Genomic DNA, 55,740 nt, shown 5'->3' with positions numbered 1-55,740 from the left:
ACCCGATATGACAGATGCCCAAAGGTATTCCTCTCGGCCATCGCTCTCGCTGCTACAGTCCTATTCTGGCTGTAAATCAATGAGTCTGGAGCCTAGACTCTTAAACGGTCGGTGATCTTTCAGAGGATCGGATAAAGAAGTAACGCAATGATTTGAGGCAAGCGGAACGCAAACGATCTGCCCAAAACCTCTCGGGGCTGCACATCCACGAAAACCGGGCGCGGTCAGGCCTTTCATTCCCAACGTGCTTGAAATCAATCGGCTCGGCACCCGGCACGACCATGCGCGCAACTTGCCGGCTAAGTCGAAACTTGGCAAAGCATCTGCCGACCGTGGCCAAAAAGTCCTTAATGAACACACCAAATCACGCCGCAATTCACCAGTCTTGATGCCGCAGCGCAGCAAGGCTATCAAACATTCACCAACAGGAGGCGTTTGCGAGCGTTAACATGCCGGTTCTACCCAAATCACCGATATACCTGCGCGTATTGTTCGCCTAGAAGTTCGCCAAACAAACAGGACCGGGACCTGATATGACACATTTCGACAAGATCCTGATCGCCAACCGCGGCGAGATTGCCATTCGCGTGATGCGCGCAGCGAATGAGATGGGCAAACGCACAGTCGCCGTATATGCGGAAGAGGACAAGCTTGGCTTGCACCGTTTCAAGGCGGACGAGGCCTATCGCATCGGCGAGGGGATGGGGCCGGTTGCCGCTTACCTCAGCATTGACGAGATTATTCGCGTGGCCAAGGAATGTGGTGCGGATGCCATCCACCCGGGCTATGGCTTGTTGTCGGAAAACCCAGATTTCGTGGATGCCTGCGTCCAGAACGGGATCACCTTCATTGGACCAAAGGCCGAAACCATGCGCGCCTTGGGCGACAAGGCCAGCGCCCGCCGCGTGGCCATCGCCGCCGGAGTTCCGGTGATCCCAGCGACCGAAGTGCTGGGCGACGATATGGACGCGATCCGGTCACAAGCCAAAGAGATCGGATATCCCCTGATGCTCAAAGCATCCTGGGGCGGAGGTGGCCGCGGCATGCGCCCAATCGAATCCGAGGACGAAATGGAAGAAAAAGTCCTGGAAGGCCGCCGCGAAGCCGAGGCTGCCTTTGGCAATGGCGAGGGCTATCTGGAAAAGATGATTATCCGCGCCCGCCATGTCGAGGTGCAGATTCTGGGCGACAAACATGGCGAAATTTACCACCTGTATGAGCGCGACTGCTCGGTCCAGCGCCGTAATCAGAAAGTCGTGGAACGCGCGCCTGCCCCGTATCTCAGCGAAGAACAACGCGCGGAAATCTGCGAACTGGGCCGCAAGATTTGCGCCCATGTAAATTATGAATGCGCAGGCACCGTCGAGTTCCTGATGGATATGGAAACCAGCAAGTTCTACTTCATCGAGGTGAACCCGCGCGTTCAGGTGGAACATACCGTCACCGAGGAAGTCACAGGTATCGACATTGTGCAGGCACAGATCTTGATCGCCGAGGGCAAATCGTTGGCCGAAGCCACCGGCGCCGCCAGCCAAGCGGATGTGCACCTGAACGGTCATGCCCTTCAGACCCGGATCACAACCGAAGACCCGCAGAACAACTTCATTCCCGACTACGGTCGTATCACCGCATACCGCTCAGCTACTGGCATGGGTATTCGCCTAGATGGCGGCACGGCCTATGCGGGTGGTGTAATCACGCGGTACTACGACTCGCTGCTGACCAAGGTCACGGCCTGGGCCCCGACGCCACAGGCCGCGATTTCGCGAATGGACCGAGCGCTGCGCGAGTTCCGTATTCGTGGCGTCAGCACCAATATCGACTTTGTCATCAACCTGCTGAAACACCCGACCTTCCTGTCGAATGAATACACCACCAAGTTCATTGACACGACGCCCGAGCTGTTCACCTTTAAACGACGCCGTGACAGGGGCACCAAGGTTCTGACCTATATTGCGGATATCACCGTGAATGGGCATCCCGAAACCAAGGATCGTCCCGAACCGCGTACCGATCTGAAAGAGGCCAAGGCCCCGGCTCTGAAAAGTGAACCGCAGATGGGCACCCGCAATCTGCTAGAACAAAAGGGCCCGCAGGCGGTGGCCGATTGGATGAAGGCTCAGCGCCAGTTGCTGATCACCGACACCACGATGCGCGACGGGCACCAGTCGCTGCTGGCGACGCGGATGCGGTCGATCGACATGATCAAAGTGGCCCCGAGCTATGCGGCCAACCTGCCGCAGCTGTTCAGCGTCGAATGCTGGGGCGGCGCCACATTCGATGTGGCTTATCGGTTCTTGCAGGAATGTCCGTGGCAACGTCTGCGTGACCTGCGCGAGGTGATGCCGAACCTGATGACCCAGATGCTTTTGCGCGGTGCAAACGGGGTTGGATACACCAATTACCCCGACAACGTGGTGCAGGAATTCGTTCGTCAGGCGTCAGAAAATATCGACGTGTTTCGCGTCTTCGACTCTCTCAACTGGGTCGAAAATATGCGTGTCGCGATGGATGCGGTGGTCGAGAACGGTAAAATCTGTGAAGGCACCGTTTGCTATACTGGCGATATTCTGGACCCGAACCGTGCCAAATATGACCTAAAATACTATGTTGGCATGGCGAAAGAGTTGCGCGATGCCGGGGCTCATATTCTGGGCCTGAAAGACATGGCCGGCCTGCTGAAACCAGCCTCGGCCAAGATTTTGATCCGTGCGCTGAAAGAAGAGGTCGGGTTGCCAATCCACTTCCACACGCACGACACTGCCGGTATCGCCAGCGCCACCATTCTGGCCGCCTCCGAGGCGGGTGTAGACGCAGTGGATTGCGCGATGGACAGCTTCAGTGGCAACACTTCTCAGGCGACATTGGGCACTGTGGTCGAAGCGCTGCGCCATACGGAACGCGACACCGGTCTGGACATCAAAGCCATCCGCGAAATCAGCGACTATTTCGAGGTGGTTCGAGGCCAGTATGCGGCCTTTGAATCCAGCCTGCAGGCCCCTGCATCCGAGGTATATCTGCACGAGATGCCCGGTGGCCAGTTCACTAACCTCAAGGCTCAGGCGCGCAGCCTTGGCCTGGAAGAGCGTTGGCATGAAGTGGCGCAGATGTATGCGGACGTGAACCAGATGTTCGGCGATATCGTCAAAGTCACGCCTTCGTCAAAAGTGGTTGGCGACATGGCGCTGATGATGGTCAGCCAAGGGCTGACGCGCGCCGATGTCGAAAACCCGGACTCGGACGTGGCCTTCCCGGATTCGGTCATCGACATGATGCGCGGCAATCTGGGGCAGCCTCCGGGCGGGTTCCCTGATGCGATCATCAGCAAGGCGCTTAAGGGCGAAAGCCCCAACACTGACCGCCCCGGCAAAGACGTACCCCCGGTCGATCTGGAGGAAACGCGCGCCGAGCTATCTAAACAACTGGACGGCAAAGAGGTCGACGACGAGGATCTGAACGGATACCTGATGTATCCCAAGGTGTTCCTTGATTACATGGGTCGCCATCGGATCTATGGCCCCGTCCGCACCCTGCCAACGCGCACATTCTTCTATGGAATGGAGCCCGGCGAAGAGATCGCCGCGGAAATCGATCCCGGCAAGACTCTTGAGATTCGCTGTCAGGCCATCGGTGAAACCGATGAAAATGGTGAGGTCAAAGTGTTCTTTGAACTGAACGGTCAGCCCCGTGTGATCCGGGTGCCAAACCGTCTGGTGACGTCAACCACGCAGGCCCGACCCAAAGCGGAAATCGGCAACCTCGCACATATCGGCGCACCGATGCCGGGTGTCGTGGCAACCGTTGCGGTTACTGCGGGACAAGAGGTCAAAGAAGGCGATATGCTTTTGACCATCGAGGCCATGAAGATGGAGACTGGCATTCACGCCGAAAGGGACGCCGTAGTCAAAGCCATCCACGTTCAGCCAGGCGGCCAAATTGACGCCAAGGACCTGCTGATCGAGCTGGAATAGCAAAAAAAGGCGCGCCTCTGGGGCGCGCCTTTTCCATTTCATTGGGTTAAGGTTCAGCCGTCTACGGTTTCTCCTTCAACCTCATCTTCGACCAATGCCTTTTCTGTTTCATCACCAGAAACATCATAATCCGCAAGCGCCGGCAGACCCAGCAGGTCGTGCAACTCGTTCAGGGCGTCGTCAGACAACTCGCGACCGCCGGTCAGAGTATCCAGAGCCTCTTGCGGGTCAGAAGATCCGGCCAGGTTTGTCTCGGCCTCCTCTACAGCCAGCGCAGCCTCTTCGACCGCGTCGTCGTACTTGTCCTGAGCGGTGATGCCCTCGGCAAGCTCGTCTTCGGTCGGCTCATAGGCCTCTTCGATCTCTTCTGCGGTCAGTTCCTGCAGGTCTTCCAGTTCGTCGTTCTTATCCTGCAGATCTGTCGCCGCATCGGTATGACCAAGAATGCTCTGCTGATAAGAGTACAGTTTTCCTGGCATACTGTTCGGGGACGCATTCATAAGAGCCGTTTGGCTGGCATGGGCTGCGTTCAGACCTTTAAGCTCCGATGCAATTTTGCCGTGCTTGTTGGGGTGAACCGGCTCCTCATCAACGACAGCAGTGGTAACTTTGGTCATCTTGGCAGGTTTCTTATTGCCCTTGACCAGATTACCAATCGAAGCGACCAGCCCGTTTTTCTTTTGAGTCGTAGCGCCCGTTTTGGCAGTTTTTTGCTTTTTCAGGCCAAGACTGGCGAGCAACCCTTTGCCAGTCCCCTTTTTACCCGAGGACTTGCCACCTTTCACCTGTGAGGACTTGTCGCCAGACTTATCCGCGCCGTTCCCATTTCCACCACCATTGCCTTTGCCACCGCCATTACCTTTGCCGCCACCATTTTTGGCGATGGCCATATCAGGTACGGCAACAACTGCCACAAAGCTTACAGCGCCAAGCAGCAGAAATGAGGTCGCAACTACACGCGAAAGTAACAAGAACCGTTTCATATTATTCACCTGTCCTTCTTGAGCAGTGGCAGCAGATACCACAAAATCAAGCACCTGAGTTAACGTTGACAGTTAGTTAATAATTGAATTTGGGTAAAATGGTGGCTTTTTTCGGCGTGTGCGACCCACCGCGCTCACACCGCCAGCACAATATTGGCTATTGCAGCTACGAAGATTGAACCAAATGTCAGCAGCATTCCGATTTGCCTGAGGATAACGATCTGCGGAGACCTGCCAAACCCATATGCATGAAGCAGGCGACCACCCAGCAAGGCCAATCCCAACAGGTTCAACAGCAACCCGCTGGCGCCCTGCAATTCAACCATCGCCATCAATAACAGCGCAAACGGCGCGTATTCCGCGAAATTGCCATGAGTTCGGATCGCCTTGATCATTTGCCCCTTGCCACCATCCCCGTAGGAAACCTTTTCGCCCCGTCGGTGGCCAATGACCCGAAGGCTCAGCGCCAGATACAAAAAGGCGGCTAATGCCGCATAAACCGGTGTAATTGTCAGCATGGGTGGCTCCGTCTATTAATATTCCTAAGCTCTGGGCAAAGCTTAACGCGGAATCTCGACCGGTCCAGTTGAACCGGGCTGCTGCTACGCGAGGTCAAGTCTGTCTGGATTTCCTCCGCACGAGAAGATTTTTTCCAAAAGTCGCGTTTTTCCCCTTGCAGCTTTCCGCCAGAATTAATACTTCACGCCTCACTCAACGGCGCGGGCGTAGCTCAGGGGTAGAGCATAACCTTGCCAAGGTTAGGGTCGGGCGTTCGAATCGCCTCGCCCGCTCCATTGAGAGGTCTCCGGACCAAATATGTATCTGATGCGGGCGTAGCTCAGGGGTAGAGCATAACCTTGCCAAGGTTAGGGTCGGGCGTTCGAATCGCCTCGCCCGCTCCAGATACAAACCCTCTCACTCAACGCTGTTTTCTTATGGCGCGGCCTGCTGAAAAAGCATGACCCGCGTATATGTTCATATGCCGCAACCGAACAAAGCCACCTTCACATTGGCCGCGCGGACGGCGCATAAGAACGTCTTTGACACCGCGCCGAAGTACTCCGATCACGACCCGGACCGAATCTTCCGCGTGACAACGTTTGAGCAGGGCTAGAAGGCCTTGAACGTCATTGTGGTCAGCGAGCGTTCTATACCCGAGATCACCAGCAGATTTTCATTGATGAAATGTCCCACATCCTCGGCCTCGGGGATGTAAAGCTTCAGCAGCAGGTCATATTCGCCGCTGGTAGAGTAGAGCTCCGAGTGGATTTCGCGCAACGCGATCTCTTCAGCCACCTTGTAAGTGGTGCCGGGTTTGCAGCGGATCTGGATGAAAACACAGGTGGACATGGGCCGGGCCTTGTTGGTTGAGTTGGCCGCAGGCTGACATGGGCTGCGCCCGGGCGCAATCCCCTGCAACAGTTTGCGGCGATTGCGACGGATGGTCTGGATCAACCCGCCCTACCCCGTCTATAAGCACGCCTGTAGTAAAAGGAATTCGCCCATGCGCAGCGCAAAGATCAGCCGTCAGACCGCCGAAACCGAGATCACGGTCGAGGTCAATCTGGATGGGACTGGCCAGTATGACAATCAGACCGGCGTCGGTTTCTTTGACCACATGCTGGATCAGTTAGCGCGCCATTCTCTGATCGACATGACGATCCGCGCCAAGGGCGATTACCACATCGACGACCACCACACGGTCGAGGATACCGGAATCGCACTGGGGCAAGCGTTGACACAGGCCTTGGGCGACAAAAAGGGCATCCGGCGGTATGGCGAATGTCACCTGCCGATGGACGATGCACAGGTGCGCTGTGCGCTGGATCTGTCAGGGCGACCGTTTCTGATCTGGAACGTAGACCTGCCGACACCCAAGATAGGCACCTTCGACACTGAACTGGTGCGCGAGTTCTTTCAGGCGCTGGCCACTCATGGCGGCATCACGCTGCATATCGACCAGTTGCACGGGTTCAACAGCCACCACATCGCAGAAGCGGCGTTCAAAGCTGTCGCGCGCGCATTGCGCGACGCGGTTGAGACCGATGCGCGCAAAGCAGATGCGATTCCGTCGACCAAGGGCGCGTTGTAAATGCTCACCGCCATTATCGACTATGAAAGCGGCAATCTGCATTCCGCTGAAAAGGCGTTTCAGCGCATGGCGCGGGAACTGGACGCCGGCGAGGTCGTAGTAACTTCAGACGCGGATGTCGTGGCGCGCGCCGACCGGCTGGTGCTGCCCGGTGACGGCGCTTTCCCTGCCTGCGCGGCCGAGCTGCGCGGGCACAAGGGTATCTATGACGCGATGGTCGAAGCGGTCGAGCAGAAAGCCCGCCCATTTCTGGGTATCTGCGTGGGTATGCAGCTGATGGCCTCGAAAGGGCATGAGTACACAGACACCGATGGGCTGGGCTGGGTGGCCGGAGATGTGGTGCAGATCGCGCCGTCAGACCGATCGCTGAAAGTGCCCCATATGGGCTGGAACGATCTGGTGTTGGAAAGCGAACACCCTGTCTTTGCCGGGGTCAAGTCAGGCGATCACGCCTATTTCGTCCACTCATACCATTTCCGGGTCAGCGATCCGGCACAGCGTCTGGCCTATGTGGATTACGGTCAGGACGTCACGGCCGTAATTGGCCGTGACACTATGGTCGGGATGCAGTTCCATCCTGAGAAAAGCCAGGATGTGGGCCTGCGCATGATCGGGAATTTCCTGACCTGGACGCCCTGAGCGGTTACTGAACCCGTGTCCAGTCCTGCCCGCGACACACCAATCCACCCGCAACACAACCTTTGACGGTCAGCTTGTTCTGGCTGTCCAGGGTCATTTTCGAGCTGTAGGTCTTGTCTCTGTCCGGAGCCCAGATCTTGCCCCCGCCATAGGTGCCGTCGCCATCGGGCACCATATCCCAGATGATCTGCTTGCCGAGGTTTTCATATTCCAGCTGTTCATTCCCGTCTTTGTCAAAAGCGGTATCGATGGTACCGCAAATCGCGCTGCCGCATTCGGCGATCGAAACATGCAGATACCCGCCGGTGTCTCCGGGCTGGGTTTTCCAAAGACCGTCAACCGGGTCGGCCATCGCCGCTCCCGAAATCAGAGATGCCAGCCCCAAGGCTGCTGCAAAAGTTGTTTTCTTCATAAAATCCTCCCTATTTGACCAGCAGTCTGGCGCGCTGGTGGACGTGGGGCAAGATTGACTTTGCGTCGCGTTGCATCCCCTGCCCTGCCTGTGCGATATCCCGCCGGGAAAACAGCGATTCAAGGCCTGACAACATGATCCTCTATCCTGCCATCGACCTCAAAGACGGACAGGCCGTGCGCCTGCTGCGCGGAGAAATGGACAAAGCGACCGTGTTCAATGAAGACCCCGCCGCCCAGGCCCGTGCCTTTGTCGACGCGGGGTGCGAATGGCTACATCTGGTTGACCTGAACGGTGCCTTTGCCGGTGAGCCGGTCAACGCCGCCCCAGTCGAGGCAATTCTGAAGGAATGCAACGTTCCCGCCCAGCTTGGCGGCGGTATCCGCGACATGGCCACCATTGAAACCTGGATCGACAAAGGTCTGGCCCGAGTGATTCTGGGCACAATCGCGGTCGAGAACCCGGATCTGGTGCGCAAGGCGGCCAAAGCCTTTCCCGGCAAAGTTGCCGTTGGCATTGATGCCCGCAACGGCATGGTCGCGACCAAAGGCTGGGCTGAAGAGACGAATGTGCAGGTCACTGATCTGGCGCGCAGCTTCGAGGATGCCGGCGTTGCTGCAATCATCTATACCGATATCAACCGCGATGGCGCGATGCAGGGCCCTAACATTGAGGCCACCGCGGACTTGGCCCGTGCCGTATCGATCCCGGTGATCGCTTCAGGCGGCGTCAGCTCATTGGATGATCTGATCGCTCTGCGTGATTGCGGTGTGGAATTGAACGGCGCGATTTCCGGCCGGGCGCTGTATGACGGCGCGATTGACCTGGCAGAGGCCATTCGCGCCCTGTCCTGATTTACTGCGCTGCAGCCGCAGTCAGCTTTGCCAGCGCCCCGCGCATTTTCTCGATGATGGGAGAGTTTTCGACCGCGTCGAACTCATCCATCGTCTCTTTTGGATCTTCATAGATCAGCCAAACCTGACCGTCGGCATCTTCATACGCTTGCACCTTGAGCGGCAGGAACAGTCCGGCACGCGGGTCGATCTGCATTGCAGGCGTACCCAGCGCAGGATTGCCGAAAATCAGCACCTGATTGGGCGGGATGGGCGTTCCGACTTTTTCGGCCCCGGCCGCGTGGTCAACCCGCGCAAAAACCGTTGCACCAGCGTTGCCAATCGCCGTCTCAAGCGCGTCCAGCGCCTGGATCACCGATTTGTCGGTCTTCATCTTGATGATATCGTCAGCCATTGCGGCAGCTGCTCCTGCGAAAATGAAAGTGGTTGCTAAAAAGAGTCTACGCATCTCATTGATCTCCTGATGAATTGGGGACAGTTTTCACACGTTCCAGAGTTGTGACAATCACAAGTCTGGCATCGGCGGGGCTTTGCCGTTAGAGGTGCGCCAACAAAGGACGAGAGATGCTGAAAACCCGTATCATACCCTGTCTGGATGTCGCCGATGGCCGCGTTGTCAAAGGCGTTAACTTTGTTGGCCTGCGCGATGCGGGTGACCCGGTGGAATCCGCCAAGGCCTATGACGCGGCAGGCGCTGACGAGATTTGCTTTCTGGACATCCATGCCACCCATGAAAACCGCGGGACCATGTTCGATGTGGTGCAGCGCACAGCGGAACAGTGCTTTGTACCCCTGACCGTTGGCGGCGGCGTGCGGACCAAGGAAGACGTGCGCGCTCTGTTGCTGGCCGGTGCAGACAAGGTCAGCTTCAACTCGGCGGCAGTGGCAAACCCGGATGTGATCGCCCAAGCCGCCGATCAATTCGGCAGCCAGTGCATTGTCTGTGCCATCGACGCCAAGACTGTCAGTCCCGGCAAGTGGGAAATTTTTACTCATGGCGGACGCAAGCCCACTGGCATCGACGCGGTTGAGTTCGCCAAAACCGTCGTCGCCAAGGGCGCGGGTGAGATTCTGCTGACTTCGATGGATCGCGATGGTACCAAAGCCGGGTTCAACTTGCCGCTGACACGCACCATTTCGGATGCTGTGAATGTACCAGTGATCGCCTCGGGCGGGGTTGGAACTCTGGATCATCTGGTCGAAGGCGTCACCGAAGGCGGTGCCAGCGCTGTCCTTGCCGCATCGATCTTTCACTTCGGCGAATTCACCATCCGCGAGGCCAAGGAGCACATGGCCGCCGCTGGCATCCCGATGAGGCTGACATGAGCATTCTGCACGAGCTGGCCCAAACGATTGAGGCCCGCAAAGGGACGGATCCTGAAGGCAGCTGGACCGCCAAGCTGTTGGCCAAAGGCCCCGAGAAATGCGCCGAGAAATTCGGCGAAGAGGCGGTTGAGGCCATCATCGAGGCGGTCAAGGGCGATCAGGCCAAGCTGACCTCAGAGGCGGCGGATGTACTGTATCACCTGCTGGTCATGCTGGCCGCGCGCGATGTGGCGCTGGATGATGTGCTGGCCGAACTGGCCCGGCGTCAGGGCACCAGCGGCATCGCGGAAAAGGCCGCGCGACCCAAGGGGTGACGCAGGTGTTGTCGATCCATTATTCTGATCCTGACAGGTTCGCAGGTCAAAGGGCGCGCAGATGATCAGAGCTTTGGTATTTGGGCTGGCGCTAGCCGTTCTGGGGTCCTGCGCAATTGCCCCGCCGTCCACCAGTGATGAAGTTCAGCGCCTGGCGTCTGAAATCCGCAACCTCGGGCCTGACATCGACCCTGAAGAGGCCAACCGCGCCGCGCGCATTGCCTATGCCTACACCGATCAACTGGCTCAGGAATATCAGATCACCGACCCGCCACTGATCCACAATGCCAAAGTCAACAAGGGCCTGAAGCCGCGCGGACTGTGTTGGCACTGGGCCGAGGATATCGAACGGCGGCTGGATCAGGAAAACTTCCAGACGCTGGAAATGCACCGCGCCATCGCTAATGCCGACAACCCGTTCCGGATCGACCACAGCACGGCAATCATCAGTCGCAAAGGCGAGACAATGTATGACGGTGTTGTGCTGGACCCCTGGCGCTATGGCGGCGTGCTGTACTGGACGCCCTTACCACAAGACACGCGCTATGACTGGGTTCCGCGCGAAGTGGTTCTGGAAAAGCGGCGTTTGGAACAATTCGGCGAACTGCAACCATATCTCGGTGAATAACCGCTCAGAGTTTCGACGAAATCATTCCGGTGGCAAAACCACCCATGCGCAACTCACCAAACAGGCGTTGATATTCGATCTTGGGACAGCGGTTCATTACCACATCCACCCCACGCGCCTGCACTGTGGCCGCGGCCGTGGCATGCTCAATCCCGATCTGCATCCAGATTGTGCGCAGATTGGGGAACGCCTCTAACGCCTCATCGACAATGGGCGGGACGGCTTCGGACCGGCGGAAGATATCGACCATGTCTACCGGTTCGGAAATCTCGGACAGTGACACACGGATTGTCTGACCAAACAACATCTTGCCCGCATGGCCGGGGTTCACAGGGATCACTTTGTATCCCTTAAGCGACAAATACCGCGCCACATAATAGCTGGGTCGCACCGGATTCATCGACACGCCCGCCACAGCAATGGTTTTGGAACGCTTTAGAATCTGGGTCAGTAAATCATCGGAATATTCAGTCATTTGGGCACCCTAGTAGCCCTTTCCAAAAGAAAAAAGCGCCCAGGAATACCTGAGCGCCAGTTGTTGGAACGAGGGACAGTGAAATGACCCGCGGCAGTTCCGTTCCGCGGTCACTGTGACATTTAAGCATGAGTTCAGAGAAAAAAAGAGGTAGCGCGCGATTTTGTGATGACAGATCAGAAAAAACGGCCGTCGCCCTGTTATTCATACAGAACGCTTGGCCAATGCGCCTCGGCCTCGCGGATATAGGCGGCGGTATCGGTCTGCCAGATGCGCTCGATTTCGGGCGAGTGGGTAAGATACAGCCGACCGTCAATCACCTGCCAAATAGTCGGATCGGTGCTGACAAGCTCTCCTTGCGCCATTGCGAAGGCGCAGTACCCGCCGAACTGAGGTGCATAGGCACGCGGATTCATCTCAAACGCATCCCGATTCTCAGCGGTGGCAAAGTGCCATTCAGCGCCTTTCCACATAACCGCGTATTCAGGCTGACCCCGAACAGGTGTTTCGCCATTGAAATAGGACACCGCATCATATCCCGCCATGGCTGCACCGTCCGTCCGATAGAAGACGGGCAGATCCTGCGCAAACGCAGGAAGAGCAATCACACAGGCGGCAATCGCGCCAAAAAGGAAACGTCTGTTCATGGTCATCGGATCACAAATAGAAACTCAGGGTATCAAGATGCAATTTATTATCGCAACTGAAACCCCTTTTAACGCGCTTGTGAACATTCGAACCGGCAACGCCAGCCTTTAGTCGAAAATGTCCTCGATCACATCCCAGGCTTCATCCAGCACCCGTGAGAAGACGCCTTTTTTCTTCTTCTTTTTGCCTTTGTAGGGACGATCCTGCTTGGCTGTTTGACGGTTCGCCTTGGCATCGTCCAGTTTGCGCTTTGGCATCATCTTGAGGTTATGCAGCGGGGCACCGCAGCTTGAACAACTGAGCTCTTGGCGCTGCGTGCCTTTTAGAACAAGCGCTGCCCGGGTCCCACAGTAACAGCAGGTCGCAATTTTGGATGGCGTGGAAATGGCGTTCTCCTGTCGTTATCTTTGCCTAGAAGCATATAGGGCAATCGCCGCCGCATTTGAGACATTGAGAGAACCAAACCCGCCCACAGCGTCAATTTTGACCAACTTGTCGACGGTTTCTTTGGTTTTTTGCCTCAGGCCCGGTCCCTCTGCGCCTAACACCAATGCCACTGGCTGGTCCGGGTTACCTCCCAAGGCGGCCTCGATCGTGTCGTCCGCCTCGCCGTCCAGTCCTAGGACCAGAAACCCCATTCCCTGCAACTCGACAATGGCATCAGCCAGGTTACGCACCCGCAGATAGGGTTGACGTTCCAGTGCGCCGCTGGCGGTCTTGGCCAGCGCGCCAGTTTCCGGCGCCGCGTGATGGCGCATACCGACTACAGCGCTGGCTCCAAGAACCTCAGCTGACCGTAGAATCGCTCCGACATTATGGGGGTCTGTTACGCGGTCTAACAAAATGACGCGCGGGTGTTCGCGCCCGATGCAGTTTTCCGCCAGACCCCCCCATTCCAAAGGCTTAACCTCAAGGGCCGCGCCCTGATGAACCGACCCTGGGTCGATCGGAGCGGTAAATTTGCGTGGATCAACCATCTCGGGCTCAATGCCAGCAAATTCAATGGCTTCCACCAGCTTGTCCCGCGCATTCCGCGTCACAATCAGGTGCAATTTTGTGCGGTTTGGGTTCATCAGCGCATCCCGCACCGCATGCAGACCAAACAGCCAAACAGTTTCGGATGCGGCAGCTTTGCGCGCCTGTTCTTTTTCGACGACCCACTTGGGTTTCTTCATTTCTTTGGCCTCCGGGCCGCGAATTCGGTTTCCTGCGTCAAAGCAGTATTTTCCTGTTGACGCTCCTTTAGAGCGCTAGTAATCACGCCTCCACGTCAGGTGCAACGCCTGACAGTGGGCGACAGGCCGCAAGGTGTGGCAGGGGACTGTAACTCCCTCGCGGAGACGCACGCCTGGTTCGATTCCAGGGTCGCCCACCATTTTCTTCCAGACATCTAGCAAGCTTTGCCAGCGCGAGTGATGGATGGCTGATCACACCGCACCATGCAGAAATTGGCAGGACCGATGGCCCCGCCTTATGACCGTTCTGTCAGGCGGCAGCTTCACGTTGCGCAGTGACCCGGTCAAACCAGGCCAAGATCGCCTCAAGGTCAGGCTCAATCTGCTCGGCACCGCCGCCCGTGAATTCTTCGAATTTAGCCGCGTTCAAGCCGTTCACCCCGACAAGAACCGGAATGTCCTGCGCCAGTGCTTCAGCGATGACCGGGCGAAAACCGCGCCCATCCGCCTCGTGCTTGCCGAACTTGTTAACGATCAGCAAATGGGGATTCTCTGCCAGCGATGCCGTCACGTATCCAACTGCCCGCTCAAGTGCCGCAGGGTCCAGACGGCAGCCGCGCGACTGTGTACCCAAAGATTGCGAAATCCGGATGGTCTCTCCCTCTGGCAGGACACGGACGTCCATGTCGCACTTGCTGCTGTCGGCGCATTCGGTGTTGGTTTGCACCACACCCGCCAACTGCGCATCTGCGGCCAAAAGGCGATCCGCAGCCGCGCTCAGCAGACGGTCGGTTGCACCGCGGTCGGTGGTCGTAACATAGGCGAGGTACATGCAAATCCCCTTGTCGCAACAATTCGAAACATCAAATAGCACGCACGACCCGCCCCGACCACCACTCAGCTTATGGCAGCGGAGACAATCCGATCACCGGTTCGTGTAGGTGAAGCAGGATTGCAAATGCCGCCAGCGCTACAAACCCGATCCAAACAGGCGGCCAAGGGCGTGGCGCACGCAAAGAAAACCTTGCAGTGTTGCGCGACAGCCGACCCCATTCAGCACCCATCTGACGGGACTTGCGTCGATCAATCAGCGGCAGCCCCATCGCAGCAAATACCGCAAACAAACCGAACAAAATCACGTGGGACAGGCTGCCATTGGCCAGCAGATGAGCGACAGCCCACACCAACAGCGCCACCAAAACCGGGTGGCGCGTGGTGCGCAGAATGCCGGGCTTTTCCGGATCGAACGGGCGCTGGCCTAAACCACCAAATGAAAACGGGTTCTGGATCGTCAAGCCCGCAACCGCGAGCCAGCACACAACGGGCATCATCAGAACGGGAATCCAGCGGAAAATCCAAATGGGTGGGATCACCTCGACATACGGGGCTTGCGCTGCGGCGATGATCAACCAACCCAGAACCAGCAGAGACAAGATGGAATAAGCCACGAAATACCCGCGCCGTCCGAACGTAGTGATCAGGCGGTCGCGCACAGCGGGGCGCGCTGGTATCGCATGGGTCGCCAGAAACGCTATCAGTGCAGCAAAGAATAGGGGCCAGCCCGCCATGGTAGTCTCCGATCATTTGCGCCAAGTTTAATCACCTGCGCCGGAACGTCCTTGCCCGAAATCAAAAGAGGCAGAGAGGCGGTTGTTCCGCCTTTCTGCCGATGTTTACAGGCCCAGCGCCTTGCGACGTTCCTCGGCAAAGCCCTGCACGATGCGGTCAGCTATCAGCGCAAGGATAGCCATCGCCGCCCCTGCTGAAATCCCCAATCCCACATCCGCCTGCCCCAGCGCCAGATAGATCGACTGGCCCAGACCGGTGGTTCCGATCAGCGCAGCGATCACCAGCATGGCAAAGGCGTAAAGGATGGTCTGGTTCAGACCCAGTAAGATAGTCGGGGCAGCATAAGGCGCGCGCACGTCACGCATGATCTGCCACTCGGTCGCGCCACTAGAGATGGCGGCCTCCATCATCTCATCCGGTGTGTTGACCAGCCCGTGCCGTGTGTAGCGGATCATCGGAACAACGGCATAGGCGCAGATTGCCAGAAAGGCCGAAAACTCGCCGATCTGAAACACCATCAGCACAGGAATCAGGAACACGAACAGTGGGATCGTCTGCAACATGTCACAGACGGGGCGGACCACCTTCCAAACAGGCAACCAGACCGCACTGGCAAGACCAATCACACCACCGACTACGGCACAAGAAAACACCGCAGCACCACTCAGATACAGCGATAACAGCGCGCGTTCCCACAGGCCCGAGACAAGAATGGTACAGAGCAATCCGACCGAAAGCGCCGCCAATCGCCAGCCCCCTGCCACCCACCCCAACGCGGCGGCGGCAGTCAGAACGAAAGGCCAGGGCAGATTGGCAATGCCGGTTTCGAGCATCCCGATCAGGATCAGCATCACAAGCCCGCCGGTCAGATGTCCGCGCCATGCCATTAGCACAGCAATCGCTGCGGCAGCGGCGAACAGGCCATAGCTCATCACGGGCGTCCACTGAAAACCCCATGTGAACGGCAGCACGGCCTGGTCCAAACCAATCCGAAGCGGCAGCAGCACATAGAACAAAGAGTTGTTCTTGAGCGCGTCAAGCCACGGCCCATTAGCCTGGGTAAACGCCGTCAGCCCGCCGTCAATCACCCCGGCCAGCGGGTCGAGAATGGTCAGTTCGGACGGGTTCGGCAGCCTGGTCCAGAAGACAGCGGTGAACAGCACGGCAACGCCAATTACTGCCCAGGCGACACGCTGGTCATAACGTTTACGTTCGGTCGCCAGCGTCCCGCTCATCCGGTCGATGACGACGGCAAAGACCACGATCACCAGACCGGCCATCAAGGCTTCGCCGAACTGTGCCTTGCGCATGGTCAGAAGAACCTCCCAACCGATATCGTTGAAGCCGCCAATGACGGCTGCGATGATAACCATCGACAGCGCAGCCATTAGGCACTGGTTCACACCGACCATGATCTGCGTGGCTGCAGCCGGGATCTCGACCTGAAACAGCTGTTGAAACCGCGTGCCGCCGGACATGATGGCAGCCTCTTTGATTTCCGGTTCGACCCGCTCCAGCCCCAACATCACGTTGCGCGCCATCGGAGGGGCCGCGTAGATGGCCGAGGCGATCAGCCCAACCACAGGACCGAAACCAAACAGCAGCAGCAGCGGCGTCAGATAAGCGAATGTCGGCACGGTCTGCATCACGTCCAGCACGGCCTGCACAAATGACTTCACGCGCGGAACTTCGTAGGCAAGGATACCGATAGCTCCGCCCATGATCAGCGCAACCGGCACGGAAACGGCCACTAACGCTAGGGTGTTCATACTTTCGGCCCAATAGCCCGATGCCAACACAAAGCTAAGGCCCACAAAGCCCAGCGCCGCCATCGGCAAGCCGCCCAGATACCAACCCAGCGCAGTCACCAGACCGATCAGGATGGGCCATGGCGTATTGCCGAGCACAAAGTTGGCCCAGTTCATGGGATAGGCCATGAGATCGGAAAACAGCCGCGCCACCGGTTTGATCCCGTTCAGGAACCAGTCCAGAAACGTGCCTACCCATTGCGTTGCAGGCAGTTCCCAGCCTGCGGGCCATTTGACCAGCCAGGGCGCGACGCCTTCCAGCGCCAGACACAACGCACCGACGATGACTGTGAACAGTGCGGCGCGCGCGCCAATGCTCAGGCGCGCCTGCGGCACAGAAACTTCCGTCGCTACAGTCATGTTTCATCAACCTGCAGGGCCGCTGCCAGATCGGACGGATGAACCGTTCCGACGATGTTACCATCGGCATCCCTGACGGGCACCGGTTCGTATAACTCCATGCAATGCGCCAATGCAGCGTCCAATGTCATCGAGGTTGTCAGGCCAGGGTCATCTGGTCCCCGCTCTCCGTCTTGGCGCATGACCGATGCGACCTTGGCATGCTGACCCTTGGCGACATCCTTTGAAAACTCTCGCACGTAATCGTCCACCGGGCGCAGTACGATATCGGTGGGTGTACCGATCTGGACTATCTTGCCGTCGCGCATGATGGCAATCCGGTCGGCCAGTTTCAGCGCCTCTTGAATATCGTGGGTGATGAAGACGATGGATTTCTGCAACGTCGCCTGAATGCGCAGGAATTCATCCTGCAACTGACGGCGGATCAAGGGATCGAGGGCCGAGAACGGTTCGTCCAAAAACCAGATATCGGGGTTCACGGCCAGAGACCGGGCAATCCCGACGCGCTGCCGCTGACCACCCGAAAGCTGACGCGGGAAGCTGTCTTCGCGCCCTTCCAGCCCGACCAACGAGATCACCTCCTGCGCGCGGGCCTGCCGCTCTTTGCGGCTAACACCCTGAACACGCAGCGGATAGGCGACGTTTTCGGCAACGGTCATATGCGGGAACAGGCCGAAATGCTGAAATACCATGCCCAGTTTTTTGCGGCGCAGCTCGGTCATGACTTTCTTTGACGCGCCGATGACGTTCTCGCCATCCACACGGATTTCGCCACCCGTTCCCGGCAAAAGCTGCGAGATACAGCGGATCAAAGTGGACTTGCCCGATCCGGACAGGCCCATGATCACAAACAGCTCGCCCTCCTTGACCTCGAAATTGGCATCCTGAACGGCGGGGATGAACCCGTTTTCCCGCAGATCGGCAGCGGCTTTGTTAGCGTCATTCCCTGACCGAGACAGCGCGTCGGTCAGGGCTTTGTCAGCGCCGGGGCCAAACACCTGCCAGAGATTCTGGCAGGCGATGGCTGGCGAATTTGCGTCAGTCACTGATGTCAGCTCACTGCGTTGCCGCGTCAACAACAGGGCGCCATTTGCCTTCGTTTTCAGCCATCCAAGCGGCGACGACCTCTTCGACGGAACCACCATCAACGTCGATCGCACCCATCATCGGCTGCTGATCTTCGACCGCCAGCTGATAGTTGGTCAGGATTTCATAGGCTGCGGGCCATTTGTCTTCCATGCCGCTCCAACCCGCCTTGAAGATGCGCGACGGCGAGAAATCGCAATCGTTCACAGCGTTCGGGTTCGGGCCCCAAGCGGGATCGGTGAAACAGGCGTCTTCCCCGGCTGGCAGTTCGACGAATTGCACATCATAGGCCGACATGGCCCAATGCGGCTGCCAGAAGGTGATCAGCAGCGGCGAGTTGCGCTCGGTCGAGGCCCGAAGCTCGGCTATCAAAGCCCCCTCGGAACCTGCGGGAACCGCTTTGAACGGCAGATCCAGGCCCACCATACGGTCAGCGCCGGGCGTACCCCAATCAGCCGGGTAATCGACCAGACGGCCCCCGGGCAGCGTTTCGGCCGTCGCAAATACCTGCGCGCAGTCCTTCAGCGCTTCCCATGCGGGCAGGCCGGGACACAGATCAGCCACATGCGCGGGATAGGCGATGCCTTCTTTGGCGTCGAGGCCCAGATCGCCGATTTCAACGACGGTGCCTTCGTCAATCTTCTTGGCATATTCATCCGATACGTTGGACGACCAGATTTCCAGGGTCGCGTCGATGTCACCATCGGCCAGCGCCTGGAACTGATTCATCATGCCTGCGGTCACATATTCCACATTGTATCCGGCAGCTTTCAGCATCTCACCCGCGACATGGGTGGTCACGTGCTGGCCAGTCCATTCGTTGATCGCCAGTTTGATCGGCTGATCCACGGCCCCCATCTCGGCGGCATAGGCAGAGCCTGCAACGGTCAGCGCCATCAGGCTTACACTCAGTTTTTTCATTGATTTTCTCCCTGCAATATTCGTTTTGCCCGGTCCGGCGCGCTGTTACGCGCCAGTCGGCTTGTCATGTGACAAATCCATGTCGCAACATGCACAAAAACTGGCGAAGAAGGGAAGCAGACAGTTCGGCGCGGCACTGAATAACTCGCCCCTTTGCCCAAGTGTTTCCCCTCTTTCAGCATCATGCTAGGCGCCCGCGCCCACTGCATTTCCCCAGCATTGCGGTGCGGATATTGATTGACGAGTCAATCACAAACCAGAATCACCCACTTTGTCGAGCATTTCTTTTGGGCTTGGGATGTTTTTTTACCTTGGCAGGCATGTGTCCCGGGCCACCTTGCAACACCGACCGCAAAACGCGACGCTAGGTTTGGAGGATTCTGCAGATGCGCCATTTCGACGAGATTTTCGCCATAGCCGCCAGCCGTCACGGCGGGACAGATGCCCTGAGCAACAAGCTTTCCAAACCCAAAAGCCCTGCGGAACTGGCTGAAATGCCCGAAGATCGCTGGCTGTCGATTATCACGAAATGCATCTTTCAGGCCGGGTTTAACTGGAAGGTCATCGAAAACAAATGGGATGGGTTCGAAACCGCTTTTGACGGGTTCGACATTGGACGCTGCGCCTTTATGGACGACGAAAAATTCGATGCTCTGTTGCAGGACACTCGGATCGTGCGCAATGGCACCAAGATCGCCACGGTCCGCGACAATGCCGCCTTTTTGCTGGAACTGCGCCAAGAAGGTGGCGTCGGAAAGATTCTGGGAGGGTGGCCTTCGGATGACTATGTCGGTTTGCTGAACATGCTGAGCAAGCGAGGGTCGCGTCTGGGTGGCGCATCGGCGCAATATGCAATGCGATTTGCGGGGCGTGACAGTTTCATCCTGTCACAGGATGTGACCGCACGGCTGGTGGCCGAGGGCGTGGTCGATAAGCCGCCGACATCGAAAAAGGCCATGGCCTCGGTTCAAGCGGCATTCAACACATGGATGGAACAGTCCGGGCGATCTCTGACGGAAATCAGCCGCGTCCTGGCAATGAGCCTGTAAAAAAAACCATTTGCACACGAGTGCTGCCAGAATAGATTTTTTGTCATGTTGCGCCTCATTTTGATGACGTCCCTTTTGGTATTCACCGCTTGCGGTCGCCCCCTGACTGATCAGGAGGCTGCTTTTACCCGCACACTTCAGGGTGATACGCTGAAACTCAACAAAGTGCGGTTGGTCGAAGGCGCACCAGTTGCGCCAATAACTTTCTATCGTAAAGATCGGTCACGCCTTGCTTGCCGCGAACGCATTTTGCCCGCCCCGCAGGAAGGTATCGTGACCGCAAAACCCGCAGCGGTGGCCCTATTCAACAAAGTCTATTTCACGCGGGACTGGTATCTGGACGACTACATGTCCGAATTCCCGGATCGGATGAGCCTGATCGCGGCGATGCTGTTGGGTCATGAACTGACCCATGTCTGGCAATGGCAAAACCGCAAGAAAACCGGATATCACCCGCTGCGCGCCGCAGCCGAGCATGGCGGCAACAGCGACCCCTACCAATTCGATCTGGAGAGCTCGCCTGATTTCCTGTCCTATGGGTACGAACAGCAGGGGGCCATTGTCGAGGAATACATATGCTGCCGGGCGCTGGACCCGTCGGCGCCCCGCACCAGACGTCTGCACGAGATGCTGGGCGCACATTTCGATCTGGCTCCGCTACGTGGTGACAAGCGTGAAAGCGCAGTGGTCATCCCCTGGGCCGATGCCGAGACCGAAGGAATCTGTCGGTGAGGTTCAGTTGGCCTGCAGCCTCTGCAGATAAGCCACCAGATCCACGATCGGCTGGCTGGTCAGGATCGGCTGCCCATCTGGTGTTTTCATCGCCGTATCCTGCCCTTCGAAATACGGTCCATAGACTGGCATCGGGCTGCCATGGCTGACCAGCGGGTCTCGTCCATCTATGCGCGCCACAACACGAGCGGTCGGGAATACCCCTTCGCTGCTTGCAAGCCGCGTCAGGTCAGTTGGCTGAATAACAAGGACGCCTGCCATTGGACCATATCCCGTCGCGTCGATCCCGTGGCAGGTTGCACAATAATGCTGGTACAGCTCGGCGCCGGTATCTGTATCCTGCGCGCTGACCTGAGACGCCGTCACAAACGCCGCTATCGATAGCGCCCCCATTGCCTGTCTGATCATCACATCCTCCTGTCAGATTTGACATTTTCAGGCTTGCCCGTGCCTGGGCTTGGCGCAATGATCCAGATCAACGAGGCAATAGGAAAACCGCATGACACAATATGCTGCTATTATGCTTGTGGCTGGAATTGGGGTTCCGATCCTTGCCGCGTTGAATGCCGCATTGGGCAAATTGATCGGGTCGCCAACAACAGCGGCTGTGGTCCTGTTTGCGATAGCCTTTGCATCAAGTGCAGCGTTGATGGTGGTTTTTCCCGGCTTTGGAGCCCTTTCAAAAATTGCCGATGCCCCCAAGCACCTGCTTCTGGCCGGTGTGCTTGTCGCCTTTTACGTTCTGTCGATCACCCATGTTGCGCCACATTTTGGGGTCGGCAACGCGGTGTTCTTTGTCCTTCTTGGGCAACTCGTCAGCACTGCAGCCATCGACCACTTCGGCTTGTTTGGTGCGCAGGTCACCCCGCTGACATGGATTCGCGCAAGCGGTATCGCAGTGATGGCTGCAGGCGTTGCCATCACTCAACTGGCCTAAGCGCGCCTCCGTCCAGCCTCAGTGTTCGGTCCATCCGGGCGGCAAGCTGCATGTTATGTGTGGCGATCAGAGCCGAGAGCCCCTCGTCCCGCACCAAAGCCATCAAAGCGTCAAACACCTGATCCGAGGTTTCAGGGTCCAGATTGCCCGTCGGCTCATCCGCAAGCAGAACCCGCGGCTTGTTAGCCAATGCGCGGCAGAAGGCCACGCGTTGCTGCTCACCGCCAGACAGGGCGGCCGGCCGGTGATCGGCGCGCGCGGCGACGCCGACATGATCCAGAAGGGACATCGCCCGTTCCTGAGCGGCCTTCTCGGACACGCCATTGGCCAGCTGCGGCAGGGTGATATTTTCCAGCGCGGTAAATTCCGGCAACAGATGGTGGAACTGGTAGACAAAGCCGACATCCTGCCGCCGCAACGCAGTTCGCGTGCGATCACCTTTCCCGGTCACGTTCTGGCCTGCAATCTCAACCGATCCTGTGTCGGGTGTGTCCAGCAATCCGGCAATATGCAACAGCGTCGACTTACCGGCACCAGACGGCGCCACAAGAGCCACGGCCTCGCCCGCACGCAGGTCCAAATCGACACCGCGCAATACCTGAACCTCACCCGGCTTACCTTTGAGATAAGTCTTGGTTAGACCGGCCAATCGCATCATTACATCACTCATAGCGCAGCGCCTCAACAGGGTTCAGCCGCGCCGCGCGACGGGCGGGGAAATAGGTGACCAGGAAGGACAGCCCAAGTGAAAGACCAACAGCCTTGAGCACATCCGACAGATGCAGCTCCGCAGGCAGCGCATAAATACCGCGGATGGACGGATCCCAAACCCCGCCCCCCATTACAAAGTTCACAAAGCTGAAGATCGGGTCGATATAGATCGCAAAAAGACAGCCCAGCACCACGCCCAACCCAGTGCCGATGATCCCGGTAAACGCGCCGCAGATAAAGAACACGCGCAGGATCGAGCCTTCGCTCAGCCCGATGGTGCGTAGGATGCCTATGTCTCGGCCCTTGTTTTTCACCAGCATGATCAGACCCGAGACGATGTTCATCGCCGCGATCAGAACCAGGATCGACAGGATGATGAACATGACGTTGTCTTCCACTTCAAGCGCGCGGAGGAACCCGCCCGAGGCATCCTGCCATGTCCAGATCTGGCTGCGCTCGCCTGCGGCTTCAAGGATCGGGATCAGGATCGGCGTCAGCTCTTCAGGGCGGTCAACCATAACTTCGATCTCATCAGCCACGCCCTCGCGGTTGAAAAAACCCTGCGCCTGTTCGAAGGGCATATAGACCCGCGTGCGGTCGATGTCATAACGCCCAGCAGAAAACACATAAACCACCTGGTAGGCATTCACTCGGGGAGAGGTGCCAAACGCGGTCTTAACCCCATTGGGCGAGGTCAGCTTGATGGTATCGCCCACCGTCGCCCCGATGCTGCGCGCGACGCCTGAACCTATGGCAATGACGTCCTGGCCGTTCTGAAACATCGACAGATCACCAACCGCCTGTTCGCTTTCGGCGACACCGGGCAGCTCCAGCAAATCTTCGGGCTGGATGCCAAATACCTCAACCCCGCTGCTGCGGTCGCGATTGGTGATCAGAACCTGACCCTTCACCAAAGGTGCTGCACGCTGAACGCCTGGAACCTGAGCGATCCGGTCGGCCATGTCCGTATAATCCGCAATAGTGCGATCTACCTGCCCCTGCGCAGTGAACTCACCCGATGAATACACGGTCACATGGGCGTTAGCCCCCAGAATGGTTCCGACAAATTCGGACCGGAAACCGGACCTGACGGCCAATGTGGCGATCAGCGCAAACACTGCCAGGGTAATCCCGATCAGCGAAATCCATGTCATCACGCTGACGCCACCTTCAGCACGGCGCGCACGCAGGTATCGCCAAGCGATTTTCCACTCAAAAAGCGCAAATGGCGGTGGTGTCTTGGCCATGTCTGCTCCGCTGGTTTTGTTTTGTGGCGACCCTCTCGGCAATTCGACCGGGGGTCAAGCCGGTTATCCGCCCACTTCGACTTGCCCGGTCAAAGCAGCGGTTCTGTTCAAGGCGGCCTCGGCGATGGAACGATCGCAGATACCGCGGCTTTCCAGCTCGTGAAACACCCGGTTTCGAATGTCGGCGGGCAGCTTGTAAAGCGCTCTGTTATGCAAGCCTAGGGTCAGAGTTTCCGGATCGTCCAGCCGGGAAAGCTCATCAGTCAGTTTCTGCCCCGAAAAGGATGGCCACAGCCCTATGCTAGTGTTTCCCGAGGGTTCGAACCAAGGCGCAAAACCGGCTTCGGATTTCAGACAAAATGCATTCAACAACATAAACTCAGACGGGCGCCTGCGAGAGGCAAATAGCGACTGAACCGATCCGTGGCGCGCATTTATCTCTTGCAGCAGATCCAGGATCAGCGACCGGCGCACAGGATAAGGCGTTGCGAAATTTGTTGTCTGTATACCGTCCGTTTCCGGGATCGACGCGCCCAGCGCATCAAAGCTCTGTTCCAGCCAGCGTCTGTGATAATCGCTCTTCACACCGATAAACGGAATCCGCGCCGCACCACTGTCCGAGAAAAACTCGGCCTCCTGAAAGGGGCGCAGAAACAGGTTCTTGGTGTCCAGTATTACAATGTTTTCTGTCGAGGCAGCCCGAGCAGATCCCAATTTCAAAACCTGCTGTGTCCGGTATCCGTTGTTGCCACGCCATCCACCCTTGCGCGCGCCCGGAATGCGGTATCGGTTTTCGACTAATATCCTGTCCGAGATCGACCGGCGCGCGCATTGCCCAGGAGCCAGCAAAACGTCATCGCCGCTCAGGACTTCAACTTTGGGTCGCAACGGACCGTAAGAAGCCAAAATCGGTTCCACCATCGCGCGCAGTGCCGGTTCGTCCACATCGTTCATGATCACCCGGATCGAGCCGACCTGATCAGGGTCAACAAATCGGGCAAAAGACAATGCCTGCAATTCAAGCAAGGGGAAGTCTTTGGAATAGACGACGGTTGTGAAGCTCAGCAAACCGTGGATCCTTTTGTGATTTTCGGCCCGTGTATCAGCAAATTGCAGGTGATCCAATTCCGCAAGAAATTCAACCATCGGCGAATCAGGTCGGAGTTTTTTCAAAATACGGATGATTTCCACATGCCGCATTATACCCTTGGTTGTGAAGCCCTTCACAGACAGCACCGCATTGTTTCAGCTATGAAGTCAATGTGAGCATTCAGGGTGAAACTGCACTCAAAATGCAACATTTTAGGCGCAATATTATTTCGCTTTTTGATTATTTAAAGAAACTTTGTCACCCTACTTTGTGGGGGAATTCATTTCCAGAGCGGGGGTCGCTCATGAATATTCGTACTGAGACAGAACAACCGGGCGCAATTTCGGCCCGGAAACTATCTACAGAAATTGATTGCGAGACCGCAGCACTGCTGCGCGCAGCGATACGTCCGATATTTTCTGGCGCCGCAAGTTGGAGCAATCTGACAGATATCCTGAAAGACAAAGGGTATCATCTGGCGTTCCGGCAAGGGCGGCTCTGTATCACCGACCGCATGACCGGTGACCGTGTTTGCGGAATACGATTTCTGGGGTTCGAGTTTAAGGACCTGGTTAATCGTTTGGGTCGTCCGATCGTTGTCCCACGCGGATCAGGTGCTGATGGCGACCTGGTCTCGGTCCGACCGACTGCGACAGGCCACTAATAGCGCCGCCAAAACTGTATGGACCGGCGGGCTGTTTTCCAAAGGCTATGGCGTGCAGCCAATTTGATCCCGTCCGGCGTATCAGGGCGTCGCAGCAATTCAATCATCAGATTGGCGGGCATATGTCCGCGGCGGTAGAACCGGAAGAAATCCTGCTGGGTCAGGGTCCGAGCCGCATTGAAGCCTGAATAGAACTGCACCCAGACGCGGGCATAATCTTCGGCGGTGTTGACGATATCGCTGGTGACACCCCTGCCCCAGAACATCGAAATCGGCTCATCCGTGCGCGCGCCCTGATATCCTCCGGCGACGAGCCGCAGCATCAGGTCATAATCGGCAGCCACCCGAAACTGCGTGTCATGCCCGCCCAGCGCCTGAAACACATCCCGCCTCAGCAAGACCGAGTTGTGGCAGAACGGCATCCGTTGCAGGATCGCTTTGAGCGACATGCGCTTTTCCCGACTTTCCGAACCGTCCTCGTATTTGCGCAGGGTCGAGCCATACAGGAAATCCGGTCGAGATTCCGCAAGCCGGTCGGCAAGGGTGTTCAAAATGTCATCCGATGCCAGCGAGTCATCCGAGTTCAGGAACAGCAGATAATCACCCTGTGCAGCCTCGGCGCCTTTGTTCATGGCATCATACAGGCCAGTATCAGGCGCGCTGATCACGCGCGTTCGTGGTGCACCTGCCGTCAGCTCTTCCAGAAACGCCACCGTGCCGTCATCCGATGCGCCATCCTGAATGATATGTTCGGCCCGGTCGCAACTCTGCCGGGCCATACAGGCTATGACTTCGCGGAAACTGTCCTGCCGCCCTTGGGACAGAAGGTTATATGTCGCCGTGATGACCGAGATCAGCGGCGTGTCGGTTTCAGGCGATGCGCTCATAGATCTCGGCGATCTTGGTGACGGCGGCTTCGGGGCTCAACTCTTCGCTTTCGCCTGTGCGGCGGCAAGTCAGTTCCACCACACCGTTCTTCAGGCCGCGCGGGCCGACCGTGATCCGCCAAGGCAGGCCGATCAAATCCATCGTGGCGAATTTACCGCCTGCCCGTTCGTTACGGTCATCATAAAGTGGCTCCAACCCCAGCACGGTCAGCGCGGCATAGAGTTTTTCACAGGCTGCGTCCGCTTCGTCATCGCCTTGTTTCAGGTTCACGATACCGCAATGGAACGGGGTCACGCCCTCGGGCCAGATGATGCCCTTGTCGTCATGGCTGGCTTCAATGATCGCGCCAACCAAGCGGCTGACACCGATGCCGTGGCTACCCATATGGACCGGAACCGGTTTGCCATCGGGGCCTTGAACGGTTGCCCCAAGAGGTTCGGAATATTTTGTGCCGAAATAAAAGATCTGGCCAACTTCGATCCCGCGCGCCACGCGGCGCCGATCTTCCGGCACCTGATTGAACAGCGCCTCGTCATGCGTCTCGTCGGTGCGGGCATATTTTGAAGTGAACTCTTCCAGAATAGACTGACATTGACCACGGTCGTCATAGTCAATCTGACGGTCGCCAAAAGTCAGGTCGGTGACGGCGCTGTCATAGAATACCTCAGACTCGCCGGTTTCAGCCAAAACCAGGAATTCATGCGTATCGTCGCCACCGATTGGGCCGGAATCGGCGCGCATTGGGATCGCCTGCAAACCCATGCGCTCATAGGTGCGCAGATATGTAACCAGGTGGCGGTTATAGGCGTGCAGCGCATCCTCTTTGGTCAAGTCGAAATTATAACCGTCCTTCATATAGAACTCGCGGCCCCGCATCACGCCGAAACGCGGACGGATTTCATCGCGGAATTTCCACTGGATCTGATAGAGCGTCAGCGGCAGGTCCTTGTAACTACTGACATGACCCCGAAAAATGTCGGTCACCAGTTCCTCGGCAGTCGGGGTAAAAAGCATGTCCCGGTCATGCCGGTCTTTCATGCGCAACATTTCCTGGCCGTAGTCGTCATAACGTCCGGATTCGCGCCACAGATCTGCCGATTGCATGACAGGCATCTGAATGGCGATGTGACCCGCCCGCTCCTGTTCTTCGTGCACGATGTTTTCCAGCTTGCGCAGAACTTTGAACCCCAGCGGGAGCCAGGAATAGATCCCAGCAGCGGCCTGCTTGATCATGCCCGCGCGCAGCATCAGCCGGTGGCTGACGATCTGAGCCTCGGAGGGGTTTTCCTTGAGAACGGGCAGAAAGTAACGGCTGAGGCGCATGGCTTGACCTTTAGAGGTAAAATTCGACTTCAAAGGTGATTATGCCAAAGCCCCGCCGGGGGCAATCACGCATTGGGGTTTTACGACCACGGGCCTGTCGGTTTTTTGATTGACCCGCCAGTTAGCTGTGTCAAATGTGGCGGCAATGTAAAGTCACCGAGGCGCCCATGCAGACCATTCAAGAACCCGCCCGTCAGATCCCCGTTGTCCATTCCACGGACGTTCTGGTTGTTGGCTCCGGGCCTGCAGGTCTGGCCGCAGCGCTGGCGGCCGCACGGGCCGGAGCCGAAGTGTCTCTGGTCGACCGCTTCGGCTGCATGGGCGGCAATATCACTGCTGTCGGCGTTGAAGGCTTTGCCTGGTATCGCCACGAGCAAACGGTCGAGGCTGGCGGCATCGGCATGGAGTTCGAAACCCGCGCCAAAGAAATGGGTGCGGCGGTGCCAGAAAGCCAGTCGCTGAGTTATGAGCTGGACAGCGAAGGGTTCAAATTGGTCGCCGACAAACTGATTGAAGAGGCCGGTGTGCATCCGATGCTGCATCGGCAATTCGTGGCTCCGATCATGGACGTCGACCGGATCACCGGCATCATCACCGAATCCAAAGCCGGGCGCGAGGCGATACTGGCGAAGGTTGTCATTGACGCTACCGGGGACGCAGATGTCGCCCATCGCGCCGGTGCGCCCACGCACAAGACCGCACGAGAAGACATGATGGCGGCCTCGGTCATGTTCCATCTGGCGGGCGTCGACAAGCGCGCCTTTATCGAAGGCGTAAAGGCCGACCCCCAGACCTATAAGGACTGGGGCGGTGGTGGCGAATGGAACATTGAGACCAGCGGTAAAGAGGACGACATGTACTCGCCCTTTGTGCACAAACCGTTCCAGCAGGCGATTGATCAGGGGCTGATCCCAGCACATCTGAACACCATCGCGGGCACTTGGGGCGCGATGCATGACACCGGTGAGCTGACCTATATGAACCTTATTCATCTGGCCGAGATCGATGGCACCGATCCCGACAGCATGACCCGCGGTGAGATCGAAGGGCGACGTCAGTCAATGCTCGCCATCGAGGCGCTGCGCCGGTTCATGCCCGGGTGTGAGAACGCCCGGCTGCGGAATTTCGGGATGACCATCGGCATTCGCGACACCCGCAAGATCGACGCGGTGTACAACATGACCGAGGATGATGCCCGCCATCAGGGCCGGTTCGAAGACACAATCGGCATCTACCCCGAATTCATCGACGGCTATGGCATTTTGATCCTGCCCACGACTGGTCGGTACATGCATATCCCCTATCGGTCGATGTTGCCCAAAGGGATCAGAGGCTTGCTGGTCGCGGGCCGGTCACATGGGGCGGACCGGGTTGCCCATGCGGCAACGCGCAACATGGCTTGCTGTGCGGTCATGGGTCAGGGCGCGGGGATTGCTGCGGCGCTTTCACTCAAAAGCAACCAAGACCTCGATAAATTGAACCTTGCCCCGGTGCATAAAGAACTGGCACGGCAAGGCGTGAGGATACGCTGATGGACCACATTCCAACAATCGACATTGCTCCGCTGGGTGATGCCAGCCACACCGATTTCAACGCAACCGTTCAGGCAGTCATGGATGCCTGCACCCGGATTGGGTTCCTGTCGATTACCGGCACCGGCGTTTCGCGGGACACCGTCAACAACATGCGCACTTGCGTCCGGGCGATATTCGACATCGACGATGATGCGAAATGGGATCAGGCGATCACACGCGAGAATTATCGCGGTTTTATCCCGATGGGGTTTTTCACCCCGAATGACGGGTCGGGCAAAGCGGATAAATACGAAGGCTACAAGCTGCATTATCAGGTGGACCTGGATGCGCCCATCCGCCGAGATTGTGCCCTCTATGGCCCCAATATCTGGCCCCGTCATGTCCCACGGGCACAGGCAGTGATTCTGGATTACTGGTCAAAGCTGGACGGTGTCGCGCATATGCTGCTGGGCGCCCTGGAGATGGGATTGAAGCTACCTGCGAACCAGCTGCGAGACGCGTTTCATGAGCCTATGACCAATATGTCCCTGCTGCACTATCCCCCTCAGGCCCCGGACGATACCGGCTATGGCATCCACCCGCATAAGGACACAGATGCGCTGACCATCATCGCCCCTGACCCGGTCGGCGGGCTTGAAGTTCAGACCCGCGATGGCGGCTGGATCACACCCGACTGCCCGCCGGATGGGTTTGTCGTCAACATCGGCGACATGCTAGAGCTTTGGTCGGGTGGCCGGTTGAAATCCACCCCTCACAGAGTGGTCAACCGATCGGGTCAAGAACGCTATTCCTTCCCGTATTTCGCGGTGCCGCGGCATGATGTGGTTGTCGAACCGCTTTTGACGCCTCTGCCCGGCTTTGACCGTCCATCCGTTCATTGCGGCCATTGGTCTGCCGAAATCTGGCGCACCAACTGGCCCGACGAAACAGCCCATGACGCCACCCCTGAACTGGGCACGTTAAGCGACTAGCCCCGCGCGATTCTGGCGGGTCATGAAGCGCTTGCATCGTAGGGCCGCATACGCCAAGAACATTTGCACGTGCCGAAACAAGGGGACCACCATGGCTTTGCCGGTAAGAGATCAACTCAGGTACTGGGGCATCGCCGCAGTGGTTATTGTACTGCTGTTGTGGGCACTTGGCGATGTATTGCTGCCCTTTGTAATCGGTGGCGCGATTGCCTATTTCCTTGATCCTGTTGCGGATAGGCTTGAAAAGCTGGGCCTATCCCGCATGGCCGCTACGGGGGTAATCACGGTTGTCGGCGTTTTGGGTTTCGTACTGCTTATCCTGATGGTCGTTCCGGCGCTGATCACCCAGTTGATCGACCTGGTCGAGGTTATGCCCAGCCTTCTCAAGCAGCTAAGAGGGTTTATCGAACAGCAATTCCCGTCGCTTTTGGACCGCGAATCCAACACGCACCAGTTTCTGGTGTCCTTGGGTGAGACGCTTCAGTCCAAAACTGGTGATGTCCTGCAATCTGTCGCTGCGTCGCTTGGATCAGCCATCAACGTGGTGGTTTTGCTGGTGATTGTCCCAGTAGTCACCGTCTACATGCTTTTGGACTGGGACCGCATGATTGCTCGTATCGCAGAGCTTTTGCCCCGCGACCACGCCCCCACCATCAAGCGACTGGCTGGTGAGATTGACAGCGTTCTGGCCTCTTTTGTACGTGGAATGGGCACAGTCTGCCTGATCCTGGGCACCTATTACGCCGTCGCGCTGATGGCCGTCGGACTGCAGTTCGGGCTGGTCGTTGGATTTATCGCCGGCTTAGTCACGTTTATCCCTTATCTGGGCGCCCTGATCGGGGGCTCACTGGCCATTGGTTTGGCACTGTTCCAGTTCTGGGGAGACTGGACGCAAATTGGGCTGGTCGCAGCGGTCTTTGCATTGGGTCAGGTGGCCGAGGGCAATTTTCTGACGCCAAAGCTCGTCGGCAGCTCGGTCGGGTTGCACCCGGTCTGGCTGTTGCTGGCATTGTCGGTCTTTGGCGCCCTGTTCGGATTTGTCGGGATGCTGATCGCGGTGCCGGTCGCTGCAGCACTTGGCGTTCTGGCGCGCTTTGCCACGTCGATCTATTTGGATAGCCGTCTGTATACTGGCCTTGTGGGTTTGGACCAGGAAGACGATTGAATGGCCCTACAGCTGAGCTTTGATCTACCGGCCAAGACTGCGCTGGGGCGCGAGGATTTTTTCGTCTCGCCCGCAAATGCACTGGCCGTGGCCATGATCTCGGCCACCTCATGGCCGGGGAATAAACTGGTGCTCAGCGGACCTGCTGGCGCGGGCAAGACACATCTGGCCCATGTGTGGGCGGCCGAGACCGGTGGTCGCATTGTGCAAGCCTCGCAGATTAAGCACGACGAGGTTCCTGACCTCGCCCAAACACCGATCGCGGTGGAAGATGTCCCCATGATTGCTGGCGATATGGACCAGCAGAAAACCCTATTCCATTTGCACAATCTTGTGTTGGCAGAAGGCCACGCCCTGCTGATGACCGGGCGCCTGGCGCCAAATTTCTGGCAGTTGCCCTTGCCTGACCTGCAAAGCAGGATCGAAGGCGCACATCACGTTGCGCTGGACCCGCCCGATGACGCGCTGCTAGGCGCCGTGCTGGCCAAACTGTTCGTAGACCGACAGCTGAACCCCGGACCCGAGGTCATCGCTTACCTCGTCAAACATATGGATCGCCGTTTCGAAACCGCCGCCAGCACTGTGGCGCTGCTGGATCAACTGGCGCTGTCCGAGAAACGAGACATCACGCGGGCTCTGGCCGTACGAGTACTGAGTGCGGAACTGGAAGATGCCGAAACCAGCGATTGACCCGTCCCCGGTGATTTCGCATCTTAAGCCTGGAATATCTGGACGAGATATGGATCAAGCCGTAGATACTAACATTCCCGACTGGGGACCTTTCGGAAAGCCGTTGTTTGACAACCCCGAGGCCCGCGCCCTGTCGCGCGTCGGCGTTGTTGATGTAGGGTCGAACTCGGTCAGGATGGTGATCTTTGATGGTGCTGCGCGATCGCCTGCCTATTTCTACAATGAAAAAGTCATGTGCGAGCTTGGCGCGGGCCTGTCCGAGACCGGCCGCCTGAACCCGCTTGGCAGGATACGTGCCCTGGCTGCGTTGAAGCGTTTTTCCCGGCTGTCAGACGATCTGGGTCTGCCGGGGCTGCACGTCGTGGCCACCGCCGCCGTGCGAGAGGCCAAGGATGGCCCGGATTTCTGCGCCGAAGTTCACGCGCTAACCGGGTTGACGGTCTCGGTCATCGACGGCGGGGAAGAGGCACGCCTGTCCGCTCAGGGCGTTTTACTGGGCTGGCCCGGTGCATATGGTCTGATCTGTGATATCGGCGGGTCCTCGATGGAGCTGGCCGAGATCGGTGGCGGCGACGTTGGTCGTCGCCTTTCGTCGGCCCTGGGTCCGCTGAAGCTGCGGGATATCAAGGGCGGTCGTCGCGCGCGTAAGGCGCAAATCAAGGAGACGATGGAAAACCTGCGCGACCAGATGGGCCCTCAGCGCGATCGTCTGTTTCTGGTGGGCGGAAGCTGGCGGGCCTTTGCAAGGCTCGACATGCTGCGCCGGGGATATCCCCTGAACGTGCTGCATGAATATCGGATGACGACAAAGCAGGTGCATCAGACCATCAAATTCATCGAAAAGGGTGACCCGGAAAAACTGCGCAGTCTGGCAGGCGTCTCGGGTTCTCGGATGGCGCTGATCCCTTATGCGATGGATGTGCTTGCGCGACTGGTGCGAACGTTCAAACCCAAGGACATTGCCGTTTCCAGCTATGGCATCCGCGAAGGCCTGCTTTACGAACAGATGCCACAAATCCTGCGCGATCGTGACCCTCTGATCGAAGCCAGCTATTTTTCCGAAGCCAAAGATGCCCGCCTGCCCGGGTTTGGCAAACATCTGTTCAAATTCGTCATGCCTCTGTTCAAATCCGCGCCGCCCGCGCGGGTCAGGCTGATCAAGGCTGCGTGTCTTTTGCACGATGTCAGTTGGCGCGCCCATCCGGATTACCGGGCTGAAACCTGCTTTGATTACGTAACTCGCGCCAACTTGGGCGGTTTAAAGCATTCCGAACGGGTCTATATCGGGCTGGCCCTGCAGCACAGGTATCGCAACAAGCGTGAGGGCAACCGGTTTACCCCTCTCTATGACTTGTTGGGCGAAAAAGATCAGGAACAGGCCGAGATTCTGGGCAAAGCCATGCGCTTTGGTGCAATGCTGTGGATGCAGAACGAAGCCACGATGGGCACGCTTCGGCTATACCCTAAAAAACGTCAGCTAGAGCTGATTTTGCCCGAAGCCGCAGCCCCTCTCTTTAGCGAAGTGGCCGAAGCACGACTGAACTCATTGGCAAGCACGCTGAAATCCGAACCCCGCTTGATCATCAAAGGCTGACCCTCAGATATCAATCTCGCCTTCGGGCTCATTTTCGGGTTTTTCCGGCTCAACCTCGGGCTCGGGCGGCTTTTTGCGGATAATGATATCCCCGTTCGGCAGGATTTCCGGAGCCTCATAAACACTCCAGTCCTGCACTTCGGCGGCCAGTTCCGCCAGGGCCGGTCCCATTTCCTCAAAAAACGACTGCATCGCGGGGCCGAATTGATCTGCCAGCCCCAACAAATCCTCAAGCGCGGGTTCCATTTCCTGACGCAGCCCTTCAAAGAACAACTCAGCCCCTTGTTCCATCAAGGATTTGCCTGTGTCGTCCTCTGCCTGTGCCGAAACGCCCATGGCCGCTGTGACTACGCATATTGAAATGAACTTTTTCATGCTTCAGATATAAGTCGCCCACGCCGGTGATGAAAGGTCACAGATCAATATCCAGCGTGACAGGGAAATGATCCGAGGCTGTCAGCAGCGCCTCGTGCAGGTCCCGCGAGGCATAGCATGCAGGGTCCTGGAAAGGATGCCATATGCGCCATTTCGGGCGCTTAACACGCAGCCCTTCGCTGATCATGACATAGTCCAACAGCGCCTCAAGATGATCAGCCCTGTCACGGCGCACAAAGCGCGCGGACGAGGGTAAGATTTCGGGTTCAGCCTCGTTTGCCATCACCGCATGCGGATCGAACAGACCGGTCTGCAACAGGATTTCGACAGATGAGCGTCCGAACAGGTTTTCAAACTCATCCAAGCCCGGCCCGTCGTTGAGATCGCCCAAAAGGATGACATGCTCGTCAGCCGCAATATGTGCCTGTACTCGCCGCCCTAACCAGACAGCCTGTGCAAGCTGTTTGCGTCGATTGGCGATGGATATCCGGATCGCCTCATCGCGGCTTTCTGCCCCATGCGGGGCTTTGGATTTCAGATGCGCTCCGATCAGTCGAAACGTCGCCCCGCCTGACGTCTGCGCTGACAACTCCATTGGCGGCTTGGAAAAGCGCACATGATCCTCGGTTGCATCAATATCCAGGTCGATCTTGAACACGCCATCAAAACGAGGGGCAGCCCCTTTTCCCTCCTTGTTTCCTTTGGGATCATGGCGCAATGACAGGATCTGAGGATCGAAAAGAAACGCAAGTTCCTGATGGGTATCGTTCGGAAACCCCATGATCGCGTTTCCTATGCGGAGATCGAACGCTTCGGCAAACCCTTGCAGCGCACGCACGGTGTTCTGCGTCTTACCAGTATTCGGAGCTTCAACAATCAGTACGGCATCCGCGTCGATTGCCGTCAGCACTTTTGCGATGGCCTCGATCTGTTCAGCTTTGGTGACATTGTATCTGCCGGACCAGCTGTCATCTACGATCAAACGGTCTTGCCGGTCGAAGAGATTGGCGAACCATTCAATATTGTAGGTTGCCAATCGCATCGGTTCAGGCCTGCGCGCCTTTGATTTCATCCCAGGCGCGATTGATGTCGATCATCTTTTTTTCGGCCAGACGAATGGCCTCTTCCGGAACGCCTCGTGACATCATGGCGTCGGGATGAGTGTCGCGTACAAGTTGCCGCCAGACCTTACGAATGTCGGGCAGAGGCATATTCCGCGGCACACCCAGCACCGTATAAGGATCCTTTGGTGCATCCGGTACAAACCGTGCGCGTAAGGCCAGAAACTGAGCATCGGTCTGACCGAATATCCGGCTGACATCTTCCAGAAACTTATTTTCGTTGGGATGATAAAACCCGTCGGCCATTGCGATATGAAACAGCCCCTCCATCAGGTCGCACAAGGTGGTGCTGTCTTCTGCGAACATATAGGCAATTTTGCTGGCATATTCCTGATACCCGGCGACATCGGTGCGCGCCATGTCAAAGACTCGAGCTGCACCGGCCTCATCTTCGCGTGCGATCTGAAATACATCCCGAAAGGCAGTAACCTCGTCTCGCGTGACCTGCCCGTCGGCCTTGGCCATCTTGGCCCCCAGGGCGATGACCGCAATCGCAAAGGCGACCGAGCGTTCCGGCGGCGTGCGCAGTTTCTCGAACACGGCCGTCAGGCTTTCGCCCTGTGCAAGCGCGCTTAGCGCATCGGATATACGGGTCCAAATCGACATGAGCGCACCCTAACCCGCTCCGTCGCGACTGTCAGGTGCGACAGATCACTGCGGGGCAAGAATTTTCTGCATCAGCACAAGATCCAACCACTGACCGCATTTAAACCCCACCTCGGGCATCAGGCCCACTTGTGTAAATCCGGCAGCCGTATGGAAAGCGATGGCCGCAGGGTTGGCCGAGGAAATGCCCGCAATCAAAACATGAACATTGTCCATCTGTGCGCGGGCTTCCAAGGCCTGCAACAATGCGCGGCCTATCCCCTGGCCCCGCGCCTGCGGTGCCAACAGGATCGAATGTTCACGCGTATGGGCATAGCCCGGCCCTGACCGAAACGCACCATAGGTTGCGAAGCCCAGAACAACGCCGTCACGCTTGGCCACCAGAAACGCCGCCCCTCTGGATTTGATATCCAATGCAACGGCGTCATCGCTGCGCAATTCGGTGGTGAAGGTCACCAGCGTGTCGCGGATGATCGCATTCCAGATCGCCGCAACGGCGGGCGCGTCGTCTGAACTGGCTTGCCGGATATTCATTCCAGCACCCGCACCCCGTGCGGCGTGTCAATTTCCGCGCGCAACGCCGCCGGACCGCTGTCGAACTCAACTTGCCCCAACGGCCCAACCACTTTGGCGAGATCCAGCGCATCAGGGTGATAGACGACTAGGCGGCGCAGCTGGCAGCCACTGTCGTTCAGCATGTTTGCCGGGTGAAGGTCACCCTGCCACTGGATGAGCGCTGGGAAAAGATTATCAAACGGCAGGCGCCCATTGGGAGGCACCGCCATGCGCCAACGCAGCGCGCCACGGTTTAGGTCGATCGGTTGACCGACTCCGTCAGGAAAGACCGTCAGCGAGGCCTCGATATCCGGAACCTGGCAAATCCAGTTGGTCAGGCGGGGAGCGCCCTGAAACCGATCTAGATCGAACCAGCGGGTTCTTTGCGGATTGGGTGCATCGGGGTCAATCGCGATGGCTTCCAGATACAAACCGTCCCGCAGGCCCAACAACCGGTTATGAGTTCCGAATTTCTCGTGCTTGCCGCCGTCCTGCAAGGATACGCCCAGCGCCTGTTCGACATGAGCCGAAGCCTGTTCAAGCGTTTCGCCAGCAACCGCCAAGTGATCAAGTAACACGGATGAGCCCCCCAGATGACATACGGCCAGACCGCAAGGGTCTGGCCGTATGTTTTCCTCAAAGGCGCTGGATCACAAGATTTTTCGACGAAAAAACTTGGCGCCGGTTCAATCTTTGGAATCGCCGATCAAACGCAGGATATCTTGTGCCGCCTCGGGAATATTCGTACCCGGACCAAAGATCGCCTTAACCCCGTGATCATAGAGGAACTTATAATCCTGTTGTGGGATGACACCTCCGCAGATGACGATGATATCCTCAGCCCCGGCCTTTTTCAGTTCTTCGACCAGCTGCGGGGCCAGCGTCTTGTGCCCGGCTGCCTGAGACGAAATGCCGACGACATGGACGTCATTGTCCACCGCGTCTTGTGCTGCCTCGGCCGGCGTTTGGAACAGCGGGCCAACGTCCACGTCAAAGCCGATATCGGCAAAGGCTGTGGCGATCACCTTGGCTCCCCGGTCATGCCCGTCCTGCCCCATCTTGACGACCAGCAGGCGCGGGCGACGGCCTTCGGCCTCAGCAAAATCCTCAATGGACTTCTGGATGGCGGCAAAGCCTTCGTCGCCCTCATAGGCGGCCCCATAAACACCGGCCAGCGTTTTGACCTCGGCGCGGTGGCGACCAAATTCCTTTTCCATTGCCATGCTGATCTCTCCTACGGATGCGCGGGCACGGGCGGCTTCGACAGCAGCGGCCAGCAGGTTGCCGCCATCGCGGGCGGTGGTCGTCAGGGTGTCCAGCGCCTTTTGGCAGGCAGCCTCATCGCGCGTGGTACGGATGCGTTCCAGACGTGCCACCTGCGCCTCGCGGACAGCCACGTTGTCGACATCCAGAATGTCTATCGGGTCTTCCCGTTCCTTGCGGTACTTGTTGACGCCGACGATTACCTCGTCACCCCGGTCGATCATCGCCTGCCGTCGGGCGGCGCTTTCTTCTATCCGAAGCTTTGGCATGCCGGATGCAACGGCCTTGGTCATGCCGCCCATTTCCTCGACCTCTTCCATAAGAGCCCAGGCTTTTTCGACCAACTCATTAGTCAGGCTTTCGACGTAGTAAGACCCGGCCAGCGGATCGACCACATCGGTCACCCCGGTTTCCTCTTGCAGCACCAACTGAGTGTTCCGTGCAATGCGAGCAGAGAAATCGGTGGGCAGCGCAATCGCCTCGTCCAAGGCGTTAGTATGCAGCGATTGGGTGCCGCCCAGAACCGCGCTCATCGCCTCATAGGCGGTGCGGATCACGTTGTTATAGGGGTCTTGTTCTTGCAGCGACACGCCTGAGGTCTGGCAATGGGTCCGCAGCATCTTAGAGCGCTCGGATTTCGCGCCGAAATCGGTCATCACCCGATGCCAAAGGGTACGGGCCGCACGCAGCTTGGCAATTTCCATGAAGAAATTCATGCCAATGGCAAAAAAGAACGACAAGCGACCAGCGAATTTGTCGACATCCATTCCGGCCTGCGTCGCTGCACGAACGTATTCGCGCCCGTCAGCAAGCGTATAGGCCAGCTCCTGCACCAGGTTCGCGCCGGCCTCTTGCATGTGATAGCCCGAGATTGAGATCGAGTTGAATTTGGGCATATCATTCGACGTATATTCGATGATGTCCGAGATGATCTTCATCGAAGGCTCAGGCGGGTAGATATAGGTGTTACGCACCATGAATTCTTTCAGAATGTCATTCTGAATAGTGCCGGACAGGACGGATTTGTCGTGGCCCTGTTCCTCACCCGCTACAATGAAACTTGCCAGGATAGGAACCACGGCACCGTTCATGGTCATCGAGACCGAGACCTTGTCCAACGGGATGCCGTCGAACAGAATCTTCATGTCCTCTACGCTGTCGATGGCCACACCGGCCTTGCCCACATCGCCGACAACGCGTGGGTGGTCGCTGTCATATCCGCGGTGCGTGGCCAGATCGAAAGCCACCGAGACCCCCTGCTGACCCGCCGCCAGATTGCGACGGTAGAAGGCATTCGATTCTTCGGCGGTGGAAAACCCCGCATATTGGCGGATCGTCCAGGGACGACCGGCATACATTGTCGCCTTTACCCCGCGCGTGAACGGCCCAAACCCGGGCATGGAGCCCATATGCGGCAGATCAGCCGTATCTTCTTGCGTATAGAGTGGCTTGACGGCGATGCCTTCGAGCGTCTCTCTAGTCAGGTCGTCCAACGGGCGACCGCGCAGCTCTTTCTCGGCCAGCGCCTGCCAGTCTTTCCTATTGGTCATTGCGATATCCTTTTCTCAATTCGGGTCGCGCAAGGGCGTGGCCTGCGCGTTATCATCCGTGGTTGCGCCCATTCGAATTGGGTGGGACGCAATATTTTATGGGCTGCGTGCATTTCACTGGTCGCATTCGTGCGCGCAGGGACTATATTCAATCCAACAGGAGGCCCAATGATACGAACGCTAGCCTTTGTTTTTTCGGCGCTATTTCCACTGGCGGCGCTTGCAGCTGACGGGGTAGCCCCGGCTGACGATGAATTTGTCCGCCCTGTGGGGGATAGCGAGCTCAGCGAATATCTGTGGATCAAGCGGCCCATTGTTGTCTTCGCCGATACACCTGCTGACCCGCGATTCCAGCAGCAGGTCGACATGCTTTTGGAAGGGGAGGACGTCATGCGCGACCGCGATGTGGTCGTTCTGATCGACACTGACCCTGACGCCCGCTCGCCCATCCGGTCAAAACTGCGCCCGCGCGGGTTCCAGATGGTGTTTGTCGACAAGGACGGCGTGGTCAAACTGCGCAAACCTTCCCCTTGGAGCGTGCGTGAAATCGGTCGCTCCATCGACAAGACCCCCCTGCGCCAACGCGAAATCCGTGAACGGCGCGAGGGCGGCTGAACGCGTTTCCCATACCCGACGGCCCCGGCGGCGACCGCCGGTTCCCTTGCAGGATATGTCAAACGCACGGTCATGATCATTCAAACTCGATGATCACATCATCCACGGCGAGGCTGTCGCCGGGGCCTGCGTTGATCTTGGCAACGGTGCCTTTTTTCTCGGCGCGCAGAATGTTTTCCATCTTCATCGCCTCGATGGTGCACAGCGCCTGACCTTCCTGCACTTCTTGGCCCACTTCGACATCGACCTTTACGATCAGGCCAGGCATCGGGCAGAGCAGCAGTTTCGACGTATCCGGCGGCAGTTTCTCGGGCATCAGCTTGGCCAGTTCCGCCTGTCGCGGACGGCGCACATGCACCTTCATATCCGCGCCCCGGTTGCGGATCCGGAACCCGCCCGAGATTTTGTCGGCCTTCAGAACCAGCGGGCTACCGTCTATGTCCAGCACCGCCAGCTGATCGCCCGGCGTCCACTCCGAGGCCACGCGCAATGTCGCGCCGTCTTCGAATTTGACCGTCGCGCCCTCTTTATCGGCATTCACCTGAACTGCGTATTCCTGGCCCTGCAGGGTCACGACCCAGCGTTTGCCGACCTTGCGTTCATGGTTGTCCATCCGGCCAGATACACGGGTGCGGCGAATCTCAGCCACCCGGTGCATGGCGGCGCAGGAAGCTGCGATCTGGCGCAGGTCAGCCTCGGGCAGCTCTACGCCCTGGAACCCATCGGGGTACTGTTCTTCGATGAACGCGGTAGTCATCGCGCCCTTGATGAAGATCGGGTGATCCATCACTGCCGACAGGAACGGCAGATTGTGCCCGATGCCTTCGACCTCGAAACTGTCCAGCGCCACCCGCATCGCCTCAATCGCTTGATCACGGGTCGGGGCCCAGGTGCACAATTTGGCGATCATCGGATCGTAATACATACTGATCTCGCCGCCTTCATAGACGCCGGTATCGTTGCGAACGGCGGCCTCTCCGCTGGGGGCCTCACCCTGCCATTTGTCATTAACCAACAGCGGACCAGCGGCAGTTTCCTGAGGCGGGCGGTAGCGCGTCAAACGACCAATGGACGGCAAGAAGCCACGATAAGGATCTTCGGCATACAAACGGTTTTCAATCGCCCAGCCGGTCAGTGTGACATCGTCCTGCGAGATCGACAGCTTCTCACCGGCCGCGACGCGGATCATCTGTTCGACCAGATCGACACCGGTGATCAGTTCGGTCACCGGGTGTTCCACCTGCAGGCGTGTGTTCATTTCTAGAAAGTAGAAGTTCTTGTCACCATCAACGATAAACTCGACCGTGCCAGCGCTGGCATAATCCACAGCCTTGGCCAGGGCCACCGCCTGCTCGCCCATCGCCTTGCGGGTCGCCTCATCCAGGAAAGGCGATGGTGCCTCTTCCACAACCTTCTGGTTCCGACGCTGGATCGAGCATTCGCGTTCGCCCAGATAAACCCCGTTGCCGTGGCTGTCGCACAGAACCTGAATCTCGATGTGGCGGGGCTGGGTCACGAATTTCTCGATGAAAATCCGGTCATCGCCAAAGGAATTCGCGGCCTCGTTCTTGGACGACTGGAACCCTTCGCGCGCCTCGTCGTCATTCCACGCGATCCGCATGCCTTTACCACCGCCGCCAGCACTGGCCTTGATCATGACCGGATATCCGATCTCATTCGAAATCTTGACGGCCTCGTCGGCGTCTTCGATCAGGCCCATATAGCCCGGAACCGTAGAGACGCCGGCCTCTTGCGCGATCTTTTTAGAGGTGATCTTGTCACCCATGCTTTCAATCGCACCGACCGGAGGGCCGATAAAGGCCACGCCTTCGGCATCCAGAGCTTGGGCGAATCTCGAGTTTTCCGACAGAAAACCATACCCCGGGTGAACCGCCTGCGCGCCGCTCTGACGGATCGCATCCATGACCTTGTCGATCACGATATAGGACTGGTTCGCAGGTGGCGGGCCGATATGCACGGCCTCATCTGCCATCGACACATGCAGGGCGTTCTTGTCCGCGTCCGAATAGATGGCGACCGTGCCGATACCCATCTTGCGGGCGGTTTTGATAACCCGGCAGGCGATCTCGCCCCGGTTGGCGATCAGGATCTTGTTGAACATGGAACGTCCTCTGTCTTGAAGTTCTGGAAACGCAAAACGCCGCCGCGGGGCAATGGCCCCACGACGGCGTGTCGCGCGATGACGGTCGGGGCGACGGGGCCCCGAAGATTTCGTTATCTACAGTTGTTCTGGGTCTTGCAGTAAAGCACGTTGCCTGCCGCGCCGACCACGGCACCCAACAGCGGGTCGGCACTGACGACTGCAGCGCCAACGGCGCCGGCTCCGCCGCCAAGCAACGCCTGCTCGCCGGTCGAGTCTCCGCACGCCGCGAGCCCTGCACAAGTCGCCATTGCAAGAATGACTTTCGAGATTCGCATGATGTCTGCCTTTTTTGGTTTTTTAACAATTTCAGAGCCAGATGCGGGAAATCGCCACTGTTATTCAATAACGAGCGTACCGAGATGCCCATTTGCGCAGTTTTATGCCATCCAATGACTGAAGTTTGCACAAAGAAAAACGCGGGCAGGACATTGTGAAAACCACAAGCCTGCCCGCGGAAGGAAGGGGTACGGAATAGTAGGTGCGCGTGCGACGCAGGCAAAGTAGAGCCGCACGACCCGCTCACCATGCACGGCCCGGTTGCACCTGCAAACCGGGATTGGCCAGTGGTGAAATTTCCGGCCAGAATCTGCCCATTCAGCGAAATATCGCGCAGAAACGCGCCGATTCCGCTCGCGTGAACTTTGGTTGGGCAGGGCGAAATTCGCACCCCGACAGTCACGCAAACCTTTGTTTTATCAACACTACCTGAGATCACATGACCTGAAGAATTCGATCCTAAGTCGCCGCGGCCAACCCCCGCCGACTGGCCTTTTTCCTGCCCAAGCCTTGATGGTTCTCCCGCCACCAAGCCACGGGTGATACACGCCATAGAATCAGTAGTTTGCGCCCTTTCCCTCAGGTATTTTGCGCGATTGTCACGCGCCCGATCTGCACAGCGCACATATCCTTCTTGGCCCAACCGGGGCAAAGAAACCCTGTTGGAATTTCCAAGGCGTTTATGTGCGACGACGTCGATCACCTTCAGCTATCCCCGCCGAAAATGTCCGGAAACGAGGCTCTGGCCACGCTCGGATCAATGACCAGCAAGGCATCATAGCTGGCGGGGTCAAACGGATCCTCCGCCGGAATGACCTCACGCCCGAAAAACCAGCTCAGGCGACCGGCATCCAGATTGCCACGTTCGAATGGCTGGTCGCCGAAATGCTCCCACAGGGCCTCGATAAAGGCTGCATCCGCGCGACGATCAGCAGGTTTACGATCCCGGAACCGTTCACGCGTTGTCAGTGGGGTAACACCCTTTGGGTTGGCCCGTCTGATTGTGAATTGATAATCCGTCCCGGTCAGACGGCCGGGAAATCCGCGATGTTTCAACATTTCAGCGCCTCTTCGCTAAGGTCCTTTGAGGCGAAGGGGAATGCACAGAAATTGTGGTAATTGACAACCATTCTCAAATCCCTCCGTCCCAGACACATTGGGAATCCTGCAGAAGATACGCTTCGAAGAACTGCGTGGCATCCGGCGCGGTATGGCCAAAATCTATCGGCTTGTTCGACAGGGAAATCACCACTCGCGCCGGTTCCAGCTTGTGGTGCTCGACATAGGCCACGGCCAGCGTCTGACACAGGTGCTCCATGTCGATCGTGGCGACATCATATCCAATGCGTCCCATATCCGAGCCTATCTTTGGCGCGATGAAGCGAAAGCGCAGCCATAACTCGCCCGGATTGTTGTCCAGCAGGACATCGTTCAGACGTACAGGCTGCCCAGAGGGCACCGGCACCAATGCTTCAGCGAATGTAGGCGAACCAAGACAGAGAATTGCCAGACATAAGGCGCGATCCCAGACCCACCAAAGGCGAGCTCCTCTCTCCGGGATCGCGCGCGCATGCCTACTGGCCCGCGCTTTTCTATGTCCAATAAGGCATTTCATTTAGCAGCTTTGCTCTCAAAGTCAAATTCGCCGTTTGGGGGTCTTTCACCAACGTGCCCAGAGGCAGGCAAACCAGAGCGCCTGCCCCGCGACCGTCAGCTTACAGCGGAATGTTATCGTGCTTTTTCCAGGGGTTTTTCAGTTGCTTGTTACGCAAGCTGGCAAAAGCTCGCGATACGCGGCGGCGGGTCGAATGCGGCATGATCACCTCATCAATGAATCCACGTTCCGCAGCCACAAACGGGTTGGCAAACCGGTCCTCATAGTCCTGAGCGTGCTGTGCGATTTTCTCGGCATCGCCCAGATCCGCACGGTGGATGATTTCGGTCGCGCCCTTGGCCCCCATCACCGCGATCTCGGCGGTTGGCCAAGCATAGTTGAAATCGCCACGCAGATGTTTGGATGCCATCACGTCATAGGCACCGCCATAGGCCTTTCGGGTGATCACTGTGACCTTCGGAACGGTCGCCTCGCCATAGGCAAACAGCAGTTTTGCGCCATGTTTGATCACGCCGCCATATTCCTGCGAGGTTCCCGGCAAAAAGCCCGGCACGTCGACCAGTGTCAAAATCGGAATTTCAAAGCAATCACAGAACCGGACGAAACGCGCGGCCTTGCGGCTGCTGTCGATATCCAGACAGCCGGCCAGTACCATCGGTTGGTTGGCTACAACACCTACGGTCTGACCTTCCAGACGGATAAAGCCCGTGATGATGTTCTTGGCGTAATCTTCTTGAATTTCGTAAAAATCACCCTCGTCCGCCACTTTGGCAATGAGTTCTTTCATGTCATAAGGTGTGTTCGGGTTGTCCGGGATCAACGTATCCAGCGAAGCCTCAATCCGGCCCGGTTCGTCAAAGAAGGGACGAACGGGCGGTTTTTCCTTGTTGTTCAACGGTAGGAAATCGACAAGACGGCGCACTTCGGCCAGTGCTTCGACATCGTTTTCGAATGCACCGTCGGCAACCGAGGATTTCTTGGTATGGGTCGATGCACCACCCAGCTCTTCGGCGGTTACAACCTCATTGGTGACTGTCTTGACGACATCGGGGCCTGTCACAAACATGTACGAGGTGTCTTTGACCATAAAGATAAAGTCGGTCATCGCCGGACTGTAGACGGCGCCACCGGCGCAGGGCCCCATGATCACACTGATCTGCGGAACCACGCCCGAGGCCATGATGTTACGCTGGAACACCTCGGCATAACCCGCAAGCGAGGCCACACCTTCCTGGATTCGCGCACCACCCGAATCGTTGATGCCGATCACCGGGGCACCATTCTGGATTGCCATGTCCATGATCTTGCAGATTTTCTGCGCGTGGGTTTCCGACAGAGACCCGCCGAAAACGGTGAAGTCCTGGCTGAAGACATAGACCATACGACCATTGATTGTGCCCCATCCGGTGACGACACCATCGCCCGCAGGCTTTTGATTTTCCATCCCGAAATCCGTGCAGCGATGGCTGACAAACATGTCGAATTCTTCGAAACTGCCTTCATCCACCAACAGCTCTATGCGTTCGCGTGCGGTCAGCTTGCCCCGCGCATGCTGCGCATCAATACGTTTTTGCCCACCCCCCAGCCGTGCATCGTTGCGGCGGCCTTCAAGCTCGGAAAGGATGTCTTTCATAACGATGATCCCCTTTGAAATTTGGCGCGACACTATACTTAGTTTCGTTCAGACCAAAGCCTCATTCGGCAAATTTGCAAATCTTTGAAAATACGGTTCCGGGTAATTGTAAACATGCAAAGTTTCGCACTGAGACACGGTCACGGATGGCAATCCCAAAAACCGTCACTATACATGTGAACCATGCAGTTTACTTCTTCGCCAGCGCGTCGTTCGCCCCCAACCATTGCCACACTTGTGATGCTATCCGGGCTGTCAGCGCTGAGCTTGAATCTTTTCCTTCCCAGCCTGCCCAATATGGCCGCGTATTTTGACGCAGACTACAAAGTCATGCAGCTGTCGATCGCTCTGTATCTGATGATCAGCGCAGTAATCCAAATTCTGATCGGCCCCATCGCAGATAAGGTTGGCCGCAGGCCGGTTATTCTCTGGGGATTGGTTCTGTTTCTGATTGCGACACTGGGTTGCATCTACTCCCCGAACGCCGAAGTATTTCTGGCCTTCAGGATGTTTCAAGCGGTCGTAGCTGTTGGAATGGTCCTTAGCCGCGCAGCGGTGCGAGACCTTTACGAAGCGGATCAAGCCGCTTCGATGATCGGCTATGTCACCATGGGAATGGCCATTGTTCCAATGATCGGCCCTGCCATCGGCGGCTTTCTGGAAGAGAGCTTTGGCTGGAAGGCAAATTTCTGGCTTCCTTTCGGGCTGGGTCTACTGGCGCTAATGCTGACCTATTCCGACTTCGGAGAAACATCCCGCAAAAGCGGGCTAACTTTGCTGCAGCAATTTCGTGAATACCCGGAATTGCTCAGATCCCCTCGGTTCTGGGGCTATTCCATGGCCTCAGCCCTGTCGTCGGGCGCTTTCTTCGCTTATCTGGGCGGCGCGCCTTTCGTCGGGACTGAACTGTTCGGCCTAACAGCGTCAGAACTTGGCATTTACTTCGGCGCCCCCGCGGTGGGTTATTTCTTCGGCAACTTCTTCAGCGGCAGGTTCTCTGTCCGCTTTGGTGTGAACCGGATGGTTCTTTGGGGGTGCTGGATGAACGCAACCGGCGTTGCACTGTCGACTATCGTGTTCCTTACGGGCTTCGGCTCGGTTCTCAGCTTCTTTGGGTTCATGACCATTGTTGGTGTGGGCAATGGTATGACCATTCCAAACGCAACTTCAGGCGCACTGTCCGTCCGCCCGCACCTGGCCGCGACAGCATCTGGGCTGAGCGGGGCCATCATGCTGGGCGGCGGAGCTGGCCTGAGCGCGCTCACGGGCGCAATATTAACCCATGAAACAGGCGCGATGCCGCTGCTGTGGCTGATGTTGGCCTCTGCAACATTTGCCATCGTTGCTATTGCCATCGTGATCCGGCGCGAACGGTATTTGGGCCTGTAACACGCCTTGCGCAGGACGGTTTGCAAAGCTAGCGTTCAAGATTAGAAAAGTTGCAAAGGCACGCCATGGCGACCCAAAAGCTCTATGCTGGTGCAAAACTGCGTGAAATGCGCACGCGCCTGACGCTGACACAAAAGGAATTCGCAGCCAAACTGGGGGTTTCGCTTCCCTATCTGAACCAGATGGAGAATAACAACCGCCCGATCTCGACCACGGTTGTTCTGGCTCTGGCGCAGGAATTCGGCATGGACGTGACCGAACTTAGCACTGGCGACAGCGAACGTCTGGTCTCAGACCTGCGCGAGGCGCTGGCGGACCCCGTGTTTGATGACGCCATGCCACCGCTCGCTGATCTGCGCCTAACAGCTTCAAACGCCCCCGCAATGGCCCGAGCGTTTATCGCCCTGCACCGCACGTATCGCCAGACGCATGAAAGGCTGGCCTCGCTGGACGAAGCCCTGGGACGTGAAGACGCACAGATTCAGGCCAGCCCCTGGGAAGAAGTGCGAGACTTTTTCCATTATTGCGACAACTACATAGACGCGGTTGACCGGGCCGCAGAACGATTTTCTGGCCGCGCTCAGGACAAAGGCGGAATTCGCGCCGCCGCAATCGAAAGCTTGGGTGAAAATGGTATTCGCGTTCAGTTCCCGGATATCGAAGAAACCCGGAAATACGATGCGGATAGCAAAACATTGCTGCTGTCATCACGGATTGCACCGCAAACACAAGTGTTTCAACTGCTCTTGCAGGTATCCCTAATCAATCAGGACAAGCTGCTTGAAGCGACACTGGATTTCGCCAAATTTCACAGTGATGAGGCGCGCGCGATTGCGAAGATCGGCTTGGCGAATTATTTCGCTGGCGCCTCTCTGATGCCCTATGGCGAATTTCTCAGTGCAGCCCAGCTTTACCGCCATGATTTGGAATTGCTCAGCAATCGTTTTGGAGCATCCATCGAACAGGTGGCCCACAGGCTTTCGACGCTGCAGCGCCCCGGTGCAAAGGGGATACCATTCTTCTTTGTTCGGGTGGATCAGGCCGGAACGATCACAAAACGCCACTCCGCCACGCGCCTGCAATTTGCGCGCTTTGGCGGTGCCTGCCCGTTGTGGAATGTGCATCGCGCCTTTGAAACTCCGGGTCACTTCCTGCGGCAGCTTGCCGAAACCCCGGACGGGGTCCGCTATATCTCGCTGGCGCGGGATGTTTCGAAATCGGGCGGTTCGTACGGAGCGCCTGTACGGCGCTATGCGATTGCGCTGGGATGCGAGGTCCGCCACGCCGAAGCGTTGGTTTATGCCGACAATCTGGATATCTCAAACGCCAGTGCCTACGAGCCCATAGGTATCTCGTGCCGGATCTGCGAACGCCAGAACTGCCACCAACGGTCAGTTCCTCCGCTGGAACGTCGCCTGTCCATCGACACTCATACCCGCGGAACCTTACCCTATGAAGTCACCTGAGCTTTACCCGGCCTAAAACCACGGCCAGCCGAAACGGGGGCAATGCCCCCGCCCAACCCTTAAGCGTTCGACAAAATCGCCCAGATCTCATCCTTCAATGCGGCGCGTTTCTTGCGCAGCTCGCCTTCGGCAAGGTCCTCCATCGGCTCGACGTTAGTTTCCGCGCGGTGCACGATACGATTGACCTCATGATACTCTTCGGCCAGACGAGAAAAATGCGCATCGGACTGTTTAAGCTGACTGATCAATTCGACCTTGTCGGGAAACTCTTCGGCCAATTCGTGCGGGGTGTGGGACATTCCTGTTCGCTCCTTAGAAAATGCGTTGCGATTCAGGTCTATATTGGTCCCACTCCCCCCGCTTTGACGCGGATCAAATCAGCGCTGCGCCGAGGCCCATTGCGGATGAATCCAAGGTTGATCATTGGCTTTGGGCAACGGATCTTTGCCCAGCAGATGATCCGAGACTTTCTCGCCCACCATGATCGACGGCGCATTAAGGTTGCCGTTGGTGATTTGCGGAAAGATCGAACTGTCCGCCACACGCAGCCGATCCACGCCGATCACCCGGCCTTCGGAGTCGACAACCGCGTTCTGGTCATCCGCCCGTCCCATCCTGCAGGTGCCGCAGGGATGATAGGCACTTTCGGCATGCTCAGCGATAAAGGCGTTCAACTCTTCATCTGTTTGTACCGCAGCACCGGGCTGAATCTCTTTCCCGGCAAAGGGTCTGAACGCCTCTTGCCCGAAAATCTCTCGCGTCAGGCGGATACAGGTGCGGAACTCCTCCCAATCTTTTTCCTGGCTCATGTAATTGAACCGGATGACAGGTGCGTCCTCGGGTCGATCCGAGCGCAATGTCACAGCACCCCGTGATTCCGATCGCATCGGACCCACATGTGCTTGGAACCCGTGCCCCTCGGCCGCAGCCTGCCCGTCATAGCGCACCGCCATCGGCAGGAAGTGGTACTGGATGTCGGGGTATTCGACACCCGGCCTTGATCGGATAAAGGCCGCGCTTTCGAACTGGTTCGAGGCACCAAGGCCGGTCTTGGTGAACAGCCATTGCGCCCCGATCAGGCCTTTGCTGACCAGGTTCCAGTGTTTGTAGAGTGTGATCGGCTGAAGCGAGGCCTGCTGGATATACAGCTCCAAATGGTCCTGTAGATTTGCGCCAACTCCCGGACGGTCTGCAACAACTCCGATCCCCTGCTCAGCCAAATGCGCAGCCGGGCCGATTCCAGACAGCATCAAAAGTTTCGGCGAATTGATGGACGAGGCTGCGATGACCACTTCGCGGCGGGCGCGGATGACCTCTGTCTTGCCGCCACGGATCAGTTCAACACCAACAGCACTTCCGTTTTCCAGAACAATCCGGGTCGCCAGACCGCGCACGATATCACAGTTCTCGCGCTTGAGCGCAGGCCGCAGATAGGCATTTGCCGCCGACCAGCGCCGCCCTTTCCAGACGGTCTGCTCCATCGGGCCGAAGCCTTCTTGCTTTTCACCGTTATAGTCGCCCGTGACTTCATACCCGGCTTGCTGGCCCGCATCGACAAAGGCCTGGAACAGCGGGTTCGCACGCGGGCCCCGCGACACATGCAGCGGCCCGTCAGTGCCCCGCCACGCGGAATCACCACCATGACCGCCGTCATGCCAGGTCTCCATCCGTTTGTAATACGGCAGCACATCCGCATAAGACCAGCCATCCGCGCCCATCTCGGCCCAGGTATCGAAGTCCCGGGCGTGGCCGCGCACATAAACCATTCCGTTGATCGAAGAGGATCCGCCGATCACCTTCCCTCGCGGGCAGGCCAGGCGGCGGTTGTTCAGATGCGGCTCAGGCTCGGATTGATAGCCCCAGTCATAGCGCGACATGTTCATCGGATAGCTTAGCGCGGCGGGCATCTGGATAAACGGGCCCATGTCGGTACCGCCATGCTCGATCACCAGAACCGAGGCACCGGCCTCACTCAAACGATATGCCATCGCGCAGCCTGCGGAACCTGCGCCGACGATGACGAAATCTGCTTCCATTTTCGGGTCTCCATTCTCAACCGGAGCCAAGATTTTTCATCGAAAAATCTCTGCCTGACCGGAGAGGGTCTTGTTAATTCGGGTTGTTACTCTCCGCGTGGAAAGCGTTGGCTTTCCTCGACGATATTCAGATCCATGTGGTTACGCATGTACCGCTCAGATGCTTTCTGCAGGGGCTGGTAGTCCCAAGGATAATACCCGCCCTGGCGCAACGCCTCGTACACGACCCAGCGACGCGCCTGGCTGGCGCGAACTTCGGCGTCGAACCGATCCAGATCCCAGCGAGCATCGGACTTGGCACGCAAGGTCTGTAACGTTCCTGCATGCTCTGGCCTGTCTGCAAGGTTCTCCAACTCGGAAGGGTCCGCCTCGAGGTCGAACAGTTGATCAGGGTCTAGCGCACATCGGTTGTATTTCCATTTGCCATAGCGCAAGGACACCAGTGGCGCATAAGAGGCCTCGGCTGCATATTCCATCGCGACCGGCGCACTGCGCTCGTGCCCCATGGCCAGCGGCACAAGGTTTTCGCCATCTGTCCACGGCGCGATCTCTGCCATATCGACACCGGCAAGAGCACCCAAGGTCGGCGTCACATCTATGGTCGAAACCGGAGCGTCGATCCGGCCCGCTGGCAGATCGGGCGCACAGATCATCAGCGGGACGCGGGATGACCCTTCATAGAAGGTCATCTTGAACCACAATCCGCGTTCACCAAGCATATCGCCATGATCCGAAACGAACAGGATGATCGCCTCTTGCCGCGTGGTCTCTAACACCTCGAGGATTTCTCCGACCTTGTCGTCCAGATAAGAGATATTGGCGAAATAGGCGCGGCGTGATTTGCGGGTATCTTCTTGAGTGATGTCAAAGCTGCGCCAGTCATTGGCGTCAAAAATCCGTTTCGAATGCGGGTCCTGATTATCATAACCAAGGTCGGCAATCTCGGGCAGAAGGTGCTCGCAATCTTCGTACAGGTCCCAGTATTTGCGACGTGCAACATAGGGATCATGCGGGTGGGTAAAGCTTACAGTCAGGCACCATGGACGGTCGTCCTTGCCACGGGCCAGATCGTATAGCTTGGACTTGGCGTTATAAGCCACCTCGTCATCATATTCCATTTGGTTGGAAATCTCGGCTACACCTGCGCCCGTGACCGAACCCATATTGTGATACCACCAGTCAATCCGCTCGCCTGGTTTACGGTAGTCCGGGGTCCAGCCGAAATCGGCGGGGTAGATGTCGGTGGTTAGGCGATCTTCAAACCCGTGCAACTGATCAGGCCCGACGAAATGCATCTTGCCCGACAGACAGGTATAGTACCCTGCACGGCGCAGATGGTGGGCATATGTCGGAATATCACTGCCAAACTCGGCGGCATTGTCATAGACACCAGTGCGCGACGGCAACTGACCGGACATAAAACTGGCCCGACCCGGCGCACACAGGGGCGACGCCGTATAGGCATTCGCAAATCGCGTGGATCGTTCGGCCAGCTTTTTCAGGTTTGGCGCATGCAGCCAGTCGACAGGACCGTCAGGAAAAAGGGTCCCGTTCAACTGATCCACCATCAGGATCAGAATATTAGGTTTTGTCATTTCTCGGCCTCGAGCAAGGTGCTGAGCACGCGCATCGCGTGGTTTACAGCCAGTTGCGGTTCTTCCGGGGCGCTCAGCGCGGCGTGGATATAAAGTCCGTCGATCAAGGCGATCATGTTCCCGGCCGCCTCAACCGGATCGGCCAAATGCGGGCGCAGCGCATAAACTAGGTTCGACCGGATACGGGCCTGATAAATCTGCCACAATCGCAGGGCGTCGTCATTGGTCTGCGCAAGAACGTAGAATGTCATCCACGCTGCCGTCACATCCGGCGTGAAACAGGATGGGGCAAAGCATGCCCGGATGATCGCCTGCGCGCGTCCATTTGGCGTGGCTGCTTTCAGTTCTGACCGGACCTCTGCCCCGAAATCCGACAGGATGCGGCGCATCGCTGCCAGAAAAATCTGATCTTTACCGCCGAAATAGTGATGTGCCAGCGCGCTGGACATGCCAGCCCGCTTAGCGATCTGGCTGACGGTTACATCGAGGGATTTTTTCGACCCGAGCTCAGCAATCGTTGCCTTAACGATCGCATCACGGCGGATTGGCTCCATTCCGAGTTTCGGCATCCGTACCCCTCAACTGCTTTTGATAGAAAAACGCTAGGAGATTTTTATTGACTCGTCAATTAATAACGTTTTTTCGGCAGAAATCGGCTAAAGTTTAGGTGCAATACTGGGGGTCGTCAGGCTGCTGCGGTTCAACACGGCCTCGCGCCAGGCAATAAAACTGACTGCCAACAGAATCAGCGTGCCCCCGGCGACCACCCACAAATCTACGCTTTCGTGGAAAACCAACGCCCCAACCAGCGTGGCCCAGATCAGCTGTAAGAATGTGACGGGCTGCGTCACTGCTACGGGGGCGGCCTGCAGGGCCAAGGTCATCAGATAGTGTCCAAGTGTGGCAAAACAGGCAACCAGAAACAGCACACCCAAGTCATGGAGACTTGGTGGGGACCACACGGCAATGGCAAAAGGTATCAGCGCCATCGTCACCCATATGGACATATGTGCAACCACGACCGAGGGCGGCAGATCTCGCACCAGCATTTTGGCCAGCAGGTAGGATGCACCAAGCGTCAACGAAGTGCCCAACATGGTCACGTGACCAACCGAGATATCCCGAAACCCAGGTCGGAGAATAATTGCTACACCGATCAATGCGACACCAATGGCGGCAATCCGGCGGAAGGCTAGTTTCTCGCCTAGAAACAGCACAGCACCCAATGTGACATAGACCGGCGTCATGTAGTTCATGGCCGTGACTTCGGCCAACGGAATTCGGGTCATGGAAAAGAACCACAGCATCACGGCAATGGCGTGAACCACCCCGCGGATGCCGAACAGTGTCAAATGCCTACGTGTCAGAGGTGTCGTAACGATCAGCCATAACGCTGGCAGTAGGAACACCAACCCAAAGACAAAGCGCAGAAATGCGGCCTGTATCGGGTCCATGGAGGTGCCCAGAGATTTGACGAGCGCAGTCATGACAACAAAGGACAGACCGGCGGAAAACATCCAGAACATTCCCGCCAATGGCCGATAGGTGTTAGGTTGAGTTGTCATGTTAACGGTTCAACACCGAAACACAGGCGGGAACAAGACCTCAGATCGCCACCAGCTTGGCCGCAATCGCCAGCATGACAAAACCGATAACAATATCCAGCACCTGCCATGCCCTTGGGCGGGCAAAGACCGGCGACAGAATCCTTGCCCCGTAGCCCAACGAGAAGAAGAAGACAAAGCTGGACAGCATCGCTCCAATAGCAAAGGCCAACCGGTCATCATATTGTGCAGATATCGACCCGATCAGAACCACCGTGTCCAGATAGACATGCGGATTCAACCAGGTGAATGCCAGCACGGTCAGCAGGACAGACCTCAGACTTGAACGTGTCCCTTCACTGACATCCATGGAAGACCCGCCGCGCCAGGCCGATAGCAGGCTGCGCAACCCGTACCAGGTCAGAAACACAGCCCCGCCATAGCGCATGACCGGCTCGAACCAAGGAGCGGTCTGAGCAAGCGTTCCGAACCCGGCAACCCCTGCCGCAATCAGAATGGCATCCGATACGGCGCAGGTCAGGCATAGGGCAAAAACATGTTCGCGGCGCAGCCCTTGACGCAGGACAAAGGCGTTCTGCGCACCAATGGCCAAAATCAGACTAAAGCCCAGAGCGAATCCGGAAATCAGAGATGCGGACATGAAACCTCCTGTGTTCGATTTGATTGACTAGAGCCAGTCAGTCGATTTATCAAATTAAAGAAGTTACACCTGATTAAGCTCTGCTAATGTTGCTGGATCCCAATCACCTTGCCGCACTTTCGGCCATTCTACGCCACGGAAGCTTTGACGCCGCCGCCACAGAGCTGTCGGTGACGCCTTCGGCGATATCGCAGCGGATCAAGTCATTAGAGGATCGGATAGGCGCCGCTCTGATCACTCGTGGTGCGCCCTGCACAGCGACACCCGCCGGCTTGCGCATTGCCAGATACGCCGAGGATATCGGGCTGCTTGAGGCACAGCTGGCCCGTGAACTTGCGTTGGAGGGAACCTCTGGCCCGACCCAGGTGCGCATTGCAATTCCTGCAGACAGTTTGGCCACATGGTTCATCGCTGCGATGGCCCAAACAGATGAATTGCTGTTCGATCTGGTAATTGATGATCAGGACCATTCGGCCGATTGGTTGCGCCGCGGTGAGGTCAGCGCGGCTGTTACCACCGGAGGGCAACCGGTCTCTGGCTGCGATGCCCATCCACTTGGGGATTTCAGGTACATTCCAACGGCCAGCCCAGGTTTTATGCATAAATGGTTCCGGGACGGTGTAACCAAAAGCAGCCTTGCCATAGCACCGTGCCTGACCTTCAATCAAAAGGACGGTCTTCAGAAAGCCTGGTTTGCGAGAGAGTTTGGGCACTACATTTCCCCGCCATCGCATTTTCTGCCATCCTCACACGGGTTTGTGGATGCAGCGATCGCCGGCATCGGGTGGGGAATGAACCCGATTGAGCTGGTACAAAAGCCTTTGGCAGATGGCCTGTTGTGCCCCTTGATACCAGACACGCCCCTTGATGTTCCGCTGACCTGGCAGGTCGGGCGTGTCTTATCCTCGGCCCTTTCGCCGCTGACCGCCGCTGTAAAGCGCGCGGCTGTCGACGCGCTTATTCAACGATAGACAGGATTGGCCGATCAGGATGGCTCGGGCGCTTTAGGAATTGGCGTCACCACCCGGTAACAGGCAAAAGCTGCGATCAGGCTGACCAAGACAACGATCAAAACCGCCGCAGAGACCTGGTGCATATGCGCCAGACCAGCCAGCGCCGCCGACACGATGACCGCAACAATCCGCGAGATGCTTTTCACCGCTGCCGCCCCTTTGACCCGCTGATCAAACGGGGCGATATCCAGAAAATACAACTTTCGGGCACTGCTGATGCCTGTTACCGCCACGGTCACCACAAACAGGGCAACCGCATGAGTGTGCACCTGATGACCGATATGGAGGTAATGGACCGTCAGCAGCCCTGCTCCGGTCAAGGCCACCATCAGAGTTCCGGATACCATGACCGCCCGGTGGGATTTCAGGTTAACAAACTGCCACAAAGGCGCAGAGACCAGATATC

Annotated in this window: 59 protein-coding genes and 3 tRNA genes (1 of these 62 running past the window's edge); 24 read left to right on the top strand and 38 right to left on the bottom strand. The window is 57.5% G+C overall.

The genetic code is table 11. The annotated features are described in order from the left end of the window. Window positions 1–533 precede the first annotated feature (533 nt). Complete coding sequence (locus FN806_RS10670) at window positions 534–3,971, top strand: pyruvate carboxylase (protein ID WP_142636886.1); 3,438 nt, start codon at window positions 534–536, stop codon at window positions 3,969–3,971. Between the two features lie 53 nt (window positions 3,972–4,024). Here the strand turns inward: FN806_RS10670 and FN806_RS10665 are convergent, their stop codons facing one another. Beyond that, the gene (locus FN806_RS10665) at window positions 4,025–4,954 is read right to left on the bottom strand and encodes a hypothetical protein (RefSeq protein WP_142636884.1); all 930 of its coding nucleotides are present in this window, start codon (window positions 4,952–4,954) and stop codon (window positions 4,025–4,027) included. A gap of 134 nt (window positions 4,955–5,088) precedes the next feature. Further along, complete coding sequence (locus tag FN806_RS10660) at window positions 5,089–5,472, bottom strand: MAPEG family protein (RefSeq protein ID WP_142636882.1); 384 nt, start codon at window positions 5,470–5,472, stop codon at window positions 5,089–5,091. Between the two features lie 201 nt (window positions 5,473–5,673). Here FN806_RS10660 and FN806_RS10655 point away from each other — a divergent pair. The 3 genes from FN806_RS10655 to FN806_RS20475 all read left to right on the top strand — a co-directional run bounded on the left by FN806_RS10655 (window position 5,674) and on the right by FN806_RS20475 (window position 6,068). Then, window positions 5,674–5,748, top strand: a tRNA-Gly gene (locus tag FN806_RS10655). A 33-nt stretch (window positions 5,749–5,781) separates the two neighbouring features. Further along, window positions 5,782–5,856, top strand: a tRNA-Gly gene (locus FN806_RS10650). A 56-nt stretch (window positions 5,857–5,912) separates the two neighbouring features. Then, entirely contained in the window at window positions 5,913–6,068 is a 156-nt protein-coding gene (locus FN806_RS20475; protein WP_185956685.1) for a hypothetical protein, read from the top strand. Here the strand turns inward: FN806_RS20475 and FN806_RS10645 are convergent. Beyond that, the gene (locus FN806_RS10645; protein ID WP_142636899.1) at window positions 6,065–6,304 is read right to left on the bottom strand and encodes an Lrp/AsnC family transcriptional regulator; all 240 of its coding nucleotides are present in this window, start codon (window positions 6,302–6,304) and stop codon (window positions 6,065–6,067) included. The genes FN806_RS20475 and FN806_RS10645 overlap by 4 nt on opposite strands. A 154-nt stretch (window positions 6,305–6,458) precedes the next feature. Here FN806_RS10645 and hisB point away from each other — a divergent pair, with 154 nt between their 5' ends. Further along, a complete protein-coding gene (gene hisB, locus FN806_RS10640; protein ID WP_142636880.1) occupies window positions 6,459–7,046 on the top strand; it encodes an imidazoleglycerol-phosphate dehydratase HisB in 588 nt (195 codons plus the stop codon). Then, window positions 7,047–7,685, top strand: coding sequence for an imidazole glycerol phosphate synthase subunit HisH (gene hisH, locus FN806_RS10635; protein ID WP_142636878.1), 639 nt, complete (start codon window positions 7,047–7,049; stop codon window positions 7,683–7,685). It abuts the gene before it with no gap. Between the two features lie 4 nt (window positions 7,686–7,689). Here hisH and FN806_RS10630 read toward each other — a convergent pair whose 3' ends face one another. Further along, the gene (locus tag FN806_RS10630) at window positions 7,690–8,097 is read right to left on the bottom strand and encodes a DUF2147 domain-containing protein (RefSeq protein ID WP_142636876.1); all 408 of its coding nucleotides are present in this window, start codon (window positions 8,095–8,097) and stop codon (window positions 7,690–7,692) included. A gap of 134 nt (window positions 8,098–8,231) precedes the next feature. Between FN806_RS10630 and hisA the strand changes: the two genes are divergently transcribed. Next, on the top strand, window positions 8,232–8,951 hold the full coding sequence (gene hisA, locus FN806_RS10625; RefSeq protein ID WP_142636874.1) for a 1-(5-phosphoribosyl)-5-[(5-phosphoribosylamino)methylideneamino]imidazole-4-carboxamide isomerase: 720 nt from the start codon (window positions 8,232–8,234) through the stop codon (window positions 8,949–8,951). Window position 8,952: 1 nt separating this feature from the next. Here hisA and FN806_RS10620 read toward each other — a convergent pair whose 3' ends face one another. After that, window positions 8,953–9,345, bottom strand: a complete 393-nt coding sequence (locus FN806_RS10620; protein ID WP_142636872.1) for a DUF302 domain-containing protein — start codon at window positions 9,343–9,345, stop codon at window positions 8,953–8,955. Between the two features lie 170 nt (window positions 9,346–9,515). On the opposite strand from FN806_RS10620, the gene hisF reads away from it, so the two are divergent. The 3 genes from hisF (at window position 9,516) to FN806_RS10605 (ending at window position 11,219) form a co-directional block, all read left to right on the top strand. Further along, window positions 9,516–10,277, top strand: a complete 762-nt coding sequence (gene hisF / locus FN806_RS10615; RefSeq protein WP_142636870.1) for an imidazole glycerol phosphate synthase subunit HisF — start codon at window positions 9,516–9,518, stop codon at window positions 10,275–10,277. After that, window positions 10,274–10,591: a phosphoribosyl-ATP diphosphatase gene (locus FN806_RS10610; RefSeq protein WP_142636868.1), complete on the top strand. Its 318-nt coding sequence runs from the start codon at window positions 10,274–10,276 to the stop codon at window positions 10,589–10,591. The genes hisF and FN806_RS10610 overlap by 4 nt, the downstream gene beginning before the upstream one ends. 61 nt (window positions 10,592–10,652) lie before the next feature. Beyond that, window positions 10,653–11,219: a hypothetical protein gene (locus tag FN806_RS10605; protein WP_142636866.1), complete on the top strand. Its 567-nt coding sequence runs from the start codon at window positions 10,653–10,655 to the stop codon at window positions 11,217–11,219. A gap of 4 nt (window positions 11,220–11,223) precedes the next feature. Here FN806_RS10605 and FN806_RS10600 read toward each other — a convergent pair whose 3' ends face one another. The 4 genes from FN806_RS10600 to rlmB all read right to left on the bottom strand — a co-directional run bounded on the left by FN806_RS10600 (window position 11,224) and on the right by rlmB (window position 13,517). Continuing rightward, on the bottom strand, window positions 11,224–11,694 hold the full coding sequence (locus FN806_RS10600; protein ID WP_142636864.1) for a CoA-binding protein: 471 nt from the start codon (window positions 11,692–11,694) through the stop codon (window positions 11,224–11,226). Between the two features lie 200 nt (window positions 11,695–11,894). After that, on the bottom strand, window positions 11,895–12,341 hold the full coding sequence (locus FN806_RS10595) for a YHS domain-containing (seleno)protein (protein WP_246097228.1): 447 nt from the start codon (window positions 12,339–12,341) through the stop codon (window positions 11,895–11,897). Window positions 12,342–12,449: 108 nt separating this feature from the next. Then, window positions 12,450–12,728, bottom strand: a complete 279-nt coding sequence (locus tag FN806_RS20850; protein ID WP_142636860.1) for a hypothetical protein — start codon at window positions 12,726–12,728, stop codon at window positions 12,450–12,452. 15 nt (window positions 12,729–12,743) lie between these two features. Continuing rightward, on the bottom strand, window positions 12,744–13,517 hold the full coding sequence (rlmB, locus tag FN806_RS10585; protein WP_142636858.1) for a 23S rRNA (guanosine(2251)-2'-O)-methyltransferase RlmB: 774 nt from the start codon (window positions 13,515–13,517) through the stop codon (window positions 12,744–12,746). Window positions 13,518–13,633: 116 nt separating this feature from the next. Between rlmB and FN806_RS20470 the strand changes: the two genes are divergently transcribed. After that, window positions 13,634–13,717, top strand: a tRNA-Tyr gene (locus FN806_RS20470). 110 nt (window positions 13,718–13,827) lie between these two features. Here the strand turns inward: FN806_RS20470 and FN806_RS10580 are convergent. The 5 genes from FN806_RS10580 to FN806_RS10560 form a co-directional block, all read right to left on the bottom strand. After that, window positions 13,828–14,349 (bottom strand): DUF2478 domain-containing protein, encoded by a 522-nt coding sequence (locus tag FN806_RS10580; RefSeq protein WP_142636856.1) that lies wholly within the window; start codon window positions 14,347–14,349, stop codon window positions 13,828–13,830. Window positions 14,350–14,419: 70 nt separating this feature from the next. Further along, window positions 14,420–15,085, bottom strand: coding sequence for an NnrU family protein (locus FN806_RS10575; RefSeq protein WP_142636854.1), 666 nt, complete (start codon window positions 15,083–15,085; stop codon window positions 14,420–14,422). Between the two features lie 105 nt (window positions 15,086–15,190). Beyond that, on the bottom strand, window positions 15,191–17,254 hold the full coding sequence (locus FN806_RS10570) for an ABC transporter permease (protein WP_142636852.1): 2,064 nt from the start codon (window positions 17,252–17,254) through the stop codon (window positions 15,191–15,193). Beyond that, entirely contained in the window at window positions 17,251–18,300 is a 1,050-nt protein-coding gene (locus tag FN806_RS10565) for a quaternary amine ABC transporter ATP-binding protein (protein ID WP_142636850.1), read from the bottom strand. The genes FN806_RS10570 and FN806_RS10565 overlap by 4 nt, the downstream gene beginning before the upstream one ends. A gap of 10 nt (window positions 18,301–18,310) precedes the next feature. Then, on the bottom strand, window positions 18,311–19,261 hold the full coding sequence (locus FN806_RS10560; protein WP_142636848.1) for an ABC transporter substrate-binding protein: 951 nt from the start codon (window positions 19,259–19,261) through the stop codon (window positions 18,311–18,313). A 386-nt stretch (window positions 19,262–19,647) separates the two neighbouring features. Here FN806_RS10560 and FN806_RS10555 point away from each other — a divergent pair, with 386 nt between their 5' ends. Together FN806_RS10555 and FN806_RS10550 are read left to right on the top strand one after the other, a co-directional pair. Then, window positions 19,648–20,310: a DNA-3-methyladenine glycosylase I gene (locus FN806_RS10555; protein WP_142636846.1), complete on the top strand. Its 663-nt coding sequence runs from the start codon at window positions 19,648–19,650 to the stop codon at window positions 20,308–20,310. A gap of 45 nt (window positions 20,311–20,355) precedes the next feature. After that, entirely contained in the window at window positions 20,356–21,042 is a 687-nt protein-coding gene (locus FN806_RS10550; protein ID WP_142636844.1) for a hypothetical protein, read from the top strand. Between the two features lie 3 nt (window positions 21,043–21,045). On the opposite strand, the gene FN806_RS10545 is transcribed toward FN806_RS10550, so the two are convergent. Next, entirely contained in the window at window positions 21,046–21,450 is a 405-nt protein-coding gene (locus tag FN806_RS10545; protein WP_142636842.1) for a c-type cytochrome, read from the bottom strand. Between the two features lie 91 nt (window positions 21,451–21,541). Here FN806_RS10545 and FN806_RS10540 point away from each other — a divergent pair, with 91 nt between their 5' ends. Then, window positions 21,542–21,979 carry a DMT family transporter gene (locus FN806_RS10540; RefSeq protein WP_142636840.1) on the top strand — a complete coding sequence of 146 codons (438 nt, stop codon included), beginning with the start codon at window positions 21,542–21,544 and terminating at the stop codon, window positions 21,977–21,979. On the opposite strand, the gene FN806_RS10535 is transcribed toward FN806_RS10540, so the two are convergent. The 3 genes from FN806_RS10535 to FN806_RS10525 all read right to left on the bottom strand — a co-directional run bounded on the left by FN806_RS10535 (window position 21,963) and on the right by FN806_RS10525 (window position 25,083). Then, complete coding sequence (locus FN806_RS10535; protein WP_142636838.1) at window positions 21,963–22,649, bottom strand: ABC transporter ATP-binding protein; 687 nt, start codon at window positions 22,647–22,649, stop codon at window positions 21,963–21,965. The two genes, FN806_RS10540 and FN806_RS10535, sit on opposite strands and share 17 nt — an antisense overlap. Beyond that, a complete protein-coding gene (locus FN806_RS10530; RefSeq protein WP_142636836.1) occupies window positions 22,642–23,937 on the bottom strand; it encodes a lipoprotein-releasing ABC transporter permease subunit in 1,296 nt (431 codons plus the stop codon). The genes FN806_RS10535 and FN806_RS10530 overlap by 8 nt, the downstream gene beginning before the upstream one ends. Window positions 23,938–24,000: 63 nt before the next feature. Then, entirely contained in the window at window positions 24,001–25,083 is a 1,083-nt protein-coding gene (locus FN806_RS10525) for a DUF6492 family protein (protein ID WP_142636834.1), read from the bottom strand. Window positions 25,084–25,331: 248 nt separating this feature from the next. Here FN806_RS10525 and FN806_RS10520 point away from each other — a divergent pair, with 248 nt between their 5' ends. Then, entirely contained in the window at window positions 25,332–25,691 is a 360-nt protein-coding gene (locus tag FN806_RS10520; protein ID WP_142636832.1) for a hypothetical protein, read from the top strand. Here FN806_RS10520 and FN806_RS10515 read toward each other — a convergent pair. Further along, window positions 25,688–26,578, bottom strand: a complete 891-nt coding sequence (locus FN806_RS10515) for a glycosyltransferase family 2 protein (RefSeq protein ID WP_142636830.1) — start codon at window positions 26,576–26,578, stop codon at window positions 25,688–25,690. The two genes, FN806_RS10520 and FN806_RS10515, sit on opposite strands and share 4 nt — an antisense overlap. After that, window positions 26,562–27,902: a proline--tRNA ligase gene (proS, locus tag FN806_RS10510; RefSeq protein WP_142636828.1), complete on the bottom strand. Its 1,341-nt coding sequence runs from the start codon at window positions 27,900–27,902 to the stop codon at window positions 26,562–26,564. Before proS ends, FN806_RS10515 begins: the two co-directional genes overlap by 17 nt. 167 nt (window positions 27,903–28,069) lie before the next feature. Here proS and FN806_RS10505 point away from each other — a divergent pair, with 167 nt between their 5' ends. From FN806_RS10505 to FN806_RS10485, 5 genes are all read left to right on the top strand, one after another. Beyond that, window positions 28,070–29,434, top strand: coding sequence for an FAD-dependent oxidoreductase (locus tag FN806_RS10505; RefSeq protein ID WP_142636826.1), 1,365 nt, complete (start codon window positions 28,070–28,072; stop codon window positions 29,432–29,434). Further along, entirely contained in the window at window positions 29,434–30,408 is a 975-nt protein-coding gene (locus FN806_RS10500) for an isopenicillin N synthase family dioxygenase (protein WP_142636824.1), read from the top strand. The genes FN806_RS10505 and FN806_RS10500 overlap by 1 nt, the downstream gene beginning before the upstream one ends. Window positions 30,409–30,499: 91 nt before the next feature. Next, window positions 30,500–31,573: an AI-2E family transporter gene (locus FN806_RS10495; protein ID WP_142636822.1), complete on the top strand. Its 1,074-nt coding sequence runs from the start codon at window positions 30,500–30,502 to the stop codon at window positions 31,571–31,573. Then, complete coding sequence (locus tag FN806_RS10490; protein WP_142636820.1) at window positions 31,574–32,263, top strand: P-loop NTPase family protein; 690 nt, start codon at window positions 31,574–31,576, stop codon at window positions 32,261–32,263. A gap of 49 nt (window positions 32,264–32,312) precedes the next feature. Next, window positions 32,313–33,857: a Ppx/GppA family phosphatase gene (locus tag FN806_RS10485; protein WP_142636818.1), complete on the top strand. Its 1,545-nt coding sequence runs from the start codon at window positions 32,313–32,315 to the stop codon at window positions 33,855–33,857. Window positions 33,858–33,860: 3 nt separating this feature from the next. Here the strand turns inward: FN806_RS10485 and FN806_RS10480 are convergent, their stop codons facing one another. The 6 genes from FN806_RS10480 to scpA all read right to left on the bottom strand — a co-directional run bounded on the left by FN806_RS10480 (window position 33,861) and on the right by scpA (window position 39,327). After that, window positions 33,861–34,232 carry a hypothetical protein gene (locus tag FN806_RS10480; RefSeq protein WP_142636817.1) on the bottom strand — a complete coding sequence of 124 codons (372 nt, stop codon included), beginning with the start codon at window positions 34,230–34,232 and terminating at the stop codon, window positions 33,861–33,863. 37 nt (window positions 34,233–34,269) lie between these two features. After that, a complete protein-coding gene (locus FN806_RS10475; RefSeq protein WP_142636815.1) occupies window positions 34,270–35,274 on the bottom strand; it encodes an endonuclease/exonuclease/phosphatase family protein in 1,005 nt (334 codons plus the stop codon). A 4-nt stretch (window positions 35,275–35,278) separates the two neighbouring features. Continuing rightward, window positions 35,279–35,959, bottom strand: a complete 681-nt coding sequence (locus FN806_RS10470; RefSeq protein WP_142636813.1) for a molecular chaperone DjiA — start codon at window positions 35,957–35,959, stop codon at window positions 35,279–35,281. A gap of 45 nt (window positions 35,960–36,004) precedes the next feature. After that, window positions 36,005–36,493 (bottom strand): GNAT family N-acetyltransferase, encoded by a 489-nt coding sequence (locus FN806_RS10465; protein WP_142636811.1) that lies wholly within the window; start codon window positions 36,491–36,493, stop codon window positions 36,005–36,007. Then, on the bottom strand, window positions 36,490–37,092 hold the full coding sequence (locus tag FN806_RS10460) for a VOC family protein (RefSeq protein ID WP_142636809.1): 603 nt from the start codon (window positions 37,090–37,092) through the stop codon (window positions 36,490–36,492). The genes FN806_RS10465 and FN806_RS10460 overlap by 4 nt, the downstream gene beginning before the upstream one ends. A 108-nt stretch (window positions 37,093–37,200) precedes the next feature. Then, on the bottom strand, window positions 37,201–39,327 hold the full coding sequence (gene scpA, locus FN806_RS10455) for a methylmalonyl-CoA mutase (RefSeq protein WP_142636807.1): 2,127 nt from the start codon (window positions 39,325–39,327) through the stop codon (window positions 37,201–37,203). 168 nt (window positions 39,328–39,495) lie between these two features. On the opposite strand from scpA, the gene FN806_RS10450 reads away from it, so the two are divergent. Then, the gene (locus FN806_RS10450; protein ID WP_142636805.1) at window positions 39,496–39,942 is read left to right on the top strand and encodes a DUF4174 domain-containing protein; all 447 of its coding nucleotides are present in this window, start codon (window positions 39,496–39,498) and stop codon (window positions 39,940–39,942) included. A gap of 76 nt (window positions 39,943–40,018) precedes the next feature. Here FN806_RS10450 and FN806_RS10445 read toward each other — a convergent pair whose 3' ends face one another. The 5 genes from FN806_RS10445 to FN806_RS10425 form a co-directional block, all read right to left on the bottom strand. After that, on the bottom strand, window positions 40,019–42,064 hold the full coding sequence (locus FN806_RS10445; RefSeq protein WP_142636803.1) for an acetyl-CoA carboxylase biotin carboxylase subunit: 2,046 nt from the start codon (window positions 42,062–42,064) through the stop codon (window positions 40,019–40,021). 113 nt (window positions 42,065–42,177) lie between these two features. Continuing rightward, window positions 42,178–42,381, bottom strand: coding sequence for a hypothetical protein (locus tag FN806_RS10440; RefSeq protein WP_142636801.1), 204 nt, complete (start codon window positions 42,379–42,381; stop codon window positions 42,178–42,180). A 706-nt stretch (window positions 42,382–43,087) separates the two neighbouring features. Then, window positions 43,088–43,441 carry a hypothetical protein gene (locus FN806_RS10435; protein ID WP_142636799.1) on the bottom strand — a complete coding sequence of 118 codons (354 nt, stop codon included), beginning with the start codon at window positions 43,439–43,441 and terminating at the stop codon, window positions 43,088–43,090. 73 nt (window positions 43,442–43,514) lie between these two features. Then, window positions 43,515–43,841 (bottom strand): DUF6497 family protein, encoded by a 327-nt coding sequence (locus FN806_RS10430; protein ID WP_185956683.1) that lies wholly within the window; start codon window positions 43,839–43,841, stop codon window positions 43,515–43,517. A 256-nt stretch (window positions 43,842–44,097) separates the two neighbouring features. Then, a complete protein-coding gene (locus FN806_RS10425) occupies window positions 44,098–45,630 on the bottom strand; it encodes an acyl-CoA carboxylase subunit beta (protein ID WP_142636795.1) in 1,533 nt (510 codons plus the stop codon). Window positions 45,631–45,813: 183 nt separating this feature from the next. On the opposite strand from FN806_RS10425, the gene FN806_RS10420 reads away from it, so the two are divergent. Further along, entirely contained in the window at window positions 45,814–47,019 is a 1,206-nt protein-coding gene (locus FN806_RS10420; protein WP_142636794.1) for a multidrug effflux MFS transporter, read from the top strand. Between the two features lie 65 nt (window positions 47,020–47,084). Then, complete coding sequence (locus FN806_RS10415; RefSeq protein ID WP_142636792.1) at window positions 47,085–48,485, top strand: helix-turn-helix domain-containing protein; 1,401 nt, start codon at window positions 47,085–47,087, stop codon at window positions 48,483–48,485. Between the two features lie 59 nt (window positions 48,486–48,544). Here the strand turns inward: FN806_RS10415 and FN806_RS10410 are convergent, their stop codons facing one another. From FN806_RS10410 to FN806_RS10385, 6 genes are all read right to left on the bottom strand, one after another. Continuing rightward, window positions 48,545–48,784: an HP1242/YdcH family protein gene (locus tag FN806_RS10410; protein ID WP_142636790.1), complete on the bottom strand. Its 240-nt coding sequence runs from the start codon at window positions 48,782–48,784 to the stop codon at window positions 48,545–48,547. Window positions 48,785–48,862: 78 nt separating this feature from the next. Continuing rightward, the gene (gene betA / locus FN806_RS10405) at window positions 48,863–50,521 is read right to left on the bottom strand and encodes a choline dehydrogenase (RefSeq protein ID WP_142636788.1); all 1,659 of its coding nucleotides are present in this window, start codon (window positions 50,519–50,521) and stop codon (window positions 48,863–48,865) included. An 86-nt stretch (window positions 50,522–50,607) separates the two neighbouring features. Then, entirely contained in the window at window positions 50,608–52,116 is a 1,509-nt protein-coding gene (gene betC, locus FN806_RS10400; protein WP_142636786.1) for a choline-sulfatase, read from the bottom strand. Beyond that, window positions 52,113–52,685, bottom strand: a complete 573-nt coding sequence (gene betI / locus FN806_RS10395) for a choline-binding transcriptional repressor BetI (protein WP_142636785.1) — start codon at window positions 52,683–52,685, stop codon at window positions 52,113–52,115. Before betI ends, betC begins: the two co-directional genes overlap by 4 nt. Before the next feature lie 87 nt (window positions 52,686–52,772). Then, complete coding sequence (locus FN806_RS10390) at window positions 52,773–53,681, bottom strand: DMT family transporter (protein WP_142636783.1); 909 nt, start codon at window positions 53,679–53,681, stop codon at window positions 52,773–52,775. A 40-nt stretch (window positions 53,682–53,721) separates the two neighbouring features. Further along, window positions 53,722–54,321, bottom strand: coding sequence for a LysE/ArgO family amino acid transporter (locus FN806_RS10385; protein WP_142636781.1), 600 nt, complete (start codon window positions 54,319–54,321; stop codon window positions 53,722–53,724). Window positions 54,322–54,407: 86 nt separating this feature from the next. On the opposite strand from FN806_RS10385, the gene FN806_RS10380 reads away from it, so the two are divergent. Then, on the top strand, window positions 54,408–55,292 hold the full coding sequence (locus FN806_RS10380; protein ID WP_142636779.1) for a LysR family transcriptional regulator ArgP: 885 nt from the start codon (window positions 54,408–54,410) through the stop codon (window positions 55,290–55,292). Between the two features lie 14 nt (window positions 55,293–55,306). Here FN806_RS10380 and FN806_RS10375 read toward each other — a convergent pair whose 3' ends face one another. Next, a protein-coding gene (locus FN806_RS10375) for a permease (RefSeq protein ID WP_142636777.1) crosses the window boundary here: on the bottom strand, window positions 55,307–55,740 show its 3' portion. The gene runs 838 nt beyond the window's last position; the window shows 434 of its 1,272 coding nt (coding positions 839–1,272); its start codon lies off the right edge, out of view; its stop codon occupies window positions 55,307–55,309.

This window comes from Ruegeria faecimaris, assembly GCF_900182615.1.
In the GTDB taxonomy this organism is placed as follows: domain Bacteria; phylum Pseudomonadota; class Alphaproteobacteria; order Rhodobacterales; family Rhodobacteraceae; genus Ruegeria; species Ruegeria faecimaris.
This window is presented reverse-complemented; position numbering and strand designations above follow the sequence as displayed.

Bases quoted from the DNA above. Each gene is read 5' to 3' on its own strand.
- hisF (WP_142636870.1), top strand. From the start codon at position 9,516: ATGCTGAAAACCCGTATCATACCCTGTCTGGATGTCGCCGATGGCCGC.
- rlmB (WP_142636858.1), bottom strand. From the start codon at position 13,517: ATGAAGAAACCCAAGTGGGTCGTCGAAAAAGAACAGGCGCGCAAAGCT.
- FN806_RS10450 (WP_142636805.1), top strand. From the start codon at position 39,496: ATGATACGAACGCTAGCCTTTGTTTTTTCGGCGCTATTTCCACTGGCG.
- betC (WP_142636786.1), bottom strand. From the start codon at position 52,116: ATGACAAAACCTAATATTCTGATCCTGATGGTGGATCAGTTGAACGGG.
- FN806_RS10540 (WP_142636840.1), top strand. From the start codon at position 21,542: ATGACACAATATGCTGCTATTATGCTTGTGGCTGGAATTGGGGTTCCG.
- FN806_RS10425 (WP_142636795.1), bottom strand. From the start codon at position 45,630: ATGAAAGACATCCTTTCCGAGCTTGAAGGCCGCCGCAACGATGCACGG.
- FN806_RS10645 (WP_142636899.1), bottom strand. From the start codon at position 6,304: ATGTCCACCTGTGTTTTCATCCAGATCCGCTGCAAACCCGGCACCACT.
- FN806_RS10545 (WP_142636842.1), bottom strand. From the start codon at position 21,450: ATGATCAGACAGGCAATGGGGGCGCTATCGATAGCGGCGTTTGTGACG.
- FN806_RS10380 (WP_142636779.1), top strand. From the start codon at position 54,408: ATGTTGCTGGATCCCAATCACCTTGCCGCACTTTCGGCCATTCTACGC.
- FN806_RS10605 (WP_142636866.1), top strand. From the start codon at position 10,653: ATGATCAGAGCTTTGGTATTTGGGCTGGCGCTAGCCGTTCTGGGGTCC.
- FN806_RS10520 (WP_142636832.1), top strand. From the start codon at position 25,332: ATGAATATTCGTACTGAGACAGAACAACCGGGCGCAATTTCGGCCCGG.
- FN806_RS10500 (WP_142636824.1), top strand. From the start codon at position 29,434: ATGGACCACATTCCAACAATCGACATTGCTCCGCTGGGTGATGCCAGC.
- FN806_RS10490 (WP_142636820.1), top strand. From the start codon at position 31,574: ATGGCCCTACAGCTGAGCTTTGATCTACCGGCCAAGACTGCGCTGGGG.
- hisB (WP_142636880.1), top strand. From the start codon at position 6,459: ATGCGCAGCGCAAAGATCAGCCGTCAGACCGCCGAAACCGAGATCACG.
- FN806_RS10495 (WP_142636822.1), top strand. From the start codon at position 30,500: ATGGCTTTGCCGGTAAGAGATCAACTCAGGTACTGGGGCATCGCCGCA.
- FN806_RS10610 (WP_142636868.1), top strand. From the start codon at position 10,274: ATGAGCATTCTGCACGAGCTGGCCCAAACGATTGAGGCCCGCAAAGGG.
- FN806_RS10410 (WP_142636790.1), bottom strand. From the start codon at position 48,784: ATGTCCCACACCCCGCACGAATTGGCCGAAGAGTTTCCCGACAAGGTC.
- FN806_RS10465 (WP_142636811.1), bottom strand. From the start codon at position 36,493: ATGAATATCCGGCAAGCCAGTTCAGACGACGCGCCCGCCGTTGCGGCG.
- FN806_RS10560 (WP_142636848.1), bottom strand. From the start codon at position 19,261: ATGAAAAAACTGAGTGTAAGCCTGATGGCGCTGACCGTTGCAGGCTCT.
- FN806_RS10485 (WP_142636818.1), top strand. From the start codon at position 32,313: ATGGATCAAGCCGTAGATACTAACATTCCCGACTGGGGACCTTTCGGA.
- FN806_RS10525 (WP_142636834.1), bottom strand. From the start codon at position 25,083: ATGGTTGAATTTCTTGCGGAATTGGATCACCTGCAATTTGCTGATACA.
- FN806_RS10595 (WP_246097228.1), bottom strand. From the start codon at position 12,341: ATGAACAGACGTTTCCTTTTTGGCGCGATTGCCGCCTGTGTGATTGCT.
- FN806_RS20475 (WP_185956685.1), top strand. From the start codon at position 5,913: ATGACCCGCGTATATGTTCATATGCCGCAACCGAACAAAGCCACCTTC.
- FN806_RS10535 (WP_142636838.1), bottom strand. From the start codon at position 22,649: ATGAGTGATGTAATGATGCGATTGGCCGGTCTAACCAAGACTTATCTC.
- FN806_RS10470 (WP_142636813.1), bottom strand. From the start codon at position 35,959: ATGTCGATTTGGACCCGTATATCCGATGCGCTAAGCGCGCTTGCACAG.
- FN806_RS10620 (WP_142636872.1), bottom strand. From the start codon at position 9,345: ATGGCTGACGATATCATCAAGATGAAGACCGACAAATCGGTGATCCAG.
- FN806_RS10660 (WP_142636882.1), bottom strand. From the start codon at position 5,472: ATGCTGACAATTACACCGGTTTATGCGGCATTAGCCGCCTTTTTGTAT.
- FN806_RS10445 (WP_142636803.1), bottom strand. From the start codon at position 42,064: ATGTTCAACAAGATCCTGATCGCCAACCGGGGCGAGATCGCCTGCCGG.
- FN806_RS10440 (WP_142636801.1), bottom strand. From the start codon at position 42,381: ATGCGAATCTCGAAAGTCATTCTTGCAATGGCGACTTGTGCAGGGCTC.
- proS (WP_142636828.1), bottom strand. From the start codon at position 27,902: ATGCGCCTCAGCCGTTACTTTCTGCCCGTTCTCAAGGAAAACCCCTCC.
- hisH (WP_142636878.1), top strand. From the start codon at position 7,047: ATGCTCACCGCCATTATCGACTATGAAAGCGGCAATCTGCATTCCGCT.
- FN806_RS10550 (WP_142636844.1), top strand. From the start codon at position 20,356: ATGTTGCGCCTCATTTTGATGACGTCCCTTTTGGTATTCACCGCTTGC.
- FN806_RS10390 (WP_142636783.1), bottom strand. From the start codon at position 53,681: ATGACAACTCAACCTAACACCTATCGGCCATTGGCGGGAATGTTCTGG.
- FN806_RS10415 (WP_142636792.1), top strand. From the start codon at position 47,085: ATGGCGACCCAAAAGCTCTATGCTGGTGCAAAACTGCGTGAAATGCGC.
- FN806_RS10670 (WP_142636886.1), top strand. From the start codon at position 534: ATGACACATTTCGACAAGATCCTGATCGCCAACCGCGGCGAGATTGCC.
- FN806_RS10420 (WP_142636794.1), top strand. From the start codon at position 45,814: ATGCAGTTTACTTCTTCGCCAGCGCGTCGTTCGCCCCCAACCATTGCC.
- FN806_RS10665 (WP_142636884.1), bottom strand. From the start codon at position 4,954: ATGAAACGGTTCTTGTTACTTTCGCGTGTAGTTGCGACCTCATTTCTG.
- FN806_RS10385 (WP_142636781.1), bottom strand. From the start codon at position 54,321: ATGTCCGCATCTCTGATTTCCGGATTCGCTCTGGGCTTTAGTCTGATT.
- FN806_RS10505 (WP_142636826.1), top strand. From the start codon at position 28,070: ATGCAGACCATTCAAGAACCCGCCCGTCAGATCCCCGTTGTCCATTCC.
- FN806_RS10530 (WP_142636836.1), bottom strand. From the start codon at position 23,937: ATGGCCAAGACACCACCGCCATTTGCGCTTTTTGAGTGGAAAATCGCT.
- FN806_RS10600 (WP_142636864.1), bottom strand. From the start codon at position 11,694: ATGACTGAATATTCCGATGATTTACTGACCCAGATTCTAAAGCGTTCC.
- FN806_RS10435 (WP_142636799.1), bottom strand. From the start codon at position 43,441: ATGTTGAAACATCGCGGATTTCCCGGCCGTCTGACCGGGACGGATTAT.
- FN806_RS10630 (WP_142636876.1), bottom strand. From the start codon at position 8,097: ATGAAGAAAACAACTTTTGCAGCAGCCTTGGGGCTGGCATCTCTGATT.
- FN806_RS10480 (WP_142636817.1), bottom strand. From the start codon at position 34,232: ATGAAAAAGTTCATTTCAATATGCGTAGTCACAGCGGCCATGGGCGTT.
- FN806_RS10580 (WP_142636856.1), bottom strand. From the start codon at position 14,349: ATGTACCTCGCCTATGTTACGACCACCGACCGCGGTGCAACCGACCGT.
- betI (WP_142636785.1), bottom strand. From the start codon at position 52,685: ATGCCGAAACTCGGAATGGAGCCAATCCGCCGTGATGCGATCGTTAAG.
- FN806_RS10570 (WP_142636852.1), bottom strand. From the start codon at position 17,254: ATGACTGTAGCGACGGAAGTTTCTGTGCCGCAGGCGCGCCTGAGCATT.
- scpA (WP_142636807.1), bottom strand. From the start codon at position 39,327: ATGACCAATAGGAAAGACTGGCAGGCGCTGGCCGAGAAAGAGCTGCGC.
- betA (WP_142636788.1), bottom strand. From the start codon at position 50,521: ATGGAAGCAGATTTCGTCATCGTCGGCGCAGGTTCCGCAGGCTGCGCG.
- FN806_RS10475 (WP_142636815.1), bottom strand. From the start codon at position 35,274: ATGCGATTGGCAACCTACAATATTGAATGGTTCGCCAATCTCTTCGAC.
- FN806_RS10515 (WP_142636830.1), bottom strand. From the start codon at position 26,578: ATGAGCGCATCGCCTGAAACCGACACGCCGCTGATCTCGGTCATCACG.
- FN806_RS10555 (WP_142636846.1), top strand. From the start codon at position 19,648: ATGCGCCATTTCGACGAGATTTTCGCCATAGCCGCCAGCCGTCACGGC.
- hisA (WP_142636874.1), top strand. From the start codon at position 8,232: ATGATCCTCTATCCTGCCATCGACCTCAAAGACGGACAGGCCGTGCGC.
- FN806_RS10575 (WP_142636854.1), bottom strand. From the start codon at position 15,085: ATGGCGGGCTGGCCCCTATTCTTTGCTGCACTGATAGCGTTTCTGGCG.